The organism is Skermanella sp. TT6 (genome assembly GCF_016653635.2).
GTDB lineage: Bacteria > Pseudomonadota > Alphaproteobacteria > Azospirillales > Azospirillaceae > Skermanella > Skermanella cutis.
In genome coordinates, this window is sequence record NZ_CP067421.1 from 1 (window position 1) to 55,199 (window position 55,199).

Here is a 55,199-nt window from a genome sequence, read left to right on the forward strand (position 1 = left end):
ATGATCGACTTCAGCCATCTCATCGCCGGCACGCCGGCATTCACGGAACGCCTCGACCGGGTCGAGGGGCCCGACGGGCGGGACGTGGTGTCCTTCTGGCGCGCAGCGGGTCCGGATCTCTGGTTCGCCAAGGAGGAGGGCTTCGACCGGCTCTTCCGGGAGCGGTTCCTGAACCTCCACGAGGCCGCCGCCCGGGGTGACCTGGACCGCTGGGCGGAGACTCCCGAGGGAGCGCTGGCGTTGATCCTGCTGCTCGACCAGTTCCCTCGGAATGCCTTCCGCAACTCCCCGCGCATGTATCGCACCGATCCGCTGGCGCGCGCGGTCGCCCGATCCGCCGTGGAGCGCGGTCACGACATCCGGGTGGAGCGTGCGCTCCGCCCTTTCGTGTACCTGCCGTTCGGGCATTCGGAGTCCCTGGCGGACCAGAACCTTTCGGTAACGATGGCCGAACGCATGGGGGGCATCGAGGTCGGACACGCCCGGCGGCACCGCGACATCATCCGCCGGTTCGGTCGCTTCCCCCATCGCAACCCCATCGTCGGACGGGAGACGACTCCGGAAGAGCGCCGCTACCTGGACGAGGGCGGTTTCGCCGGGTGACCGGACATGCATCGATCGTCGTCGGCGTGAGCTCCGGTCCCGTCGGCGTCAGAAGATCAGGAAGTCGCCGGGGGCGAGGGCGACGTTGCCGACGATCCTGACCTGGAACTCGGGGGCGGCATCGTCATCCGCGTTTCCCAGGACCAGCGTCTCCCCGCCCTCCCACCGGTAGGAAAGCTCACCGCGCCCGGGATCGGCGTCCTCTCCGATGAAGACGAATTTCTGCCGGCCCGCCAGGGTCGCGTCGGCATCGGCGGAGCCGTCGAAGACGAGGTCGTCCTGCCCCGCCTCGAAGTCCTCGATCAGGTCTATGCCACGGCCGCCGTCGGCGGTGGAACTGTCGCTCAGCCGGCCGAACTGGAAATCGTCCCGCCCGGTCCCGCCTGCCAGCGTATCGGCTCCGCGGCCGCCGATCAGCCGGTCGTTGCCGGCGCCGCCCTCCAGCCGGTCGTCGGCCCTGAAGCCCTGGTCGGACGCTTCGGATCCGTAGCTGCCCGACAGGACGTCGTCGCCCCCGTGCCCCTTGATGTGCCAGTTGGCCCAGTCGTTGACGCCGATCCTGTTGTTCCGGTCGTTCCCGTCGAACTCGATCCACGGCCCGATGTCGATGATCGGCGTCGCCAGGACGGTGAAATTCTCCACATGCCCGAGCTCGGTGCCGTCCTCGGTGAAGAAATCTCCCTGGTACTCCACCGTGTCGTCGCCCTCGCCGGGATCCTCCCTCACGAAGCTGCCGACATCCTCGAACACGCTTCCGTACACATGGTAGAAATCATCGCCGGCGCCGCCCGCCAGGATGTTGCCGTACCACCAGCCGCCATCCAGCTCGTCGTCGCCCTCGCCGCCGAACAGGCGGTCGGCGTCCAGGCCCCCGCGGAGGCGGTCGTTTCCGGGACCGCCGTAGAGCAGGTCCTCCCCGTCGTTCCCTTCCAGCGTATCGTCGCCGGCGCCGCCCCGGACGGTGTCGGAGCCGTTGCCGCCGCTCAGGAAGTCGTTCCCGCTGTCCCCGTACAGCCGGTCCCCGCCGTCCGCGAACCCCTTGAACGGGTCGAAGAAGGCGCCGTGGACGTGGTCGTCCCCCGGCCCGCCCCTGAGGACATCGGCGCCGTCCTCGCCGTAGAGGGAATCATCGCCGCCCAGCCCCGACAGGTCGTCGTCACCCCCGCGTCCGAAGAGCCTGTCCGCTTCCGCCGTCCCGCGCCGCACGTCGTCCGCGGCAGTTCCGCTCCAGCTGACCATTCCCTTCCCTCCCCAATCTTGGCTTGTCATCGTCAACTTGGAGTTTTGACACCGCCCCTGCCGGGGGTAAAGTCTCCGCGACGGGTCCACTTCTTCCGGTTGATGGAGCGGGCCGCAGCCGCGAAGGACTTGGGGAGCGTGACATGTCGACCTCGGCCGCCGGAATACAGGAGTGGGCACTTGCCGCCGGCCTGGAGGGCCTGTCCCAGGCGGAGCTGGTGACCGGCTACTGCGAGCGGCTGGTCGCCGCCGGGCTTCCGGTCTGGCGCGCGTCGGTGGGCGCCGATACGCTGCACCCGCTGATCGACGCCCAGGGGCACCGCTGGATCGCCGGCGAGGGCCTGCGCGTCGAATTCTTCCCGCGCCTCACGCTGCGCGACGAGAACGACGAGTGGCGGTTCAGCACCTGGAAATGGATGCTGGACAGGGGCGCCGTCGAGAACCGGTGGAACCTGTCGCGCGGGGAAGGCGCCGACCTGTTCCCGCTGCTGGCCGACCTCGCGGCATCGGGTGGAACCGATTACTGGACCCGGATCGTCCGCTACGGCGAGGGGGCCTTCCTGGGCGAGACGCGCGGCCTCGCGACATCCTGGGCGACCCGCGAGCCGGGCGGGTTCGGGGCGGTCGAGCTGGCCCTGATCCGGGCAACGCTTCCGGCGTTCACCCTCGCCTTCAAGGCCACCATGTCCATCGACACGGCCCGCACCGTGGTCTCCACGTATCTGGGCGAGAACGTCGCCGACCGGATCCTCCGCGGCGACATAGAGCGCGGCAAGGTCATCGCGGTCCGCAAGGTCCTGTGGTTCAGCGACCTTGTCGGCTTCACCCGGCTGGCCGACACGCTGCCCCACGAGCAGCTGATCGACCTGCTGAACGCCTATGCCGACTGCCTGGTCGGCGTGGTGCATGACCATGGCGGCCAGGTCCTGAAGTTCCTGGGCGATGGCATCCTGGCCGTGATTCCCGGGGAAGGCCGCGTCGCCTGCGGCCGCGCGCTGGACGCCGCCGCCGCCGCCCGGGTGGCCGTCGCGGACCTCAACCGCTCGCGGTCGGCGGCCGGGCTGCCGATCACGGGGTTCACACTGGCGCTCCACGAGGGCGAGGTGCTGTACGGCAATGTCGGCAGCCGGGACCGGCTCGATTTCACGGTGGTCGGCCCGTCGGTCAACGAGGCGAGCCGGATCCAGGCGCTGTGCCGGTCGCTGGACCAGCCGATCCTGGTCTCGGAGGGTTTCGCCAGGGCCTGCGGCCCCGACACCCGGCGCCTCGTGTCGGTAGGCCGCTACGCCCTGCGGGGCGTCGAACGTCCCCAGGAACTCTTCACGCTGGATCATGGCGACCGGTGAGTTCCGGGGCGAACCGCCCTTATCCACAGATTCGGGGGATATCTCTGTGGGTTGCCGTCTTTCGGCCTCCGAATCGTTGACGTTTCGTTCTTCTCAGGGCCGGCACTCCCCTCCCCTGCCCCGGACCGCCCGGTCAGATCCCGGCGAGGAACCGGCGGATCGCCTCGATCAGGGCCTCCCGGTTCTCGCGGTGCGGCACGTGGCCGGTGTTCGGCAGGATGCGGGCGGTCCCGCGCCCCGCGGCGATGCGCCTGGGGTGTTCGGCGGACCCGTACTCATCCCCGTCGCCGTGAACGGCGAGGACGGGGCAGCGGACCGCCGGCAGCACCCGGTCCAGGCTCCAGTCCGCGAACGCGGGCGACAGCCAGGTGCCGATCCAAGCGTTCACGACCCATTCGGCCTTGCCGCCATGGTATCTCGCCAGCCTCGCGAGGGTGGCGGGATCCTGGAACTCCCGCCGGGCGGCGCGGATCCCGTCGAGCGTCCTGTCCTCGACGAAGGCCTGGGCCGCGATCGTCACGAGCGCGCGGCACCGCGTCCCGAACCGGGCCGCAGTCTCGACGGCCATGCCGCCGCCGACGCTGTGCCCGCAGGCGACGAAGTCCACCACCCCGACCTGCTCGCATAGCGACGGGATCACCTGCCGTGCCTCCCGGGCGATGAAATCGGGGTCCAGCGGTCCCGGATGGGGATCCGAGCGGCCGAAGCCAAGACGGTCGTAGGCGACGACGCGCCGGCCCGTCGCCGCGGCGAGCAGGCCGGGAAAATCGCGCCACAGCTCGACGCACCCGAGGGAGTCGTGGAACAGGAGGACCGGCGCCGGCCGGCCGGACTCCGCGCCCTCCGGCGTCCAGATCCTGGCGAAGAGGCTCCCCTCCCCGATCGGAATCCGGCGATCGGTCTCCGTGACGGTCGGGGGCGGGCTGTTGGGCATCTGGGAAATGTTCCTGTCCGGAGTTGGGATCGGGCGGGAAGGCTCCGCGGGATTCCCGCCAACGCGCCGGCCGGAACATATGTCGCCGCAGGGCCGGATGCCCATAGCCGATTCCGGATCTCTATTTCAGGGATATCGGGTGTATTAGCTCGATCCCTCCTACGCAAGACGCCTCCGGGTATGAGACTGTCGCGATCCAAGTACATCTGGCAGGGACTAAATGGCGACCATCAAGGGCACCAATAACGCCGAGACCAAATACGGCACCGCAGCTATAGATACTATCTACGGCTACGGTGGTAATGACAGTCTCTACGGCCGGGCAGGTAACGACACCATCTGGGGCGGCCTCGGCAGCGACAAGATCTGGGGCGAAGCGGGCAACGACATCCTGCGCGGCGAGGATGGCGACGATTTCATCTACGGCGGCGACGGCAACGATGTCGTCTACGGCGGGGTCGGCAACGACACCCTCTACGGCGACGCCGGCACCGACACCGTGAAAGGCGATGCCGGAAACGACACGATCAAGGGCGGCACCGGAATCGGCTATCTCTACGGCGGCGACGGCAACGACCAGATCCATTACGATCCCACGATGGCCAACGTCTCCTCGATCGGGAGTTACCTGTCAGGAAGCATCCTGGACGGCGACGCGGGCTACGACACGCTCAACGTCTACAACAAGGCGGTCTACACCTCGGGAGGCTCGACCAAGGCGGCTACGACCCAGATCAGCATGTCGGGCAATGGCGGCGACATCTATTTCGGAAGCCCGACGGGCTCCCCGCAGATCGACGCGGGCCACTTCCAGGAGGTCGAGAAGATCACGGTGACCGGCTCGGGCAAGCTGGAGTTCTACAATTATTACGATAGCCAGGGCATCGACATCACCGGCACGGCCGGCAACGACTTGTTCTACAGCTACGGCGCTAACGACACCCTGCGCGGCGGAGCCGGCAACGATGATTTTCACAGTTACGGCGGCTACGACACCATCGTCAGCACCTCCACCGACAATGACCGCTTCTACTTCGATACGACATCCACCGGGTCTGCGACGGTCACCGGCTTCAACGGGGCCGGGGCCTACGGCGGCGACCGGATCTATTTCGACGACTATTACGATTACATGGACACGGTCGCCAGCGTATCCGAATACGGCAACAGGACGACGTTCCATGTGACGACCACCTACTACGGATATACCTACGGCGACATGACCGTGACGGTCGACAAGGTCGGCCTGGAAGAGGGTGTGGACTACTTCTTCGTCTGATCCCGCGGGATGCGCGGCCGCGGCGGACCGGCGATTTCCGAAACGGTGAATCCGGTCCGCCGTGATACCCTGGTATTCAGCGTCGGCGCCACCGCGCCGGCACCTCCCCGACCTTCCTCGCGAACCAGGACCTATCCCATCATCGAAAGGAGCAGAGACATGGGCGTGATCACCACCCGGGACGGCGTCGACATCTTCTACAAGGACTGGGGCTCCGGCCGGCCGATCGTCTTCCATCATGGCTGGCCGCTCAGTTCGGACGACTGGGACGCGCAGATGCTCTACTTCCTCGACAAGGGCTATCGCGTCGTTGCCCATGACCGGCGCGGGCACGGCCGGTCGAGCCAGGTCTGGAACGGCCACGACATGGACCACTATGCGGCCGACGTCGCCGCCGTGGTCGAGCATCTCGACCTGCGCGACGCGATCCATGTCGGCCACTCCACGGGCGGCGGCGAGGCGGCCCGCTACGTCGCCCGGCACGGCCAGGGGCGCGCCGCCAAACTCGTGCTGATCGGCGCGGTGCCTCCGATCATGGTGAAGACGGAGGCCAACCCGGGCGGCCTGCCCATCGAGGTGTTCGACGGCTTCCGGCAGCAGCTCGCCGCCAACCGGGCGCAGTTCTACCTGGATGTCGCGGGCGGCCCCTTCTACGGCTATAACCGACCGGGAGCGGCGCCGTCGCAGGGCATCGTCGAGAACTGGTGGCGGCAGGGCATGATGGGCGGCGCCAAGGCCCATTACGACGGCATCAAGGCCTTCTCGGAGACCGACTTCACCGAGGACCTCAAGGCGATCGAGGTGCCGACGCTGGTGATGCACGGCGACGACGATCAGATCGTGCCGATCGCGGACTCGGCCCTGCTGTCCGCGAAGCTGCTGAAGAACGGGACGCTCAAGGTCTACGAGAAACTGCCGCACGGCATGTGCACCACCCATGCCGACATCATCAACCCGGACCTTCTCGCCTTCATCCAGGGCTGAGGTCGACCGCTCCTGACGGGTGCGCCGCCGGTCCCCCGGGGAACCGGCGATGCACCCATCGATAATGCCGCGATCGCGGGACACCGCCGGACAGCGTGACGACGCCATGACCCAACCCCCCTTCCGGATCGGGCCGGCCAGGACGGTCGCCGACTTCGAGACCGCGGCCCGCCTGTTCGAGCGATACGCCGCCTCGCTCGGGATCGACCTCGCCTACCAGGGATTCGCCGAGGAGTTGGCGACACTGCCGGGCAGCTACGCGCCGCCGGCCGGCGCACTGCTCCTGGCGCACTGCATCGACGGCGAGCCGCTGGGCTGCGTGGCACTCCGGCCCATGGCTCCGGCCGACTGCCCTGTAGGCGGCTGCTGCGAGATGAAGCGGCTCTACGTCCTGCCGCGGGGACGCGGCATCGGACTCGGCCGGGCCCTGGTCGATGCCATCCTCGCCGAGGCGGTGCGGGTCGGATACCGCGAGATGCGGCTGGACACGCTGCCCACCCTGACCGAGGCGATCGCGCTGTACCGGAAGGCGGGATTCACGCCGATCGCCGCCTACTACGACACGCCCGTGCCGGGAACGATCTTCCTAGGACGGTCACTCGCCGGCTGACCCGGAGCCTGCCGACCCCCCCGGGGCGTGTCGACAAACGACAGCGGATGTCATCATGTGTCCGCATCGGCGTCGCCGATGGGAAGGTTACGGTGCGAAAAATCGGCGGACGGACAACAAAGGTAATCCCGGGTCATTCGCAAGGTAACTCCCTTGTGGAGAATTCCCCGCTGGAGGTCATTCCGGGTCATCCAAGTCATCCCCGGCAATCCCGACCGGCCCTGGACGCCGGCCCGCCTGCTGCCTTGGGCGAACCGGTCCGCACCGGGAAACCCTATTCGGTTGCCAAAGACCCCGCGCGAGCGCCGGCGGCACCGTAGCAGAACCACGATAGGATTTCCATCCCAGAAACATGCCCGCCCAGCGGGATCATGGAACCGGGAGTCCCGCCGCCCTGTTGTCCGTGGCAGCATGACAGGGAGAGGCTCGATGATCCGCTGGCAGACGGTCCTACAGGCGACGGCCCTCGCGCTGTCCGTTCCCGCGGCCGGTTCGGGCGGAGCGGCCGCCCAGCAGCCGGATCGGGCATCATGCGCCGGGGTCATGACGGAGCAATCGAGGAGCTTCACCGAGGACTGCCTGTCCGACCTCGCGACCTTCGTCGCGTCCCAGCCCGAGATGGCGGCGAAGGTCTACAGCGAGAAAGACAGCTCCTATGTGACCCTGACCCGAACCGATGACGGGATCAGGGCCGAGGCGGTCAGCAAGTTCAACCATCCGCTCATGAAAGCGGACACTCCCGACATCCTCGAACGCCTCGGGTGGTCGGCCCCCGAGAACGAATCCGACAACTGGAAGAAGGACATCGGTAGCGCCAGCCTGGGCAACGGCGGTGCGGCACGGGAACTGGGCAAGGCCCTGGAAGCCTACGGCGTGAAGCAGGGAGAGGCGATCTCCCTGACGGTCGGCCCGAAGCTCTCCGACCAGCCGACAAGCCGATGATCCAGGGATTCCCGGCCGGCCCCGGCACGGCCGCCGTCAGATCAGCGGTTCCAGGATATCGAGGCCGCGGTTCCGGTCGATCACGTGGACCAGACCCCGGTCATCGACGAAGACGTCGTTGCTCTGGGCGCAGGGCTGGCCCTTCGGGGGTTCGGGGATGAACCAGCCGATCTCCCGGGGGGCCGTGGGATCCGCGATGTCGAGCATGCGCAGGCCGCCGGAGAACCAGGTGCAGTAGAGCCGGTCGCCGGTCACCCGCTCCTGGAACTGGTGCGCCCCGAAGCGCGCCCCGGCGCGGGCGAAGGGCGAGTCCAGCTCGCTCAGGTGGAACATGCCGATCGGCCTGATGTCGGCCCGGTCCTCCACGTCGAGGAACCAGAGCCCGCCATGGAGTTGGCCGTGGACATGGTCGTGCTCCTCGTCCACCGCGACCGCGACCTGGCGTCCCTGCCACCGCACCGGGACCGGGGCCACGGTGTGGGTCGGCTCCGGGAAGGGCGGATGGTAATCGTACGATCCTACCGTGCGCAGGTCGGTGATGTCGGACGCGTCGATCACCCGCAGCCCGGCATACCAGACCGACGCCCACAGCTCGTCGCCGAAGCGCAGCGCGTGGTGCAGCCGGTTGCGCAGCCCCGCCCAGTGCGGCGTTTCCCCGCCGGCCGCATGCTGGCCCGGCATCCACCAGCGCGAGACCTCAGCCGGCCGGGCCGGATCGGCGATGTCGTAGACCACCAGGATATTGCCGACATAGCCCTCCATTTCCGTCGAGATGTAGGCGTAGCGGTCGTCCATGTCGAAGCGGTGGACGCCGACCCCGTGGGTGCGGACATAGGCGATCTCCCGCGGGCGGGTCCGGTCGGAGATGTCGTACACCTTGAAGCCGCCGTCGCGGTAGCCATGCTGCAGCACGTGGCGCAGCCGGGGCAGCAGGTCTTCGGGGATCTTCAGGGCGGCGGCCAGCTCCGCGTCGGAGGGCGGACGGCCGAGCCGGGCGGCAAGCTCGGCCGCGGCCTCCGCCAGCCTCGCTCCGCGCCGCAGGGCGTGGCGGTCGTTCTGCTCGACATTGGTGATCATCAGGTCGCCCACGACCCGGACCTTGTGGGTGTGGGAAGCTTCGTCCGGCAGTTCGACCGAGGCGGCGACCCGCGGATTGGCCGGATCGCGCACGTCCACGATGGTGGTGCCGAAGGGCGGCTTCATGTGGCCGACGAAGGCGTGGCCGCCGGACACCGTCACCTGGCCCCCGCCGGGCAGGTCGAGGTGGCCGACCAGGCGGAGGTTCTTCGCAAGCGGCATGACGGTCATCGGGGCTGGTCTCCGGTCAGGGCAGAGGGGGTTTCGCGCTCGATCCGCCGCTGGCGCTCCTGCTGCCGGCTGCGCAGCCAGGGCAGCAGGACCGAGAGGACCACGAAGGCCCACAGCACGTTCCCGATGGTGGAGGAGAACAGGATCGTCAGGTCGCCCTGCCCGATCCGCAGCGAGCGCAGCAGGTACTGCTCGAACAGCGGCCCCAGGATGATGCCGATCAGGATCGCGGTGACGTGGTAGTTGGTCTTGCGCGCGATGTAACCGATTACGCCGAAGACCAGGGCCAGGCCCATGTCGAACACGTATTCCCGGTTGGCGAAGGCGCCGACGATGGTCAGGGACAGGATCAGCGGCACCAGGATCCGGGTCGGGATCAGCACCACCTGGCTCATGTAGCGGGCCAGCGGCAGGATCGTGAAGAGCATCACGACGTAGGACAGCGTCATCGAGAAGAAGATGCCGTAGGCGATGTCCGGCGATTCGATGAAAAGCCGGGGCCCGAGGACGATGCCGTGGTACTGCAGGACCACCATCATCACGGCGGCGGTGCTGCCGCCCGGCACGCCGATCGCCATGAGCGGCACCAGCGTGCCTGACGTGACGCCGTTGTTGGCGGACTCGGGCGCCACCACGCCGGGGGCGAAGCCCTTGCCGAACTCGTCCGGCGTCTTGGAGAACATGCGGGCCTGCTGGTAGGCCACGAACGACGCGATGCTGGCCCCGGCGCCCGGCACGACGCCGATCAACAGGCCCACGAAGCTGGTCCAGATCGTCAGCCACCAATATTTCAGGCTGAGCCGCAGCCCTTCCAGCGTGTCCGCCCAGTGCGCGCGGGAGTCCACGACCGCGGAGCGCGGCACGATGGTCGACCGCTCCATCATGCTGAACGCCTCGGAGATCGCGAACAGGCCGATCAGGGCGGGCACCAGCGGCACGCCGTCGTACAGTTCCAGGAAGCCGAAGGCCGCGCGCGGCGTGCCGTAGATATGGTCGGTGCCGATCGCCCCGATCATCAGGCCGAAGAAACCGGCGATGATCCCCTTCAACGGATCGTCGGCCGCGATCGCGGCGATCAGCACCAGGCCGAACACCATCACGGCGACCATCTCGACGCTCCGCAGATACATCCCGACCTGGGCCAGGAACGGCAGCAGGGCGACGGTCGCGATGCTGGTGACCAGCCCGCCGACGGTGGATGCCACGAAGCAGAGCACGAGCGCCTGCTGCGCCCTGCCCTTCAGCGTCATCTGGTAGCCGTCCAGCGTGGTCGCCGCCGCCCCGCCGGTTCCGGGCATGTTGACCAGGATCGCCGGAATGCCGCCGCCCAGATGGGTCGCGCAGTAAAGCGACACCATGAAGGCCAGGGCGGTGTTGATGTCCATGGCCAGCGTCAGCGGCAGCAGGATGATCAGCGTGTTCTGGGCGCTGAAGCCCGGGATCGCGCCGACCAGGATGCCGAGCAGCACCGCCGGGACCACGACCCAGGTGAGCATGACCGCGTCGACCGCGAGCGAGAGGAGGAGTGCGCTGTCCCAACCCATGGCTCAGATCCCCCCGCCGAGCAGCGGGACCAGGACCCGCTCGACCGGCCCCGGGGGGAAGCGCGCCCCCAGCATGACGACGAAGACGAGGAACACGGCCGCGGCCACGCCGCCGGCGACCGCGAACAGGGTGACCGATTCCCGCAATCCGAGGATCCACATGGCGGCGAGCATCACCAGGAACAGGCCGAGCGTCGTCCCGAGCCAGGGGATGGCGGCGATGAACAGGATCAGGACGCCGATCAGCGCCAGCCGCTGGCCCTGCGCGGGCGTCCACCGGGCCAGGTCGCCGAACCCGAGCGAGCCGGTGCCGCCGCGCAGGCGCAGGGCGACGCGGGCGACCTGGATCGCGATCAGGGCCAGCAGCACGACCCCCACCACCGTCCCGTTCGCCCGCGCTTCCCAGACCAGGTTGGACGAGGAGATCAGGTAGTAGAGCGTGAAGCCGGCGGCGAGGACCGGTATGATCAGGTCGGCGCCGAGCTGCGCGTTCCGGCGCTGCCGCAGCGATTGCGCCACTTTCTGGCTCATGACGTTGCTCCTTGGCCGCCGGTGCTACCGTTGCGCGCTGAGCACCGGTTCATAGCGCTTCGCCAGGTCGAGCATGGCCATGGCGTACTCGGTGCAGACCTGGCGGTTGCCGTATTTCAGGGATTCGACCGGGGATCCCGTCTTGACGAAGGCGTCCCGGAACGCCTCGGAGGCATGGGCCTCCTGCGAGGTGCGCTCCAGCAGGGCGAAATCCTCCGGGTTGGCGTCGGCCCAGGAGGCGTGCACGGCCCAGGCCCTGGACGAGTAGAGGTCCGGGATCGAGGTGCCGAAGGCGGCATTGACCGTCGGCGCGTTGCCGGTGATCTCGGCGAAGATGTTCTCGCGGTTGAAGACGCCCAGCACCCTGAACTGGCTGGACAGCGACAGCACGCCGGTGATCGGCAGCGCGCCGATGTCCGCCTCGCCGTTCATCACCGCGACATAGGTCGGATTGCCGCCGCCGTAGGGGATCAGGTTGTAGGTCGAGCCGGTGGCTTCGCCCAGCGCCAGCATGCCGATCGACGCGGGGTGCGGGATCCGGCTGACCGCCACGTTGACCGGGTTCTTCTTCGCCGCCTCGACCACCGACTTCAGGTCCTTGTAGGGGGAGTCGGTGCGCACGAAGATGCAGCTGTCGTCGATATCGGTGCCGCTGAAATAGACGAAGTCCTCCGGGAACCTGTAGTCGGGTTTCTGGACCGCGTACATGATCATCTCCGGTCCCATGTTGCCGAACAGGAGGTTGTAGCCGTCGGCCTCGCGCTGCTTGACGAAAAGCTCGTAGCCGATCTGTCCGGCGGCGCCGGGATGGAAGGTATATTCGAACTGCCGGTTGAGCAGCTTCGACCAGGCATCGTCGAAGGCCCGGGCCAGCCTTTCGGCGCCGCCGCCCTGCCCCGTCGGGATGATCACGCGGAAGTTCCGCTGGGGATAGGACTGCGCGACGGCGCGGGACAGGGGCAGTCCGGGCGTGAACCCGGCCAGCAGTCCGGCGGCAGCCATGCCGCCGCACAGCGCCCGGCGGGTGATGCGCGTTGTATGGTCCATGGATTTCCCTCCCAGGTTGTTTTTTTCTTCAGGTGGCTCATGTCGAGCCGACCCGGCGGGCCGAGGGCGGCGGAACGCCGCCGGTCACCCGCGGTAGACGGGGGCCGGCTGCTCGAAGAAGGAGCCGAGGATGTGATAGACGATCGCGTGGTTCTTCTGCTGGAAGCTGGCGTGGGCGATGCCCGGCATCACCGCGAACTGCTTGTCGGGATTGGGCAGCAGCGCGAAGAACTTAAGCAGGTCGTCGACGCTGGCGATCCCGTCGTATTCGCCGCGCATCACCAGGGTCGGCATCGTTATGCGGGCCGGGTCGACCAGCGGCAGGTTCTCGCACATATCGATGTAGGTCCCGACCGGCATGGAGTCGTCGAGCGCCAGGATCGCGTCGGCGAAGGCGTCCACCACCGCCTCGTCGGCAGTGCCGGGATGATCGCGGGTGAAGATCGAATGCACGAAGGCGCGGTCGATCGCCCGCCGTTTCCCCGACTTGAACTGGGGCAGCTTCTTGCGGCGCTCGGCCAGGGTCGGGCTGCCCTCCCCGGTCCAGACCATCGCGTCGAGCGCCAGGCGCGCGACCCGGTCGGGATGGCGTTCGGCGAACAGGGCGGCGCGCAGGGCGCCCGACGAGATCCCGTAGACCAGCAGGGGGCCGCAGCCGCGCTGATCCTGGATATAGGCCGACGCGGCGGCCAGGTCGTCGGCGCCGTCCGAGATGTTCGACGTGACGGCCCGGTTCTTGTCCGACCGGCCATAGCCTTCCATGTCGACGCACCAGGTGTCGAACCCGCGCCGGGCGAAATAATCCATCACGGAAGCGTCGTCGCGACCGGGAACCTGGAGGTCGAAGGTCGGGGTCGATGCCATGGACGAGCCGTGGACGAACAGGATCGTGCCCCGCTTCCCGGAGCGGGCGACGGCGGGCTTTTCCCAAAGAAACAGCCGCACGTCGCCCTTGGTCGTCCAGTGTTCCAGGCCGCCGGGTGAAACGCCGCCGGGCGATGCTTCGTGGGAGGCTTGAGGTTGCGTCATCGGATCCTTTCCCGTTTGGCGGTGCAAGTCACGATCACGGATTGGCGGTGCGGCGGTCCTGTCCTTGAGCCATTCAAAGGCCAATCCGCAATGGGTTGGTATTGGGCGATATTGGCGCAGCATTGTCAAGCCGGTGATTTTCCCGCCCGAACTATTGCTGCAGAGCGATAACCAATCTTCGATTGGTCCAGGGCGGAGTTCAGATGCCGAGCCGGCGCAGCTGCGCTTCCGGGTAACGCGGGCCGGAGGCGGCGCCGGGCGGAAAGGCCTCCTCCAGCGCGGCGAGGTCGACGTCGTCCAGACGAACCGCCGATGCCGCCACGTTCTGCTCCAGCCAGGGGCGACGCTTGGTCCCCGGGATCGGTACGATGTCCGGACCGCGCGACAGCACCCACGCCAGGGCCACCTGCGCGGGCGCCAGCCGCCGCTCCCGGGCGATGCGGTCCAGGGCGCCGAGCAGGGCGAGGTTGGCTTCGAAATTGCCTTCCTGGAAGCGGGGATGGGCGTGTCGCCGGTCGGTCGGGATCAGGTCGTCGCGCCGGCGGAAGACCCCGGTCAGGAATCCGCGGCCGAGGGGGCTGTAGGGCACCAGGCCGATCCCGAGTTCCCGCAGCAGCGGCAGGATGCGGTCCTCGACGTCCCGGCTCCACAGGGAATATTCCATCTGCAGCGCGGAGATGGCGTGTGTCGCGTGGGCCTTGCGGATCGTTCCCGGCCCTGCCTCGCACAGGCCGAGGAAACGGACCTTGCCCTGCTCGACCAGCCGGGCCATGGCGCCGACGGTCTCCTCGATCGGCACGTCGGGATCGACGCGGTGCTGGTAGAACAGGTCGATGACGTCGACGCCCAAGCGGCGGAGGCTCGCCTCGCAGGCTTTGGCGACATGCTCGGGACGGCCGTTCACCCCTCCCCGTTCGCCGTTGGGTCCCCGGATATTGCCGAACTTGGTCGCCAGGACCAGCCCGTCGCGCCGTCCGGCGATAGCGCCGGCGATCAGTTGCTCGTTGCGACCGTCGCCGTAGGCGTCGGACGTATCGAAAAAGGTGACCCCGAGATCGATCGCGCGGTGGATCGTGGCTGTGGACTCGACATCGTCGGGCACCCCGTAGTCGCCGGTCATGCCCGAACACCCCAGTCCCACGGCGGAAACGCCAAGGCCGGCGTTTCCCAGGCTGCGACGCTCCATCGTCCTTACCTCCCCGTTTGTTTTCGACTGTTCAGCCCCCGGCGTAGGCGGCGATGCCCTGCACGAGGTACACGAGGCCGACGCCGAGCACGATGCGCTGGGTCCAGCTGCGGAACTGGATGTCGGTCAGCCGTTCCAGCGCCGCCCGGCTCAGGCTGGTTCCCGCCATGGCCAGCGCCACCGAGACCGCCAGCACGGGCCAGCCGAGCGAATCCCCGGCGCCGCCGATGATCTGGCCGAAATAGAGGAGCTTGATCAGGTGGGTCGCGACCTGGCAGGCGGCCTTGGTCGCCACGACCGCCCGGCGGTCGAGCGGACAGCGCACGAAGAAAACGTCGAGCAGCGGGCCGGAAACGCCGGACAGGAGCTGGAAGGCGGTCCCGATGAAGCCGCACAGTTCGGCCCCGCCGGCGCGGTCGGCGCGCGGAGCCAGCCGGTCCGGCACGGTCCAGGCCAGGAACGGCGTCAGCCCGAGCGTCACCAGAACCAGCGCCGGATCGGGCACGAAGCGCACCAGCGAGAAGGCGGCGAAGGCCAGCGCCGAGCCGATCAGGTAGCGCAGCAGGATCGGCCAGGCGACGTAGCCGCGCCACAGGAAGGCGCGCCAGCCGTTGGACGCCGTCTGGGTCACGCCATGGAGCACCATGGCGGCCGGGACGGGCAGCAGGAGCAGCAGCGCGCCCATGTAGATCATGCCGCCGGCCATCCCGAAGATCCCGGACAGGAAGGAGGTCGCGAGCACGACCGCGGCGATGACGAGGATCGTGCCGGCGCTCACGGGCGCTTCCCGGATGCGTTCCCGGACGTGCGCGGGCCGGAAGTCTCAGGGGGCAGGAGTCGGCGGGCCATGGCCGGCAGCTTAACGCCGGGCGCGCGCGCCGCCAAGCGAAATCGGCGCAATTCGAGCGCCAAAAATGAACCATTGCGCCCGGGGAAGGACCGGGCCGGGCGGCTTTCAGGACCCCGTCGGACCCAGCAGGTTGGACCGCACCATCAGCAGGTGGCCGAGCAGTTCCGACCGGGCGGCCTGGGCGTCCCGGTCGGTCAGCGCCGCCACGATGCGCCGGTGCTGGTCCTGGTAGATTCCGCGCCGCTCGGGCGTCAGCGAGCGGCGTTTCAGCCGGAGCCACTCCGGCTGGTTGCGGGTCTCGTTCATCGTCCGGTAGAGGTCGATCAGCAGGCTGTTCTTGGACGCGGTGACGATCGAGACATGGAGCTGCCCGTCCCAGTGCTCGAAATCCCCGATGTCCGGAGCCGCCTCCGACCGGGCCAGGCACTCCCGGATGCGATGGAAATCCTCGGCATTGGCGCGGACCGCCGCCAGCTCGACCGCGGCGGGCTCGATCACGAGGCGCACCTCCATGATCTCCGCGGGGCTGGCGCCATGGATGCGGCGGACCAGGCTGTCGGACGCGGCGGGCTCCCCGGGGCTGGTACCGGCGCCGGACGGCGGCGGCGCGACGAACGATCCCCGGCCGACGTGGCGGATGATGCTGCCCTTGTCCTGGAGCAGCTTCAGGCTCTTGCGCAGCGTGTTGCGCGACACGCCGAACTGCTTCTCCAGGTCGCGTTCGGCCGGAAGCTTGAAGCCGGCACTCCAGACGCCTTCCGCGATGTTGCTCTCGATGAGCTGGACCAGGGCGCTGGCTCCCGTCGCGGCCTTGGTTCGAACATTCTGGGGGCGAATGTTCTGGGTGCGAATGTCTTGCGTGCTCATCGGCCGTTCCCGCAGTCCGCGATGGTGAACCAAACAGTGCCCATTTCTAGCCGCCAATCGGGCCGGCGGCAATATCCCGCAATGCCGTAACCATCGGAAGAACATGATGCGGTGAAGGGCGGCACGGGTACGCTCCGGCGAAGCTCCGCTGATCCATTGTTGCGCAAACCGCGGCGGGCGGCGATAATGGCTCGATAAATGGCATTGAAATGGATCAGGAGGGCCCGATGAAATTCGCCACTTTCCAGATGGATGGCCGCACCGCCGTCGGCCTGGTCGAACCGGAGAACGGCAGAATCTGGCCCCTGGAATCGATGCTGGGCGAGCCCGTGGACGGCATGATCGACCTGATCCGGCGGTACGACGGCCTGAAGGAACGCATCCGCCCGACCGGCAGGGCCATCGACCTCGCGTCGGTGAGGATCGGAGCGCCGATCCCGCGTCCGGCCCGGAACGTCATGTGCGTCGGCAAGAACTACCACGACCACGCGCACGAGTTCGCCCGCAGCGGGTTCGACAGCAGCGCCAAGGGCAAGGCGGACGCGGTGCCCGAGGTCCCGATCATCTTCACCAAGGTCCCCGAATCCGTGATCGCCGACGGGGAGGCGATCCGCCATCCCGGGGCCATCAGCGACAGCATCGACTACGAGGCCGAAGTGACGGTGATCATCGGCAAGGGCGGCCGCGGCATCTCCCGGGAGCAGGCCTACGGGCATGTCTGGGGCTACACCATCATCAACGACGTGACGGCGCGCGACGTCCAGGGGCGCCACAAGCAGTGGTTCCTGGGCAAGTCGTTCGACACCTTCTGCCCCATGGGGCCGTGGATCGTCACGGCGGACGAGATCGATCCCGCCTCCCTCGCCGTGCGCTGCTGGGTGAACGACGAGCTGCGGCAGGACGCCAATACCCGGGACCTGATCTTCGACATCCCGACGCTGATCGAGACCATCTCCGCCGGCATCACCCTGGTGCCCGGCGACGTCATCGCGACCGGGACGCCGGCCGGCGTCGGCATCGGGTTCGATCCGCCGAAATACCTGAAGCGGGGTGACCGCGTCACGATCGAGGTGGAAGGCATCGGCCGCCTCGCCAACACCCTGGAATAGGCCGGCCCTGGGCGACGACAAGGACGAAGACACATGAAGAGCAACGGAATCGGCTGGCGCAGCCTGCTGTTCGTACCGGGAACGCGGCCCGACAGGTTCGCCAAGGCCGCGGCCAGCGGCGCCGACGCGGTCTGCGTCGACCTGGAGGACGCGGTGCCGCCGGGTCGGAAGGACGAGGCCCGCGGCGAGGCGCTGCGTTTCCTCGCCGAGGTTGGCGGCGGGGCATGCGACCGCGTGGTCCGCATCAACGGCGTGCGTACCGAACCCGGCCTTCGCGACCTGCTGGCCGTCATCGAGGCGCGCCCGGAGAGGGGGACGATCGCCGTTCCCAAGATCGAATCGGCCGAAGAGGTGCAGTGGATCGACCAGCTGCTGACCGCCGCCGGCTGTGGTCTCCGGGTCGTGGCCCAGATCGAGACCCTGCGCGGGGTGGAGAACGCGACCGTGATCGCCGGCGCCTCTCCGCGGCTTTCCGGGATCATGTTCGGCGGCCTGGACCTGGCGGCGGAACTGGGCGCGCCGGCATCATGGGAGGCCCTGCTCCACGGCCGGTCGCGGGTGATCCACGCGGCGGCGCTGGCCGGGATTCCGGCGATCGACATGCCGTTCGTCGATGTTGGCGATCCGGAGGGCTGCGGCCAGGAGGCGCGGCGCGCCCTCGCGCTCGGCTTCTCGGCCAAGATGGTGATCCACCCGACCCAGGTGGAGGTCGTCAACGCGGCCTTTTCGCCGACGCTGGAGGAGATCGACCAAGCCCGCCGCGTCATCGCGGCCCTGGAGGAAGCCAGCGGAACCGCTGCGGGAGGCGTCGTCCTGCTCGACGGCCGGATGGTCGAACGGCCGGTCGTGCTCGCCATGCAGCGCATCCTGGCGCGTGCGGGCGGCCGGGCGTTGTGACGCGGAACGACGAGCCCTGGATCGCCTGCGGCAGCATGGGCGGCGACCAGCAGGATCAGTGGCAGCTCTGGTTCCTGCTGAACCGCCTGCTGTTCGGCGTGGCGCTCCAGCAGGCACTTTAGAGCGGTACCCAATCAGGTCGATCCGCCCGAGACAGCTGATCCGACGCGTTGCGCCATGGGCGCAACCTACAATAGATGGCGTGCATCAACTCCGCCCTGCATTGAGCCGTAGGTTGCGCCCATGGCGCAACACAGTGCGCGGAGTGGACCGGAGCGGTTCAACCTGATTGGGGATCGCTCCAGACCCCGAAATTCTCCAGCGAGCATTTATGCTCGAAACGGGCACGTCGCCATGGCGGCGTGCTCAAGCAATCCGAGCCGCCCGGAAAATTCTACCGATGAGCCGGTTCGCCCGCCCTCTGACAGGCTCATGACAGCTTTTCCTGATAAGACTCCGGCCATGCAAGGTGTCCGGCGAATCAGCGAAGAGCTGCCATCGTTCGACCCTTCCATACAATGATAAAGGGAGGATGAAGATGCTGCCACCGAGGCATGCTTTCTAAACGAACAGCTCGCATGATCTTGACGGAATCCGCGGCAACACGGGATTCCCAAGTCGTCGAGCCAGATCGCATCCGCGGCCAGACTTGCTCCGGTCCGACCTGCGTCCGCGCGACGCGCCGGCCACGGCCGGGCGATCGTGCCGCCGTGAAGCGCCCCTGTACCCTTCACGGGTCGAACGGTCGGCGGTATCATAGCGCCGTTGACTGATCGGGCCGATCCGCCGGGAGCAACCTTTTGCCCCCTGTGTCACGAACACCTGGGGGGACGCGTGCCCCGGCGGCAGGCCGCGGCTGAGGCCCAGTGGGGAGTCAGCGCCAAGCGAGCGCCAGTACAGGGGTGGATCCAGGCTGCGGCGGCCCATTTGGATGGGAGCCCTTGGATGAGTGAGAGGATGTTGAGCTGAAGACGGACCAAATTTGAGTGGCGAGAAGACGTGAGGCTTGGAACTGACGGATTGTTGATCTGGTAAGGGGTGGCGCGGGATCCAGGAGGATGCGTGATGACGGACAAACCTTACCCGACGGATCTGACGGATCAGCAATGGGAATTGATCAGACCGTTGCTCGAGCACAACCGTGGACGGCGTGGCCAGCGGCATTACAGTCTGCGGCGGATCGTCGATGGCTGCTTCTATGTTCTGCGGGGCGGTATCCCCTGGCGCATGATGCCTCACGATCTGCCGCCGTGGGAGGATGTCTACTATCATCTGCGCACCTGGCGCCGGAAGGGGACCTGGGAGCGGGTCAACCAGATCCTGCGCGAGCGTCATCGGGTCGCCAAGGGGCGCAAGCCCCAGCCCACCGCGGCGGTGATCGACAGCCAGTCGGTCAAGACCACCGAGGCCGGCGGTCCGCGCGGCTATGACGGCGGCAAGAAGGTGACCGGCCGGAAGCGCCAAGTGCTGGTCGATACCGAGGGCACCTTGCTGAAAGCCAAGATCCACCCGGCCGACATCCACGACAAGCCAGGCGGCATGCTCCTGCTCACCTGCCTGCACATCCTGTTCCCCAGCATCGTGCTGGTCTGGGCCGACAGCAGCTATCAAGGCCTGAAAAGCTGGATCCAGGAAAACCTTGGATGGACCCTGACGATCGCCAAGCATTGGTGGACCGGCGTCCGGGGGTTCTGGTGTGCCCCCGGTCAGGAGCCTCCGACCATTCCTACCGGCTTCCATGTCTTACCGCGCCAGTGGGTGGTTGAAAGGTCGCTGGCCTGGTTCTGCCGCAACCGCCGTCTGGCCAAAGACTATGAACGACTACCGGAAACCGGCGAGAAATTCCTGACACTCTCATACGCGGTGGTGGACGGCATGCGAGAACTTGACTCGCCCCTGACGACGGCGAAGTTAAGGCCCTAGCTGACGATCCCGCGGATTTCCCTCAGCGCCACGTCAATTTCCTCCGAGGTGTTGCGGATGCTGGGTGTCAGCCGGACATGTGCCGTAAGGTAGGGCGCCACCGACGCAACAATGCCGCGGTCGCGCAACATACGCACCACAGCCGGCGCCTCCAGACCATCGATATCGAACGAGACGATGCCGGCGGACAGGCTCCCGGACCGCGGCGTCCGTAGAACGACACGAGATATTTCCGCCAAGCCCTCCTTCAACATGCCCGCAAGCTCGCGGGTCCGTTCGGCTACGGCTGGCCGCCCGATGTGTTCATGGAATCCAAAGGCCTCGGGCAGAGCCCATTGATGCTCGAACGCCTTGAACCCGCCGGGGGTCATACGATCGGCTGTAGTCGGGCTTTCCAAGTCTTTGCCGTACATCCATGCATCCCAGGACCCGCCGTCGATAAAACTGGGAATGCTGGGCGTGACCGATGCCCAGCCACGCAAAGTTCCCGCGATCATCCCCGTCCCCCTCGGCCCGAAGAGCCACTTGTGGCACCCCGCCATGAGGAAATCACACCCGAGATCATCGAAACCGACGTCTTCACAGCCGAACGCGTGGACGCCGTCCACGCAGAAGAGTACGCGGGATGCCTCGTCCCTGTCCCGGTTCACCTCTTCCAAGGCTTCCGCGATAAGCCTAATCGGAAGTTTCAGTCCGGTGCTGGAATGGACCCAGGTAACCGCGAGCACGCGGGTTGACGGCGAGATCGCCTCCGCCACGCGCTGGACGAGTTCGTCCTCGGTGACGTTGCCGATCTCCTCGTAGAGCTGGATTTTTTTGACGGTGGCACCGGTGCGTCTCGATGCCTGCCGTAATGCCTCGTGGGTGACGTAGTAATCCTGCTCCGTTGTCAGGATTTCGTGATCCGGGTTTAAACGCAGCCCGTTGTAGACCAAGCCCACGCCCATGGTCGTGCTGTCCGTCAGCGCGATGTTGGACCCGGATATTCCCAGGTAACGACCTGCCGCATCGCGAGCATCCCGGATCAGGCGGCTGTTGTTCTGCTCCAGATACTCCACCGGGTTCGCATCCAGTCCGTCGCGGTGGGTTTCAATCGCTTCACGGACAGCCTTCGGGTGCGAGGACAGCAGCATCGTGCTCATATGGATGCGATCCGGTGACAGCCGGAACTGCGCGCGCACCGCCTCCCAGTCCGGAAGGGTATCGGCAGCGGCTGGCTGTGATGCCGAAATGTCAGCGTATGCTCTGCCGCAATCGAATGCTCCCAATGCACCGACTGCGGCAAGCGCGCCAGCCCGGGTCAGGAACTCCCGTCTTTCCAAGGCCATCGATTTCTCCCGCGCAGCGTAACCGCTCGATCAGGGGTGGCTTTGGCAGATGCAACTGGAACACCGGACGCTTAGTTCCGATGTCCGGTCGTCCTGAGCCCAGGCTTTAGCTTGACAGGCTAATTGCTCATGACCACGACCAAGTCGGCTCACCCTCCTCAATGCCTGTCGGGCGCCGATTGGGTGTTTCGCGCAGCGTTCTATCAGCGTAGGTTCCCCGTACCGCGGGCTTGCCTCCGGCCGCGTGCAGATCCAGCACCAGGGCACTGTGTATGAGCCCGAGATGGCTGAAAGCTTGGGGAAAGTTCCCCAGGAAAGCGCCGTCCTCGCCGATCTCCTCAGGATAGAGGCCGACATCGTTGGCAAGATCTAGAAGCCCGGTGAAGCGGGCTTTGGCTTCATCGAAGCGGCCGAGCCAGACCAGGGCGTCGATCAGCCAGAAGGCGCACAGGACGAAGGTCCCCTCGTGACCGGGAAGCCCGTCGTCGCCCCGGTAGCGGTAGACGAGGGGGCCGTGGCCGAGTCGCTCGATTACCACATCGACGGTCCGCTCGATAATCTCCTCGTCGATCGGGAAATCCACCATGGGGGCGATCAGCACGGCTGCATCGACATCGGTACCGCCGAACACCTGGGGCAGGTAGCCACCGGCGTGGGCGGCCTCCTGCCTGATCGCCGCAACGATCGCATCGCACTCAACAGCCCACTCTGGCCGTGGGCCGAAGAGGCGGATGGCACGGTCGAGCGCCACCCAATTCATGATCGCCGCATGCACGTAGCGCTTCGGCGCCAGCCGGGGCTCCCACAGGCCGCTATCCGGTTCACGCCAGTGCGCGGCGACGTAGTTCGCCATTGTCACGCCGATCCTTCGCAGCCGTTCATCGAGCACTCCGCCCAGACTCTTGTATAGATGCACAAGGTCGAGGATTTGGCCATAGACATCGACCTGGTGCTGCTCCTCGGCCTCGTTGCCGACCCGGACGGGTCGGCTGCCGCAGTAGCCCTCGTAATGTTCTATCGTCCTTTCCGACAGTCCGACGGACCCGTCGATCCCGTAGAGAGGCTTCAACTTGCCGGTTTCCTGAGCTTCGAAGGTGTCGATGAGGAAGGAGAAAAACTGCTCGGCCTCCAGGGTAGAGCCGAACTTCTTCAGGGCGTAGAAGCACAGGCAGGCATCGCGCAGCCAGCAGAAGCGATAGTCCCAGTTACGAACACCGCCGGCTTCTTCCGGCAGCGATGTCGTCGGCGCCGCCACTATGGCGCCTGTCGGCCGATAGGTCAGGGCCTTCAGCACAAGGGCGCTGCGGACGACCTGCCGGGAGAACGGTCCCTCGTACCTTCTCGCCTCGCTCCATTCCTTCCAGCAGGCCCGAGATGCCGTGAGAAGGTCGTCCGGCACAAGGGGCGTCATATCATGGGAGGGATCCACCAGGTGGAAGCCGACCGTCTCTCCGGCCCTGATCGTCACCGTGGCCTGTGCCACCGGCCCGGCGAACTGGTAATCCGCAGCCGACACTAGTGTCGGGCAGCCTTCCGCGAGAACTCTGTCGCCGGCGATCTCGAGCGGAGGAAACCCCGGCCTGAACCCAGCGACCGGACGGTAGGACACCTCGACCGCGACCCGCCCGGCGACGCCCTTGACCAGTCGGACCAGATAGGAGGGTGAAGCCTGCCGGGACTTGTCCGGCACCGTCATGAAGTCGGTGACCCTGATTTCCCCGTCAGGGCAGTAGAAAACCGTCTCAAGGACGTTCGTGTCAGGATGATAGGCCCGAACGGCATCGTACGGTGTAACCGGAGCGATCAGGAAGAAGCCACCATGTCTTCGATCGAGCAGGCGCGAAAAAACAGGTTCCGCATCGAAGCGGTCGAGGCAGCACCAGTCGATCGAGCCATCCCGTGCCACGAGTGCTGCGCCATGTCCGTTGCCGATCAGCGCGTAGTCAGAAATCGGTTGATAGGGCCTAGCGGCGAGGTCGGTCGTGGATTCCGATCGAAGCAGCATCGGGTCACCCCAGATCTGTTATGGGACATCCATACCTGTCGCGATCATCGGGCGAAGCGAGCAGGCATTTCATCTGCGAATCACGGGAAGTTCATAAACTTCAACTTTTACAAAACTCTCCTTATTTTTGCTCTATAGACCTGTAACCGCGTGCAGCTCCTAGCGATGGACCGGCTGACTTCTTCAAATTAGCCAACACCAACTTCATGAGTTCGGCCAACTGGCATCAGGTTGATGTGTATATTGTACAGGATCTTCAGCAACCATCCCCGCATGTTCCCGGTGGGCTGTAAGAGATGCTGTTTGCGCAGCGCCCATTCCAGGCATTCCTGAACGAGGTCGTCGGCACAATCACGGTCCCTGACCAGGGCCTGTGCGTAACGCCGCAAACCTGGAACCTCACGGGCGATCAGCCACTCCGTATCGTCCATGACCTTGCCCTCGCGTCCTTACCCATAATTATCCCGTGTGTTGTTGGGATAGACGCCCTTTATAGCCCGGCGGTTCCAAACAAAATAATCGCGCCGATAACATCATCGGCTCCAGCACCGTCAAATCCTCTTTTCCATCGTTATCCTCGCACAACAGCTTCTCACGAATAACTCGGTTCAACCGATCAATGGCCGATCGCATTTTTCCTGGAACTGCTTGACGATGGCGGGTGTCCTTGATTAGGAAGCCTCCGCACAACGGCAATCCGGGATGCGGAAGAGCCCAGTGAAGCAAGGGAGAGAACCATAGCTGACGACCGGACCGAAGGCTCGATGAAGAAGATGAAGGGCGACGTCAAGGAAGGTACCGGCAAGCTGACCGGAGACAGCAAGCTTCAATCCGAAGGCAAGGCCGACAAGGCCGACAAGGCCGAAGGCAAGATCCAGAACGCCGTCGGCGGTATCAAGGATGCCGTGACCGGCAAGGACAAGACCGACAGCTGAGTTGGTTCCAGCGACACTCCGGGACCTGATCCCATAGGGTCGGGTCCCATCCGGAAAATCTCGGGAGCCTTGACCTTGCCTTCGTTTCAATCCTCGCCCGGTGCTTGAAGCGCTTGGTGATCGAGGAGGTCAGTGCCTGATCTCTACGAACATCTTCTAAATGTCCAATCAGAAAAGATTTTTTGCCGCAAAGACTTCATCACGGAACGGAACTCATGGAAAACGTCGGGGTTGCTCCGGAATGCCGACATCGGTAGCGTGCTCCTGACATCTGGGTGTTCGCTGATCTGGTGCCGGCCAACACCGTCCTTCACCGAATCAGTGCCGGCAGCAGTTCCTGCCGACCGTCGGACGCCACCCGCCGCTCTCGATGAGTCCGTGATGATCTATGGTGTATCCGCAAAGCGGTTCGTGCGCGATCTCTACCAATCGATCAGCGACGACAATGTCTTCAACGGCGCCGCCGCGCTTGGCTTCTACCTGACGCTGACAATTTTCCCGGCGCTCCTGGTAATCATGAGCGTCATACCCTACCTGCCGATCGACCAAGTGGACCAAGCGATCATGGACCTGTTGGGGCAAGCGCTGCCGGACGAGGCCTCTGGCCTGGTATCGCAGGTGGTGCAGCAGGTCACCGGTGAGCGGCGCGGCGGCCTGCTGTCCATCAGTCTGCTGGCCGCGCTGTGGGCGGTGTCAACCGGCATGTACGCCGTCATGCAGCAACTCAATATTACCTATGACGTCAAGGAGGCCCGGAGCTTCGTGCGGGCGCGGGCGACGGCGATTGGATTAAGCCTGCTCTTCGGCGTGCTGGTGATCGGCGCGTTTTCCTTGATCGTGCTTGGCGGGATCATTCAGGACTGGATCGGCAACCGGTTCGGCTTTTCCCACACGCTACTCACGTTTTTCGCCGCGTTCCGGTGGGTTATCATCGTGCTGGCGCTGCTACTGGGCTTCGCGATGATCTACAGCTATGCGCCGAACGTCCAGCAGAGGTTCATGTTCATCACTCCGGGAAGCTTGATCGGAGTGAGCCTGCTGATTGTCGCATCGCTGGCATTCTCTCTCTACACCCGCAACTTCGCAAACTACGACGCGACGTACGGCAGCATTGGCGCCGTAGTCATTTTGATGCTGTGGCTCTACGCCGCCGGATTCGTGATCCTCTTTGGCTCGGAAATCAACGTGCTGCTCAAGCGGTACAGCATGGAAGGTTCTGTCAGCTTTCGGGCCAAGTAGAGCTGGTGCCAGGTTGATGCGGTCGTGTCGCTTGGTTGGCAAAAATTTGCTGAGGGCGCATTCTCCTGAGATTCAGGGTCGTCGGATCAGGCGGCTAGGTCAAGCGGCTTGTCATTGAAAGCGACGTGCAGGGTGTCCCAGCCGTCAACGCGGCGCAGTGTGATCTGGCCGCTGGCGAGCAGGGCCCAGAACAGCATGCAGGCGGTCTCGGAACACGGCAGCAGGCACTGGGTGTGTCTTGAACCGCGCCGGGAATCCCGGAGGCCGATTTGGTTGAGTTACGCCGCTCTGGCGATGTCCTCGGTTTGAGCGTAAGCGATGCGAGAGCACCCTTCTTCCCGGAACCGGGTCTGTGAGCGAGATTACGCGCGGGTTCACGGGGCACGGAGGGGGCGATGGAGGATGGCGTCAGGCTTCATCCCAGGCTTGAAGCCATGGATGAAGACAGGCCGTATCGGCGGGTCGAGGTGATCACGGGACGGCGTCAACGGCGTGTCTGGACGGCGCAGGAGAAGGCGCGCATCAAGGCGGAGAGCGCGGTACCGGGCGCCAACATCTCGGAGGTCGCGCGGCGGAACGGGGTGAACCGCGGCCTGCTCATGGTCTGGCGCCGGGAGGCAGGTGCCGTCCCGGAAGCGACCCCGGCGCAGACGCCGCTGTTCGTTCCGGTCACGGTGGTCGAGGAGCCTGCGCCCGCTCCTCCGCGGGACCGGCGTCAAGCATCCCGGGAGACGGCGTCGGGCCGCATCGAGATGGATCTGCGCAGCGGGCGGCTGGTGTTCCACGGCGCCGTCGATCCCGACCTCGCCGCAGCGGTCGTCGTGGCCGCCCGAGGGCGGGGATGATCACGCCGCGTCCCGACCTCAAGGTCGTGCTCGCCACGCAGCCGATCGATTTCCGCAAAGGGGTCCACGGGCTGGTCGCCCTGGTGGCCGAGGCGCTGAAGGCGGATCCCTACTGCGGCGACGTCTTCGTCTTCCGCTCCAAGCGCAAGGACCGGCTTAAACTTTTGATCTGGGACGGCAGCGGATTGATCCTCGCAACAAAGTGGCTGGAGGACGGCGGATTCCCCTGGCCGCCGGTCCGGGACGGCGCGGTCCGGCTGAGCGCGGTCCAGTTCGCGCTGCCGCTCGACGGACTGGAATGGCGAGCGGCCGCGCCGTCACCCGTGAAGACGCCCCGGTGGATGGGCTGAAGGCGTTGATCCGTCTGGGGTGTTATCGGCTTTTGCGGTATGCTCCGGGGCATGGCCGAGCCTCCCGACCCGCTCCCCGCAGACCCCGCCGAACTGGTCCGGATCATCCGTGATCTGGAGGCCAGGAACGCGGACCTGCAGGCGCAGGTGGAGACCCTGAAGGCGCTGATCTTCGGGGCGAAGTCGGAGAGGACCGCGGTGATCGACCCGGACCAGGGCGTCCTCAATCTCGGCGACCTTGCCGTCGAGGCGGCTCCGGCCGCCAACGACAACGCGGACCGCACGCCCGGTAAGCCGGGGCGACACCCGCACCGTCCGGCGAAGCGGAATGTCGGAGCTCTGCCCCGGCATCTGCCGCGGGTCGAGACGACCATCGAGCCGGAGAGCACCGCGTGCCCGTGCTGCGCCGGGCCGATGCACCGGATCGGCGAGGACGTCGCCGAGGCGCTGGACGTGATCCCGGCCCTTGTGCGCGTCCTGCGCACCATCCGGCCGAAGTATGCCTGCCGATGCTGCCACGGCACCCTGGTCCAGGCCGCCGTCAGGCCGCGCGTGGTGGACGGCGGCATGGCCACCACCGCGCTGGTCGCCCACGTGGTGGTGGCGAAGTTCGCCTGGCACCGGCCGCTGTACCGGCAGGCCCGGATGTTCGCCGGCCAGGGCATCGCGCTGGACCGGACGACGCTGGTGTTCTGGGTCCGCCGGGCGGCGTGGTGGCTGAAGCCGCTGTACGAGCGGCTGCTGCTCTTCATCCGATCCCAGGAGCGGGTGTTCGGCGACGAGACGCCGTTGCCCCGGCTGGATCCCGGGCGCGGTCGCACCAGGATCTGCCAGCTGTGGGCCCAGGCGGTGGATGACCGCCCGTGGCAGGGACCGGCCCGGCCGGCGGTGGGCTACGTGTTCGCCGAGGGGCGGAACACGGCGGCGATCCAGGACCAGCTGGCGGGCTTCGACGGGCTTCTCCAGGTGGACGGCTACGCGGCCTACAAGGCGCTCGTCCGCCGCCGGAAGCGGGCGACGATCCGGCTCGTCTTCTGCCTGAGCCATGCCCGCCGCAAGTTCGTGGCGGTGTTCAGGACGACCCGGTCGGAGGTGGCGCGGGAGGTGATCGGGCGCATCGGCGAGGTCTACGCCATCGAGGCACGCATCCGCGGCACGACGGCGGAGACCCGCCTGCGGGTCCGGCAGGACCGGTCCCGGCCGATCCTGGAGGCGCTGAAGATCCGGCTGATGGCGGTGCGGGCGGAGATCTCCGGCCAGTCGAGCCTGGCCAAGGCGATCGCCTACACCCTGGGTCACTGGGACGGGCTGGTCGCCTTCCTCGAGGACGGCCGCATCGAGGTGGACACCAACACCGTGGAGAGACTGATGCGCCCGATCGGGCTGGGCCGCAAGAACGCCCTGTTCGCCGGCTCCGCGGCGGGCGGCCGGGACTGGGCGATCCTCGCCTCGCTGATCAACAGCGCCCTATGCCGGATGCGGCATAGGGCGCTCTATGCCGAACACCGAACTATGCCGAGTAGCGCCGTACGGGACGGGCGAGGCGGAGTGGCCGTGCCTCTGGCAAGAGGTTCCACACTCCTGTCACTCGGCATAGTCTGAGGCGGTCAGAGAGCGTCAAGGAAGGCAAGAAGCTTGTCATCCGGTCGGAAACGATTGCCTGTCTCGCCGTTGTAAGGCGCTCTTATGTAGCAGACACCACCAAGTGGGGATCGACTGCAGGATAACTTGCGACGGGTTCAGCGTGATGGATATGGGAGGCGACAAAAAAGAACATAACACGAACAAACAGCATCGCTGACGGCTCCATTTCAGTAGGCTCGGGCGGTTATCGGACCGGAGTTCGCCCATGTCGCAGCACTTTCTCCTCACCGCCGCCGCCCGGACGATCAGCCTGAAGCAGGTGCTTCGGATGGACGAGGATGAGGCCTGGACAATGTTCTGTACGATCCGATGGCCCGAGAGCGACGGGGCGCCGGTGTGCCCGCACTGCGGCTGTCCGACCTGCTGGGCCTGTCCACGGCCCAGCGGAGCGCCGCGGTTCCGCTGCAAGGCATGCCGCCGGGATTTCAGCCCGACCTCGGGAACCCTGTTCGCGTTCCACAAGCTGGAAATCCGCGACTACCTCGCTGCGGTTGTGATCTTCTGCGACGAGGTTAAGGGTAAGGCCGCGCTGGCGCTCTCCCGTGATCTCGGCGTCCAGTACAAGACCGCCTTCGTGCTGGCCCACAAAATCCGGGAAGCGATGGCGGCGGAGTTCCGGAACCGGCAACTCGGCGGCGCCGGGCGGCATGTCGAGATCGACGGCTGTTACGTCGGTGGCCACGTCCGGCCCGAGAACCGGAAGGAGGACCGCAAGGATCGACGCCTGGCGGAGAACCGGAGCGGCAGGCGCCAGGTCGTCGTGGTGATCCGGGAACGCGCGCTGTCCGGCACCAGCCTGGGCGGCACGATCCCGGCGGTGTTCGACAGCGAGGATGCGGCCCTCGGCTTCATCAAGGCCCGGGTCGATCGTGCCACGACGGTGCATGCCGATGAGTCCCCGGCCTGGAACGCGCTGCATGCCCGGTTCGACACCCGGCGGATCAACCACTCGGTCGAGTATGCCAACGCCGAGGCCTGCACCAACCAGGCGGAAGCCTGCTTTGCCCGGCTCCGCCGGGGCGAAATGGGCCATCATCACCACATCTCCGGGGCCTATCTGATCCGCTATGCCCAGGAAGCCTCCTGGAAGGAGGATCACCGGCGGGACAGCAACGGCCTGCAGGTCCGCCTGGTGATCGTCCTGGTCACCCGCACCCGCCCGTCGGTGGACTTCTGCGGCTATTGGCAGCGCAGCCGCGCAGCCGCTTGATCAGGCGCGCACCTGTCAGCTGACCAGGGAGCCGTCCTGGAGCCGCTCGACCAGGTCGGTCGCCTGACGGTTCAGGGCGTTGTTGACCAGCTTGCGCAGCAGCTCCGCCGTCCGCCGATCGTCCGGATCCAGCCCACGGCGCTCCATAACCTGGACCGTGATCTCCCGGATGACCAGCGGCGCCGGCGCCATGCGCAGGATGTCCAGGACCATCCGGGCCAGTTCGCCCGGCCTGAACCAGCCATTGTGCCATCGTACCGCCTTCGCTGCGATCGCTGCCGGCTCGAACTCGGGCGCGAACAGCCGCAGGACAGCGTCAACATGCAGCAGATCAGCCCGGTGCTGGCCGATCCGCTTCTCCAGATCGGCGATGACGCCGGACAACTCGGCCCGTTTGTCCTTCAGGGCGGCGACAATATGCGCCTCGGCCATGTCCTCTATCTCCTTGGTCAGAAAGGGATATGGTCCTCGGGCGAAGCCTTCCGGGCAAGTCGGTACTGGTGGCGTCTGCTACATAAGACCGCGTATTTGGGTGATGCTTGCTTCGTCATGATGACCCCAGTCTCTCAAGAAACGGGGCCTCCGGTAAACCCGGTGCGGTTCAATCTAATCATGGGCGGACAGGAAGCGCTGGGCATGCCGGGCTGACTTGAACCGTTTCATCTGCCGTTCTTGCTTATTTTCATTGATTCCGGCCAGTTGGGTTCATGGAAACCGGACACCGATGTTCTGAGCTTGGCTTTGCAGGTTTAGGGAGGATTGCAGGCGACGCGGATCAGGCGATTGATGAGCCTGTCGGTATTTTTTGCACTCTCCCGGTGATGCGGTCACGTTGCGAAAGTTGGTGAGGTCCAGAGCTCGCGGCGCACGAGGGCAAGGGCGTCGCTGAAGGTCGGCTCAGCTTTGGGGTACCAGCGGGCGCGGTCGGGCAGCACACCATGTTCCCCCTTGATCCGGTCGGCCCAGAGGGTGACCAGGGAGAACAGGCCGGGCAGGGCCGGGGTGGTGCGCAGGATCGCAAGATCGGACCACTGCCGCTGGGTCTCGACGCCGAGGTGATGGCGAACCTCGGCCAGAGTGACCTCGACCCGCCAGCGCGGCACGAACCAGCCCAGGATCTCTGTGGGTTCGGCATCGAGGTTGGTGCACAGGAAGGCTTGCGGCTCCCTGTCACCCTCGGCGTCGCACACCAGCACCCAGCGGATCAGCACGCGTTTGCCGGGGTGATGCCACAGCGCGGTGCCGGTGGCGACATCGAGCCGATGCTGTGTTTTGCCATACCAGCCGTGGATCACGACCCGCTGCCACCGCGTGGTCGGATCAGCCACCCGCTCGGTCAGGATCGACAGGCGTGCCCCTTTGACGCGGGGGCGACCCTTGTCCCCAGGGTGGCGTGCCGGGGGCGGTTCATACAGGCCGGCGTCGAGCCGCAGCCGGGTGACCACATCCAGACGCGGGCTGACGGAGCGCAGCAACTCGATGACCGAGAAGCTGCTGTCGGCGACCGCAACGATCCGCCGGTCCGGCAGCCAGCGGGCGGTTTGGAGCAACGCCTGACGGCCCCAATCGGTCAGCTTCTTGTGCCGCCGGCCCTGCTTTTGTGCGGAGCGTTCGGACGGCGCCAGAATGGTCAGGAACGGCAGCGCCCAAACGCAGCCGGCCCAGGGAATGGGCGTGAGCAGCATGACACACAGCCAGCGCAGACCACTCGCTTTGACAAAGTGGCCATGACTGGAGCGGACTAGATCCCGGTAGATACCGCGCGCCTTGATCTTCGTTCACCAGCGGCGCTCGATCGTGTCGTCGAGACCAATGACGACTGGCCCGTCCCGGACAAAGGCGGCGATCAGCAACCGCAGCAGGCGATGGGCCACGCGGCGGGCCGACCAGCGGGCGGTGCTCAGCACGCGATGATAGACGGCAAAGCTCGCGCTCTGGTCCAGGTCCATGACGCGCAGTGCCGCCGTGACGGTGCGCCGGCCCGGGCTCAGCAAAGCGCCGGTGACCAGCACCAGGACGTGGTCCCAGGTCGCTCCGGGAAAGCACCGGATGAACGGCCACATCCAATCGGCCAGGCTGCGCGGTACGCTACCGACCATGATCCGAGCTCATGTCCCGCCTGTTGAACCCGGCACAAGCAACCCGGTCCGGCACAGGAGATCACGATGGCGGCGATCAGAACCGACGAGATGCGCGACCGAATAGCGGCCTACAGCTTCCCACGCGGCGGTGTCGAGGTCGTGCGCGCTCACCGCGGCTATACGCTCTACAGCCGGCGCACCGACGGTCCTGTTGCCCGCCTGCGCCCAACCGGCGACGGAGACAAGGTTGAGGTGATGTGGTGGCGAGGAACCACTTGGGCTGCTCCCGGCGACTTCGGTCCCGTGACCATGCCGAGAGTGTCAGGAATTTCGGTTCTCCCGCACTTTTCGTGGAAGCGGTGAAGATCCTGACTATCGGCGCACCGGTCCGGATGCGATTCCGCCGGAAGTCCGCCGCGTCGGCACGTCGGCTTCAACGAAATATCCGCTGTTCGAGCGATGAACCACGGAAAGTGCGGGAGAACCGAAATTCCTGACACTCTCGACCATTGCCCCTCGATCAGGCTCTCCAGTTAATTGCCACCGAAGGCTTCTTCTGGATCAATGCCTGAGCTCTGCCAATCTCACGAAACGTGCAAAGTCCAGCTGATCCCCGGCCTGGTCGAACTGCAAACCGACCGTATCGAGGGACACTTCCTGCCGCGCCCGAAGGTGCGCTGGAACATGACCGCCGCCGTGCAGGCCCATGACAACCAGATCGCGGCGTCCGGCATAACCACCGTCTTCGACGCCCTCCGCGTCGGCGAAGACGAGAATGCCGATTTCGGCCCGGCCGACGTCGGCGGTCTGGCCCGGACGATTTCCGACTGCGTCTCGGAAGGACGCCTGCGCGCCGATCATTTCCTCCATATCCGCTGCGAGGTGTCCTCTCCGGACGTGGTCGCCGGTTTCGAGCGGATCGGCGACAATCCGCTGATCCGGCTCGCGTCGCTGATGGACCATGCGCCGGGCCAGCGGCAATTCGTCGATCCCGCGGCCTACAAGACCTATTATCAGCGCAAGATGAAGCTCAGCGACGCCGAATTCGCCGAGTTCTCGCGCCGGCGGCTGGTGGAGTCCGAGGAGAATGCGGATCGGAACCGGATCGTCCTGGCGGCGCGCTGCCACGCGGCCGGCATCAGCGTCGCGTCCCACGACGACGCGACCGCCGACCATGTCGCCGAGGCCGTCCGGCTCGGCATCTCCCTCGCCGAGTTTCCGACCACGGTCGAGGCCGCCCGGCTCAGCCATTCCGCCGGGCTCCAGGTCCTGATGGGAGCGCCCAACATCGTCCGGGGAGGATCGCATTCCGGCAATATCGGCGCCGCCGGGCTTCTCGCCGCCGGCGTTCTCGACATCCTGTCGTCGGATTACGTGCCCTTCGGCCTGATGCAGGCGGCATTCCAGCTCGCCGACGAGGGACTGGCCGATTTGCCCCAAGCGATCCGTCTGGTCTCGACCAACCCCGCCGAGGCCACAAGGCTGGCGGACCGGGGCGAGATCGCCACGGGACGCCGGGGCGACCTCGTGAGAGTCGCGGCCGTTCCGGCCAAGCCGCCGATCGTCCGGTGCGTCTGGCGGGCGGGAAACCGCGTCGCCTGACGGGCGGTCGGATCGCCCTACCGGTATCCGCGTGAAATGTCAGCGGTCGTGGAATCTGGCGAAGGCGGCGACCGGTTCACGCTCCGCGGCCAACCGGTTGGTCGGCTCGTCAGGATCGGCGACACCGAGCGCCATGCCGCACAGCACGAGTTCGGTGTCGGGGATGCCGAGCTGGCGGCGGACCGCGGCGGGATAGTTGGCGAGGGCCGCCTGTGGGCACGTGTCGAGTCCATGCCCGCGCGCTGCAATCATGATGTTCTGCAGGAACGTTCCGAAGTCGAGCCAACTCCCCTGGCCGAGGTCCCGGTCGATGGTGAAGATCATCCCGACCGGCGCGCCGAAGAAGGCGTAGTTTCTGCCGCGCTGGCGCGCCGACCCCTCGCGGTCGCCCTTGGCCACCCCGGCGAGGGCGAACAGGTTCCAGCCGAGCGCACGGCGCCTGTCCAGATAGGGTGCGCGCCAGTCGCGCGGGTAGTAGTCGTATTCCCGAGCCTCCGGGGCTCCGCTCTCATGGAGGCCGAGCAGTTCCGCCTTCAGGCGCTCCAGTGCCGGTCCCGACAGCACATGCACTTTCCAGGGCTGCATGTTGCTGCCGCTCGGCGCGCGGCTGGCCACTTCCAGGAGCCGTTCGACCGTCTCGCGGCCGACCGGCGTGGGCAGGAAGCCGCGCACGCTGCGCCGGGTGACGATCGCCGTCTCGACCGCCGCCCGCATGATCTCCGGATCGATATCCCGCATAGTCCGTACCGTCGTTGCGAAAAGTTTCCCGAGGGATGCCACCAGCGGTGAAATAACACTGAATCATCAGAAAATCCTGCCAACCGACCGCCTGACGCTGTGGGTCAGCGATTAGGGCAGCGCCGCGGAGCTCCCGACCGCACGACGATCAGCCGGCGGGCGACATGCCTGACGCCGGCGCGGTGAAGTGCCCTGCCGGATAGCGCGGTCACCCCGCCGCGTGCAATCCGCCCCGGATCAGGGCCGCGAAAGTCTCGACGGCTTCCGCCTCCCCGCAACGACCCCGCACCACCGCGGCCGACATCGCTTCGCCCGCGCCGACCAGACCGACGCAGAGACGTTCCAGGTCGGCTGCCGGCAAGCTGCTGTGCGGCCGCAACACCGCCACGAACATCCGGACGCAGTTTTCGACCAGCTCCTGGAACACCGCCGCCTTGTCCTCGCTTCCCGCCAGCGCCGCCCCCACCGCGTGAAACTCCCCCTTCGTGTCGGCGGCGCATTTTATGTAGGCATCCGCGAGGACCCCGCTGGTTTCCCGCAGGTCGCGCCGGTTATCGGCCATCGCCTCCCGGAAAGCGTCGACCCGCTCGGTGTCGATCCACCTGTAGAGCTCGATCAACAGGCCCGACCGCGTTCCGAAGTGATCGTAGGCGACGGGCTTGGAAACGCCGGCACGCGCGGCCAGGTGCCCGAGCGTCAAGCGGTCGGCCCCCTCTTCGCGGATGATCAGGAGTGCCGTGTCGAGCAGCTGGCGCCGCCGCTCCTCCTTGCAGAGCCGCTGCGAAACCGGCCGGGGGGACTGACCATGCGCAGTATTCTTCACGTCATCGACCTCTTGCATAACCTACCATCGGTAACTAATCTCCTTCCTACGATTGGTAGGTTATACCCTGAGGCAAGGAGGCACAGCAATGTCATCGCATCCCATCCTGCTCGTCGGCGGTTCCGGAATCGCCGGCCGCTGGACCGCACGCTTCCTGCGCGCCGCCCATGCCGACGTGCCGTTGCTGATCGGCGGCCGGGATGTTGCCAAGGCTCGGGAGGCCGCCGCCCGGCTCGGCAACGCGGAAGGGGTGGCGCTCGATGCCACCGCCGACAATCTCGGCCTGGGCGACCGTCCGGTCGGTGCCGTCGCCGTCCTGTTCACGGACGAGAGGGTCGCCGGGCTGCGCTTCGCCCAGGCGCGCGGCGTGCCGTACATCAGCATCTCTCCCGGCATCGCCGAGCTCGCGCCCGAGGTCGCGGCCTACATCCATAAGCCCGATGCCGCGCCGGTCGTGCTCGGAACCGAATGGCTGGTCGGCGCCACGACCGTTCCGACGCTGGCGCTCGCCAAGGCGTTCGGCCGCGTCCATGACATCGCCATCGGCGCGCTGCTCGACGAGGAGGACGCCTTCGGCCCGGCAGCGGAAGCCGACCTGGAGCGTCAGACCAGGACCATGCCCGCAGCGCTTGCCCGTCGCGACGGCGCCTATGTCTGGCGCGTCGGCGACGACGCCAAGGGGAGCTTCCGCGCCGTGGACGGTACCGTGATGCAAGCGTCCGCCCTTTCCCCCAACGACGTCCTCGGCCTCGCGAACGCGACCGGTGCGCCGAACGTGCGCTTCGATCTCGCGGTCGGGGTGAGCTCCTCCCGCCGGCGCGGCGGACCGATGTCGACGGAGATCGTGATCGCGCTGGCCGGCGAGGACCATGCCGGCCGGCCGCTGCACACCCGTCACGCCGTCGTCCACCCGCAGGGGCAGATGCCGCTGACGGGGCTGGGCGTCGCGATGGTCCTCGAACGGCTCGCCGGGATCGATGGCAGGCCGCCGCCCCCGCCGGGGCTCTATTTCCCGCACCAGCTGCTCGAACCCGCCGCCTATCTCGCCCGCCTCGACGGGATCGGCGCGCGCATTCTCGAACTGGAGGCGCCGTGAACGGCACCCGGCCGGCCGCGGCCACCCGAAGCGACCGGGAAGCCGGCATGTCCGGGACATGCCTGTCCGTCACGGGCATCTTCGGGCCTTGAAAGCCAGCGCCCCTCCCAGCAAGGCCGCCACGGCCAAGGCGATGAAGCCCGCGGCATACCCGCCGAATGCGTCATGGGCGAAGGAAAGCGTCGGATGCCCGACGACGACGCCGAGGCACGTGAAGATGACCGCAACCACGGGAAGCGGCCACGCCGGGCCGACGGTGACCACCATGGCGCACGCCCCCGCCATGATCGCGGCCAGCAGGATCAGGACCGGGCTGGCATCCCCCGTCCGGTCGGCGACCTGCGAGGCCGCGAGGATGGATCCGGCCGCGAGCAGCCCGACTCCGACCTCCTCGACCAGGAGCACGACCATGAAGCTCATGACGCTGAGCTGGATCGCGGAGAAGCACAGGGATGCGCCGGCGAGCAAAGAGACAGGCGCCGACCCCCGGCGACGGCCCTGAGGCTTTCCAAGGGCATCCGCAGCACGGGCCTGCTTCGGGATGATCGGCGCAGCCCGGGTCTACGCCATGCCGCGGGACATGGCGTCGTCCATGGTGAGGACCAGGGGCGTGATGCCGGTTTCCGCGATCGGTGGAGAGCGATGAAGGAGGCCGGGATGTTCGGCCGTCGCGCCGCTGCCCCCGCGCATCATCGCGACCCAACCACGATCGAGCTGCCGTATGGCGCTTGTCGGCAGGACCTCTTCGGGCGCCAAGTGGGCAAGCGCCCGCGGCTCGACCCATTGCAGGCCGGGGCCGCGATAGGCGGTGACCAGGCGGAAGCGCACGTCGCCCGCGTGAAACCGCCGGCAGCCCTCGTCCGCGCCCGCCTGGAGCCGAACCAGCATGCGGCCCGACCCCAGCAGATCCTCGAACATCCGTGCCAGGAAATGGACGTCCTCGGCGAGCCAGTCGGACAGCCAAGGCGGGCCGAAGCCGTGCAGGTCCAGCGCTTGGCACAACTCGGTCCGGAGTTCCCGCACCGTGCCGGCGAAATGGATCCGGGGCAAGGAAGCGGCCGGAGCGGCATCGAGGGCTTCGGCGATGAAGGCCTCGAGGCTGCGCGGCATGATGCTGATGGGTCCGGCGGCAAGCGTCCGCCGCGACAGGCGTTCGGCCGTCGGGCAGGCTGTGCCTGGCCGGCGGGCGTTCCCGCCCCCATATGGCTCGGGCCGCATCCTAACGCTCCCAGGCCGGAAAAGGATCGGCGAGATACCGGCCGGCAGCCGGATCGAACCGTTCCGGATGCTCCGTGCCGATCAGGCAGGCGTCGAGATCGGCGCGGATGGCGGCTTCATCCAGGCCGGTCCCGATGAAGACCAGTTCCTGGCGGCGGTCGCCCCAGACCTCGTCCCAGTTGCGGTCCAGCGAACGCCGCCATTCCGGATCGTCCGGCCAGCGTGCCCTGGGAACCGCCGCCCACCAGAGCCCGAGCGGCCCGGAGCGGACGATCGCGCCGGCCAACGAGAACTCCGCCACCCAGTTCGGCCGCGTGGCGAGCCAGAAGTGCCCCTTGGCGCGGATCAGCCCCGGCCAGGTCCGCTTGGTGAAGGCGCTGAACCTTTCGGGATGGAAGGGCCGGCGGGCACGGTAGACGAAGCTCCGGATGCCGTACTCCTCCGTCTCCGGCACATGATCCTCGTGGCCGTACAGTTCCTTGAACCACAGCGGATGGCGCTCGGCCTTCTCCTCGCTGAAGAGTCCGGTGTCGAGGACCGCGTCGAGCGGCACGCGGCCGAAGTCGGTCTCCATGATCCGCGCATCCCCGTTGAGCGACATGACGACCTTGCGCACCAGCGAAAGCTGCTCGGCCGGGACCTCCGAAGCCTTGTTGATGAGGATCACGTCGGCGAACTCGATCTGCTCGACCAGAAGATCGACGAGCGTCCGGTCGTCCCCATCCCCTGCCGTCTCGCCGCGGTCGCGCAGCAGCTCGTGGGAGCCGTAATCCCTGAGCAGGCTCGCCGCATCCACCACCGTCACCATGGTGTCGAGGCGGGCAACGTCCGACAGGCTCATGCCGTTCCCGTCGCGAAAGGAAAACGTGCTGGCTACGGGAAGCGGCTCGGCGATGCCCGTCCCTTCGATCAGCAGGTAGTCGAAGCGCCCCTCTTCGCTCAGCCGCCGGGTCTCCAGGAGAAGGTCGTCGCGCAGCCTGCAGCAGATGCAGCCGTTGGTCATTTCCACCAGCTTCTCGTCGGTACGCGAGAGATCGGCCCCTCCGTCCCGCACGAGGTCGGCGTCGATGTTCACCTCGCTCATGTCGTTGACGATGACCGCGACGCGGCGCCCCTCGCGGTTGTTGAGGACATGGTTCAGGAGCGTGGTCTTGCCGGCCCCGAGGAAGCCCGAGAGGACGGTGACAGGAAGTCGCTTTCGAAGTTGCATATGAACCGCCGGCCCAAAGGGCTTTATGTCATGATGTCGGATTCGGGTGGCGCCGGGACTTCGATGTCAGGTATCGGCGATGCCGATGATCCGGCCCGGCAGGTCCCGGGTCATCGTTTCCTGGGCACGGTAATGGATCACCGACCGGATCGCCTCCCCCCGGTGCAGCAGGTCGAAGGCGGTATTGATGGCGTCGTGGGTCATGTTGTGGGTGATGTAAGGATCGATGTCGAGGTCTCCCCGCAACCACTCGTCGACCATGCCGGGAAGTTGGGTGCGGCCCCGGACACCGCCGAAGGCCGACCCGCGCCAAACCCGGCCGGTGACAAGCTGGAACGGGCGGGTGGATATCTCCTCCCCGGCACCCGCGACGCCGATCACGACGCACTCACCCCAGCCTTTGTGGCAGGACTCGAGCGCCGCGCGCATCAGCTGGACATTGCCGACGCACTCGAACGCATAATCCACGCCGCCGCCGGTCAGTTCCACCAGGACATCCTGGATCGGCCGGTCGAAGTCCCTGGGATTTATGCATCTGGTCGCTCCCAGGGCCGTTGCCAGCGGGAATTTCCCGGCGTTCACGTCGATGCCGATGATCTGTCCGGCCCGATTGAGAACAGAACCCTGGATCACCGCCATCCCGACGGCTCCCAGGCCGAAGACGGCGACGGTGGCTCCCGGCTCCACCTTGGCGGTGTTGCGGACGGAGCCGACGCCGGTCGGTATGGCGCACCCCATGATGCATGCCTTGGCGAGCGGAGCCGCGGGATTGATCTTCGCGACCGAGATCTCCGGAAGCACGGTGTATTCGCTGAAGCTGCTGGTCCCCATGTAATGGAAGATCGTCTTCCCCTTGTGGGAGAAACGGCTGGTGCCGTCCGGCATCAGGCCTTCGCCTTGGGTCTTGCGGATCGTCTGGCACAGATTGGTCTTGCCCGACCTGATGTAGGCGCATTCGGGATCTTCCGGGATATAGAGCGGAATCACGTGATCGCCGGGAACGACGGAGGTGACGCCACGGCCCACCTCCTCCACCACGCCGCACCCCTCATGGCCGAGGATGCAGGGGAACTTCCCCTCGGGATCGCGGCCCGAGAGGGTGAAGGTGTCGGTGTGGCACAGGCTGGTGGTGACGATCCTGACGAGCACCTCGCCGTCCCTGGGGCCTTGCAGGTCGATTTCCTCGATCTCCAGGGGCTGGTTCGGCCCCCAGGCAACGGCTGCACGGGTCTTCATGGGGATCCCTCCGTTTATGTAACATTATAACATTACATATCCGCGAAGGAGTGATCAACCCCGGAAACGCCGCCGGGCGGGTCCGTGACATCAGCGGTCTTGCCCTGTTTGCACCTTCGGGGGCCGAGACCCGCAGCCGCTATCCGGCCAGACCCGCATTTCCGCCTTCAACGAGGAGGACCGTCATGGGTGATGACAAGCAACCGGGCAAGCCGGAAGACAAGACCGGCGCCGCGAAGCAGCCGGACAGGGGACCGCGGGACGAAGCACCTCCGGGTACCCCGGGCACCGGAGAGAACATCGATCCCAAGACCGGCGAGAAGTACATCGAGGGCATCGGCGGCGGGTGACCGCTTCCCGCCGTGTTCCCGGAGGTGGGCGAGGAACGGGTCGATCCTTCGCCCACCCGCCGTCAAGGCCGGCCGCGCCGCCGCTCCTTCAGGAACTCGGTGAAGTCCCGCATTTCCTCTTGCCGGCTCGCTAGGATGGCGCCGAGCCGCCGCAGGTCCTCGCCGGCGAGGGCCCCGGCCTCGACCCGCCGCCTGACCCTTTCCAGCCCGTCATGATCGCCCCCCGCCTGGAGCCGCCCGTCTTCCCACCGGAGGCGGATATCGCCCGAGCTTTCCCGCGAACGGTAGAAATCGTCCAGAAGCCGCCGGATCCGCGGATCCGGCATCCCGTCTCCCCGGGGAGACAGGTCGATGTCCACCCAGGGGGACGGCAGACCGAAACCCCGCTCGTTCACATGGCCCTCGCAGGACTGGCGGGTCGTGGAACCCAGGAGGTTGAGGACGGCGACGGTTTCCCGTATGCCCGGATCGACGGCCTTGCCGAGCGCGTCGCGCACGCGGTCGACCGCGCGCAGCATCTCCTGCCATTCCGGATCGGATGCCGGGCTCCCTTGCGGGATCGTCGGGGCGCTTTCCCGCAGATGTGCGCTCACGCTGCTCACGTCTCTTCCCTTTCCGCTGCCGCTGTGTATGTTACGTTATATCATAACGGCAGGGAGCGGTCAGGGTGCGACGGGAAGCGATCGACGACGGGGAGAGTGGCGGAACCCCAGGGCCGCAGGCCGTCAACAGCCGGTTGCCGGGGGCCTGGTCGTGGCGCGAGGCGCGGCCGGTCGTGCTGCATCCCCTGTTCTACCGGGGATACCGGGACTTCCAGACCGGCCTGCCATTCGATTACCGGACGCTCGACGGCTGGGAATCGCTGGACCAGATCCGCTACGAGAACGGCCGCGAGATCGCCGCGGAATGCCGCGCCCTGGGCCTGTCGCTCCGCTGGCCCGACCGTCGGCGCGTCCCTCGGGAACTGAAGGCGGTGGTCGTCGACCGCGCCGGCGCGCGCCGGGCCGGGACCTGCCCGCGCCCTCCCTTCCAGCAGGAACCCGGGCGGCATCGCCCGGCATGATGCGCCGGGGGCGGAGCAGCCGCCCCGTTCCTCCGCCCGGAGGAGCGCGCCCGCGGAGACCGCATGGAAACGCACGGAAAAGCAATGATCGAGAAGGTTATGGAGGTGAACATGAAGGGCTTGTCATCCTTGACGAGGCTGCTGTGCGTCGGCGCGGCGGCGGGAGGACTCGCCGTCGGCCTGGGCCTTGACCGGCTGCACGCCCACGAGGAACCAGACGCCGGGAGTGAAGCCCACTACAGGCTGTTCATCGGCGACCATGCCGACGGCGTCGTCCGGGCGGTCGAGGTGGAGGACGGGTCGAGTGCCGGAACCTTCAGGATCGACCAGTCGCCGGCCCTGACGCCCAGCCTGAGCGGGCGCACGGTCTTCGCCGTGCAGGGAGACGCCGGAAAGGTCGCCGTGATCGGCACCGGAATCTCGCTCGAGGATCACGGCGACCATAGCGACCTGAAGGTCGAGGCCGCGAGGCTCCTGCCGACGGTGATCTCCGGCGCCAAGCCCGCGCACGTCGTCGAGGGCTCCGGCACGATCGCCGTCTTCGACGACGGGACCGGCGACCTCGCGCTGTTCCCGGAGAAACAGCTCCTCGAGGGGGGATTCGAGCCCCGCCTGATGAAGCCCGGCGCGGCGCATCACGGGCTTGCCGCGCCCATGGGGAGCCACGTCGTCGTCTCCGTTCCGCACGCAGATCCCCAAGAGCCGCGCGTCGGGCTCAAGGTGATCGACAAGGACGGCAACCAGGTCGGCGAGGTGGCGAACTGCCCGGGCGTCCACGGCCAGGCCCAGTCGGCCCGGACATTCGCGTTCGGCTGCCGGGACGGCATCGTCATCGCCACTCCCGGCAGGGGATCCGAACCGCCGGTGCTGGAGCATGTTTCCACCTCGGGTCTCGGCGAGGGTTACGTCTCGACCCTCAAGGGCGGGACGGCGATGCAGTTCTTCCTCGGCAACTACGGCCCGAACGCCGTGGTCATCATCGAGCCCGGCGCCGGGGAGAGCTTCCGCAAGATCGACCTGCCGACGCGCCGCGTGGACTTCGCGCTCGATCCGGCCAAGGCGCGCAACGCCTACATCCTCACCGAGGACGGCCGGATGCACCTCCTGGACATCCTTTCCGGCCGGATCGAGAAGAGCGTCCGGGTCACGGAGCCCTATTCCATGGACGGACACTGGCGCGACCCGCGTCCACGCCTGGCCGTCGCCGGCGGGCACGTCGCCGTGACGGACCCCCTGAAGGGCCTCGTGCGGCTCGTTTCCACCGAAACCCTGGAGGAGGAGCGGACGATCCCGGTGGAGGGCAAGCCCTACACCATCGTCGCCGTCGGCGGCTCCGGCGCCGTTCATTAAGGAGACCCTCCCGCAGGCGGGGGGCGATCTTCCGCCTTGCGGGTCATGCCATGCCGTGCCGCCCGGCGTCGCCGAGACCCAGGGGCGTGTCAGCAAACGACAGCGAACGTAATCATCCGTCCGGGCATCATCGGCCCAAGTCGGTGTCGCGGGCGGGCGGGTCGCCGCGCGATAAACCGGCGGAGGTCAGCCAAGGTCATCACGACCGGCCCTGGACGCCGGCCCGCCTGATGGCTTGGGCGAACCGATCCGCACCGGCAAGCGCGTGATTTGGTTGTCAAAGATCCCGCGCAAGCGCGGGCAGCACAGTAGCAGAAGAGCGTTAGGATTGCCATCCCAACGAGATGCCCGTCGAGCGGGACCTCCCTGGGAAAGCCGGCGGGGCTTACTGGTCCCGCGGCTGCGCCCGCCCGCTGATGCTATGGGAAGCCTCTTTGGCGACCTTGGCCGTCGCCTCGGCAATCCTGATGCTGCTGTTCAGCATCACGCGCATTTCCTGATTCAGCAGGGCGTTTTGCGCTGCCACGAGGTCCTGCGGGGTTCGTGCGCGCAGGATGCTGTTCATGCCGTCGATGTTGCATTGCATGGCCTGGCGCGTGTAGTCGGCCCATTCGCGCATGACCGTCTGGAAACCGTCGGCCAGCATGACGCCGGTCTGCATCATGACCCCCAGGTTCTGCTGGGTGCGGCCGGCCGCCTGCTTGAAAGCCTTGTCCTGCATCGCCGGCATCCGGCCGAGTTGGCCGGCCATCGTCGATTCGACCGCCCGGCCGCCTGCCTGGTGGACCGCATCGGCGGCATCGCGGGCATCGCGGGCCGGTTCATCCGAGCGCTCCATCGTGCCACGCAGTTCCTGGGCGGCGTTCTGGAGGTTCTGTCCCGCGGCCTCGGCATTCTTCCGGATCTCGGCGCGGCTGGTGGCTTCGACGACTTTCCGGACCGGCTGGGCAGCCGGCTGGGTATCCGGGTTGGACGCGTCGCGAGCGCTTTTCGCCATCTCGGCGCCGGCATCGCGAACGGTCTTGCCGGCATCGGCAGTCTTCACTACGGCTGACATGGATTGTTCCTCGGTTTGAAATTATTGCATCGCAAGCACTTGAAGCGGAATACGGGAGACAGGCATCACCGGCCGCCGGACATCGGATCGACGACCCGATGTCCGGCAGAACGACCTGCATCGCCCGGGTTCGGCATTCCGGATTAGGAGGCCTTGGAACCGGCCGGCTTACGGTCGATTTCCTCGACGGTCACATCCTGACGGCGAACAGTGCCGCTGACGGTGACGTCACGCTCGCCCGAGTGCTTGCTCAGCGCCACTTCCTCGACCACGTGGGCCTGCTTGGTGACGACCGGCTTTTCCGAAACCACGGTCATTTCGATCGTGCCCTGCTGGAACGCCTTGGCGGCCTCTTCCGGCTTCAGGACCCGATCGACCTTGGTATGCTCGACCTCGACGTTTTCCTCGTGGAGGGTCACGGTCTCCTGGACTTCGCGCTCGCTGACCTCGGTCTTCAGGCGCTTTCCGCCGGTCGTGCGGGATACGCCGACTTCCAGTTCTTCCTCGATCACCTGGGCGCTTTCGGTCGCCTCGTCGGTTCGATTGCCAAGCTTCTCCAACAGCGCTTCCGGCGTCAGGGCCTTGAAGCTGCGCATCGTGCTCAGGGCATCGTCGGCCTTGTCGTCGTCGGCTTCCGCCACGACCAGGGCGCCGCCCTTCTGCATCGCCTTGCCGTAGCTGTCGGCCTTGTCCTTTTCATAACCGGCTTCGACCAGCCGGCTGGAGATCTGGGAAACGGCGACGTCCTGCAGGATCTCGACCGCACTCTTCTTGAAGCCGGCCTTGGTCAGTTCGCCAAGAACCTTGCTCGCAATGCTACCGTTCTCGAAAAGGCCAATGATGGAAGTGGTCATGCTAAATTCCTTGATGATCTGTGCTTGGGAAACTGGGTTATCAGCGCCCATCTCGCAACTGCGATATAGTACTTTGCGGTGCAATAACCTAGTGAAATATCTGTCCAGCCCAAATTTTATTTATTGCTTACAATAAAGTATGGCGTTGAATTTCTACGGGTTTCCTGCACATCAGAATTAATAGAAGAGAATTCACGACATTCACTATATCGATCATGCGGCTCGGAAGGCGCTATTATTTCTCCTTCCGCATCGCTGAGTTGGACAGCATGACTCCGCGTGCCTCAAGACCTCTTCCGGATCGATCCGGCCAGGGCGGCCGCCGACTTCGAGACCACGGCCCGCCTGTTCGGGCGATACGCATCCTCCCTCGGGATCGACCTCGCCTGCCGGGGCTTCGCCGGGGAATTGGCGACCCTTCCGGGCAACTACGCGGCGCCGGGGGAGAGCCGCTGGGCTGCGTGGCGCTCCGGCCCATGGCACCCGCCGGCTGCCCTGAGGGCGGCTGCTGCGAGATGAAGCGGCTCTACGTCCTGCCGCAGGGGCGCAACCTCGGTCTTGGCCGGGCGCTGGTGGACGCCCTCGTCGCGGAGGCGGTGCGGATCGGCGACCATAAAGACTCAGATTGAAAAAATCCCTCTGGGCCTGTCATCAAGGCTTATATACGCTAACGGTTTCATATCATCCTCTGAGACATTTCCATGAACTCAACCTGCGATGATCGCGAACGCGCAATTCGCAAAAAAATAGATGAAGGCGCAACAAGGGCGCGTGCTGATACCAAATTCAGGAAGTTCTGACTGGTGCGGCCCAGGGGTAACCGCATGTAGACCGTATCCGTCCAGGCTGGCCGATGAGGGTATTCCAGGTTGCGCAGCAGACTTCGATGATGTGGTTGAGATCGGTGAAGAGTCGGTGTGAAAGCAGGGTGTCGCGCATGACTTGCCACAGACGCTCGATGGCATTGAGCTCCGGGCTGTAGGGCGGCAGCGGGACGAGAGTGATGTTGGCCGGCACCTCGAGATCGTTAGCGATGTGCCAGCCGGCGCCATCGATCAGCACGGCGGCATGTGCGGCCTTGCCGACGGCCTGGCTGATCTCGGCGAGCATGAGGTTCATCGCCTCGGTGCTGACCCGACTGACCACCAGGGCCACCCCGGTGTCGCGCTCCGGACAAACCGCGCCGAAGATGTAGGCGGATTTGAAGCGATGGTCGCGCACCGCTCGAGGCCGCGTGCCGGTCGGTGCCCACAGGTGGGTCAGCGAGCCTTTCTGGCCGACCCTGGCATGGGGCCCCTCCGCCCCATCCTGGAACCAGACCTCCACCCGCTCGACTTCGGGATGCTGATCACGGATGCATGCCAGCGTCTGGCCGAAGTTTTTTTAAATGTCTCCTGGGCCGCAAGGTCGGTCTTGGGGTGGATCGGCCGGGGCTTCAGCCAGGAAAAGCCCATCCGGCGCAGCACGGCGTGCATGCCGCCCTGGCTGTAGTCGGCGCCGAAGTGCCGCAGCGACAACGCGCGGATATGGGACAGCCGGAACTCGACCACACCGTCGCGCTCGACCTGCGGACCGTCCGCGATCAGGGCGGCCAGTTCCGGGAGCAGTTCCTCGGCCACCAGGCAGGGCCGCCCAGGCCGGGCACGGTCGCGCAGGCCCGAAACACCCGCTTCGTTGAAGCGGTGAACCCAGTCGCGCAGGGTCTGCCGATCCATTCCCCCGATGCGAGCGGCCTGTTCGCGGCTGACACCATCGAGCACCGCCGCCAGAGCCAGAAGCCGGCTGGATACCCGACCATCCCGCTCCAGACGGGCAAGGCGTCGCAACTCGCTGGCCTCGATGTCTCGTCGGATCGCAACAGCCACCATCATGTCCCTCCGCAGATCAATGCGGTGAAACCGAATCACAAACTGCCCGATCCCACAAGCCCCGGTAGAAGCCTCTCGCCAGAACGGTGCGGCCTCCTCAAGAGTCATCATTTACTGAATTCGGTATGAGACCGCTGCCTTTGGCCGGACGGCGGTCGTGGAGCGCCTGCTCCAGGGCATCCAGCACGAAACCGGCTTGGGGGGTGCTTGAGACCCGCCAGCCGAAGATCCGCCGGGCCAAAGGCGTCGATGACGAAGGCCACGTAGACGAAGCCCTGCCACGTCGCGACATACGTGATATCCGCGACCTACAAGGCGTTCGGGCGGGACGCCTGGAACTGGCGGTTCACCCGGTCTGCGGGGCACGGTGCCGCCCGGTCGCTGACCGTCGTCCGTACCGTCTTGCCGCGTGTCACACCCTTCAGACCCATACGCCGCATCAGGCGGGCCACCGTGCAACGCGCCACGCCAAAGCCTTCCCGCCGCAACTGCAGCCAGACCTTCAGGACCCCGTAAACCTGGAAATTCTCATCCCAGATCCGCCGGATAGCCAAGCTGAGTTCCGCATCGCTTCGCCAGCGGGCCGGCACCTTTGACGGGTCAGTCCGCCGGGCGGCATGGGCGCGGTAGGTCGACGGGGCGATCGGCAGCACTTTGCAGATCGGCTCGACCCCTTGGACGGCGTGCTGCTCGTCGATGAAGGCGATTATTTCCGGAATGGGCGGTCGAGTTCCGCCTGGGCAAAATACGCCGATGCCTTGCGAAGGATCTCGTTCGCTCAGGTGCTGCTCGCGGTTCTCGCGCTCCAGCGCCTTGATCCGCTCCTGCTCGTCCGTTGTCGGACCATGGCGCCTTCCCTGATCACGCTCGGCCTGCCGGACCCAGCCCCGCAGCGTCTCCGCCGTGCAGCCGATCTTCGCCGAAATCGAGCTGATCGCCGCCCACTGCGAGGCGTGCTCCCCTTCGTGATCGAACGCCATCCGAACCGCGCGTTCGCGGACTTCAGGGGCGTACTTGGGTGATGCCTGTTTCGTCATGATGACCCCAGTCTCTCAAGAGATGGGGCCTCCGGTAACCCCGGCGCGGTTCATTTCTTACGATCACGATGCTCTTGGGTCCACATACCCTTTAGGTAGGTGGATTTATCCCAGTTCTACAACCCGCCCATCTCCCAAACGGGCGCAAGGAGTGTCCTCATCACGTACGGTCGCATGTTAGGCCACCTGGCTGCTTCCATTGCGCGGCTCGCCGCGCCGTTCAGACCGACCATACGGGTTCTCAAACGACCGTTCCGCGGCTGCGGGCTAGGCACACATCCCCGTGCCGTAGCTACGAAAACCGCTTGCCCATCCCAGTTATCGTAGCTACGATAACTGGGATGAACACCTGGGATGAAGCCAAACACGTGGCGAACCTTGCCAAGCATGGGCTGGACTTCGCCGTCGCCGAAGGGTTCGACTGGGATACCGCGCTGACCGCCGTGGACGAGCGCCGGGATTACGGCGAGGGCCGCTTCATTTCCATCGGCTATATCGGTCCCCGCCTGCACGTGATGGTATGGACGCCGCGCGGTGACGACACGCGCATCATCGGATTGAGGAAGGCCAATGACCGGGAAGAACGCCGCTACCACGCCGCCCAAGCCTGATCAGGTCAGCCAGGAGGACTGGGACGCCGTCGATGTGCCGGAGCTGACGGACGAATGGTTCGCCAAGGCGCGGCGTGGCGGCCGCCCGAAGGCTGCGGCGCCCAAGGAGTTGACGACGCTTCGCCTCGACCCCGACGTGCTGGCACACTTCCGCGCGACGGGTCCGGGTTGGCAGACCAGGATCAACGAGGCGCTGCGCAAGGCAGCCGGCCTGCGCCCCTGACCGTTCCCCGGGCCGTGCAAGATGGGCTAGCCGCGATGACGGCGCGGAGCGGCCTGCCGATGCCGCTGGACCGGGGTTGGGCGCAACATGGATTGCATTGCCACATCGCCACGGAGCGCCGGCCGGTAAACTCTCCTGGTCCGCGGCTCCCGCCCGGCGGACCGGCGACTCCCGCGGTCCCGATGCCCGGACGAGGAGCCTTGCCCCCCTTCCCGCCGCCTTCTATTATCGCGCCGAATTGGGGACGGAACGTTCCGGGACCAGGGGTTCGACGACGACTTCCGCCGGCCTCGCGCGGTTCCGTCCGCAGCCCCCGACGATCAAAGGCCGCCCGCGACCCGGGCGGTTGCGCAGAGGACCCGATGCCCCAACTCCGCTCCAGGACTTCCACCCACGGCCGCAACATGGCGGGAGCACGCGGCCTGTGGCGCGCGACCGGCATGAAGGACGGCGATTTCGGCAAGCCGATCGTCGCGATCGCCAACTCCTTCACCCAGTTCGTGCCCGGCCATGTCCACCTGAAGGACCTGGGCCAGCTGGTCGCGCGGGAGATCGAGGCCGCGGGCGCCGTCGCGAAGGAGTTCAACACCATCGCGGTGGACGACGGCATCGCCATGGGCCATTCCGGCATGCTCTACAGCCTGCCCTCGCGCGAGATCATCGCCGACAGCGTCGAGTACATGGTCAACGCCCACTGCGCCGACGCCCTGGTCTGCATCTCCAACTGCGACAAGATCACGCCCGGCATGCTGATGGCGGCCCTGCGGCTGAACATCCCGACCGTCTTCGTCTCCGGCGGCCCGATGGAGGCCGGCAAGGTCAAGCTGCACGGCAAGACCCGGGCGGTTGACCTGGTGGACGCCATGGTGGCCGCGGCCGATCCCGGCCTGGACGACGCCGAGGTGCTGGAAATGGAGCGGTCCGCCTGCCCGACCTGCGGGTCGTGCTCGGGCATGTTCACCGCCAACTCCATGAACTGCCTGACCGAGGCGCTGGGCCTGGCGCTGCCGGGCAACGGTTCCGTGCTGGCGACCCATGCCGACCGCAAGGGCCTGTTCCTCCAGGCGGCGCGGACGGTGGTCGAGATCGCGCGCCGCTACTACGAGCAGGACGACGCCAGCGTGCTGCCCCGCTCGGTCGCGAGCTTCGAGGCGTTCGAGAACGCGATGATGCTCGACATCGCCATGGGCGGCTCGACCAACACCGTGCTGCACCTGCTGGCCGCCGCCCACGAGGCGGAGGTGGACTTCACCATGGCGGACATCGACCGGCTGTCCCGCCGCATCCCGCAGCTCTGCAAGGTCGCCCCCTCGGTCCCCGACGTCCACATGGAGGACGTCCACCGCGCCGGCGGCATCATGGCGATCCTGGGCGAGCTGGACCGGGCCGGCCACCTGCACCGCGACCTTCCGGTGGTCCACGCCCCGACCCTGGGTGCCGCGCTCGACCGCTGGGACGTCAAGCGGACCGACGATCCCGACGTCCTGCGCTTCTACTCGGCGGCGCCCGGCGGCATCCCGACGGTGGTGGCCTTCAGCCAGGAGCGGCGCTACCAGACCATCGACGTGGACCGGGCCGCCGGCGTGGTCCGCGACGCCGAGCACGCCTTCAGCAAGGACGGCGGCCTGGCGGTCCTCTACGGCAACCTGGCGGAGGACGGCTGCATCGTGAAGACGGCCGGCGTCGATGCCTCGATCCTGAAATTCTCCGGCCCGGCGCGCATCTTCGAGAGCCAGGACGCGGCGGTCGAGGCGATCCTGAACGGCGGCATCCGGGCCGGCGACGTGGTGCTGATCCGCTACGAGGGCCCGCGCGGCGGACCGGGCATGCAGGAGATGCTGTACCCGACCAGCTACCTGAAATCCAAGGGCCTGGGCAAGGCGTGCGCCCTGGTCACCGACGGGCGCTTCTCCGGCGGCACCTCCGGCCTGTCGATCGGCCATGTCTCGCCGGAAGCGGCCGAGGGCGGGGCGATCGGGCTGGTCGAGGAAGGCGACCTGATCGAGATCGACATCCCGAACCGCTCGATCCGGGTGGCCCTGACCGACCAGGAACTGGCCTCCCGCCGCGCCGCCATGGAGGCGCTGGGCGCCGGCGCCTGGAAGCCGCGCGACCGCCACCGGCCCGTCTCCGTTGCGCTGCAGGCCTATGCCGCGCTGACGACCAGCGCCGCCCGCGGCGCCGTCAGGGACGTCTCGGCGGCGACGCGGGCGCCGCGGCCGTAGGCTTCCGGTCCACGGACCGCCCGCCGGCCCGCCATGGCCGGCGGTTTCCATCTCGGCGGGTGCATGAAGTCGTAGAGGCACGGGCCTATCCGCGATGGCCGAGTGATCGGACCGTCACCCATGTGCCGGCATGGCCCAGGTAGGTTCCGGTGGCGGCACCGATGAGGTGGGCGCAGATCCGCAGTTGCCCGCCCTGCCGGCGGGCGCTGCCTTCCACGATGAACCTCGCCCGGGCGGCGCTGTCGAGACCTCGGATGTCGGCGGCGTCGCCGTGCATCACGAAGGGCGGCAAGGCAACCGGCGGACGGCGGTCCGGGGAGTTCTCGCCCGCCGGCGGCGGATCCGCGATCCAGCGCGACGCATGGCCGAGGTTTCCCATCACTCCCGCGGACAGGACCGCGAGGAGCGCCGCCGCAGACCCGGTCAGGAACAGGGGCCGACGAGCGGGCAGCCACGGGAAACGGGGCCGCTGCCCGGCCGGGGCCGCCGCGACGACTTCGTACACATCGATCCCCAGGGACATGTTCTTCGCCGTCTTGCGGCCCAGAGGCCGGAAGGCCCAGGCGGCCGACGGCTCCGCGCTGCGGCGAACGGCATCGCTGACATAGATCGACCCCGGTCTCGCCATGGATTCCAGCCGCGCCGCGACGTTGACGCTGTTGCCATAGGTGTCGTCATCCTCTTCGATGACGTCGCCGACATTGACGCCGATGCGCAGGTCGAAACGGCGGGACGCCAAGGCGGACTGGATCTTCCCGGCCGCCTCCAAGGCTTCGTGCGCGCTGGCGAAGGACGCCAGGAACCCGTCGCCGGTCTGCTTGAAGATGCGGCCCCGGTTCCGCGCGACGGCCGGGCCGACGATATCGTCGAACAGCGAGCGGAGATCCCGATAGGTCGCGGTCTCGTCCTTCGCCATCATCCGGCTGTAACCGACGACGTCCCCTGCCAGAATGGCCGCGAGCCTGCGTCTCATCTCCGGAACTCCGAGCCGCGACCGGGGGCCTCGGCGGGATCGCCGGCAAGGTTCGCCGACACGGCGGACGCGGCGGAGAGGATCCTGGGGCATGTCATGGCGTCTGGTTTCCGGTTCCGTGGTGGAAAGACGGAAGCGGGAGGATGTCTCGCGCCATCTCCGCCCCCGCTTCGAGGATCACCCTAACCGCCGCCTGTCGCACTCCTGTGCCGGGACTGTCCGCCCTTGTACCGAATTGTATCAGCGTCGCGGCCAAAGCCCCGGCGTACAAGGCTCCTGGAATATCTTGATACAATTCCGTCCAGCCATATCGCGGCGGGCGCAGTATAAGGTTGGCTGTGTTCAGCGTCCGGGACCGATCATGGACTCCGTGCCCCACATCGCCGTCGTCGACGACCATCGCGACATCCGCGACCTTGTCGGCAAGTATCTCCAGCAGCAGGGCTACCGCGTCAGCACCGTGGAGCATGGCGCGGCGCTGCGCCGCCTCATGGAGCGGAAGGCGCCGGATCTCATCGTCCTCGACATCATGATGCCGGGCGAAGACGGGCTCACCCTCTGCCGCGAGCTGCGGGCCGGCCCCGGCGGAGGGGTCCCGATCATCTTCCTGACCGCCCGGACGGACGAGACCGACCGCGTGATCGGCCTGGAGCTCGGGGCGGACGACTACCTGGTCAAGCCGTTCTCCTCGCGCGAGCTCCTGGCGCGCATCAAGGCGGTGCTGCGCCGCGCCAACAGCCTGCCGCACCAGCGGACCGCCCGCAGGGCCGGGATGGTGCGCTTCGACCGCTGGGTCCTCGACCTCGGCCGTCGGGAGCTCCAGGGCGAGGACGGGGTGGGCGTGCCGCTTTCGACCGCCGAGTTCCGGCTGCTCAAGGTGTTCGTCGAGCATCCCGGCATGGTCCTCAGCCGCGACCAGCTCCTCGACCTCACCGTCGGGCGCGAGGCCGATCCCTTCGACCGCTCCATCGACAACCAGGTCAGCCGCCTGCGCCGCAAGGTGGAGGCCGACCCGAAGTCCCCGACCATCATCCAGACCCATTGGGGCGGCGGCTACAGCTTCATGCCGGAGGTCTTCTCGTCGTGACGCGCCTTCTCACCTGGTGGCGCAAGCGCCTGTCGGTCCAGCTTCTCGCCTCCATGCTGGTCGCGCTTTTCGCCTCCCAGACGGTCGGGATGTGCATTTCGTGGGATCAGTTCATCTCGGACCTGCGCGCAGCCGCGCGCACGGAGCTCAGCAGCCGCGCGGCGGCCGTGGCCCGGCTGGTCGAAACCCTGCCGCCGGCGCTTCAATCCGATATCGCCCGCGTCAACAGCACGGACTACACCCGTTTCTGGATCTCCGAGGACCCGACGCCCGACCCCGAACCGTGGGTCGGCGAGGCGTTCGACCGCTTCAAGGTACCTCTGCGGACGCTCCTGAACGGATCGGGCCAAGCCATGCCGGCGGGCAGCCCGGCCGGGAGAACGCCGCTGCCAGAGGGGACGACCGCTGCGCACCTCCTCGAGGGAATGGCCTGGACGGCGGCGCCAGCCGATCGGGCGGACCTGCCGGCGCGGGCGCTCTATCTCGACTTTGCGGAACGCAACGGCGCCGGGGTTATCGTTCCGCTCAACGACGGCCGCGTTCTCAACGTCGCCTTCTACAAGCATTTCATGCCGTCGATCTGGGACACCCACCTCCCGGTGTCGCTCGCATTGACCGCGGTCCTCGTCTCCCTGGTGGGCGTCCTTACCGTACGGCGCATCGTGCAGCCCCTGCGCCAACTCACCAGGGCCGCGGAGATGCTCGGGCGCGGCGAGGCGGTGACGCCGTTGCGCGAATGCGGCCCCGACGACATCCGCCGCACGGCCGAGGGATTCAACCGCATGCAGGAGCGCCTGCACCGCTTCGTGGAGGACCGGACGCGCATGCTGGCGGCGATCGGCCACGACCTGAGGACGCCCCTGACCACGCTGCGCCTGCGCGCCGAGCTGGTGGAGGATCCCGACCTCCAGGAGCGGATGCTCGACACCATCGACGAGATGCAGGCGATGACAGAGGCGACGCTGTCGCTCGCGCGCCAGGAGACCAGCGCCGAGCCGACCCGAACGATAGACCTCTCGGCCCTGGTCGAGAGCGTCTGCGACGACCTGGCCGAGATCGGCCAGTCCGTCGTCTTCATCGGCGGCGAGCGGGTGAACTACCGCTGCCGGCCGGAGGGCTTGCGGCGCACGATCCGCAACCTCATCGAGAACGCCGTGCGCTATGCGGGCCGGGCCGAGGTGCGGCTGATCACCACGCGCTCGACGGTCGAGATCGTGGTCGAGGACGACGGACCGGGCATTCCGCTCGACAGGATGGAGGAGGTCTTCGCGCCCTTCTTCCGCCTGGAAGCGTCGCGCTCGCGCGAGACGGGGGGCGTCGGCCTCGGCCTGTCGATCGCCCGCGCCATCGCCCGCCAGCATGGCGGCGACGTCGTCCTGTCGCTGCGCCAGCCCGGCTTGAAGGCCGCCGTCGTCCTGCCGGCCTGAGCGCGGCGGGGAAAGCGGCGGCGCCGCCTAGAGCAGTACCCGATCAGGTCGATCCGCCCGAGACGGCTGATCCGGTGCGTTGCGCCATGGGCGCAACCTACGACCTTCGGCCCGCATCGAGCCGTAGGTTGCGCCCATGGCGCAACACAGTGCGGCGAGTGGAGCGGCGGGCTACGAGGACCGGAGCGATTCAACCCGGTCGGAAACCGCTCTAGCCTCCGAGCGCCGCCAGGACGCGGTCCGGCAGGAACGGGTAATGGCGAAGCCTCACGCCGCCGGTGAGCCGGGCTATCGCGTTGGCGATCGCCGGGCCGGTGGGCGGAAGGCCGGCCTGGCCGATGCCGCCGACCGGACTGCCCGGCGTCGGCACCACGGCGACCTCGATCTCGGGAGCCTCGGACATGCGGATCACCCGGTAGGTGTCGAAATTCGATTCCTGCACCGCGCCATCGACGACGTTGATCTGTTCGAACAGCGCATGGCCGGTCCCGTTCGTTATCCCGACGATCATCATGGCCTCGATATGGAGCGGCTGGATCGCCACGCCAGGGTCGATCGCGCACCAGACCCTGTGCACCCGGATCCGTCCGGTTTCCCGGTCAAGCGACACCTCGGCGACCTGGGCGCAATGCGAGTCGAAGGCGTCGGAATAGGCCAGCCCTATTCCCCGGCCCTCGCGCTTGCGATCCCACTCCGCCATCCGGGCGACGGTCTCGATGACCTTGCGCGCACGGGGCTGGTCGCTCAGGAGCTCCAGCCTGAACGCCACGGGATCGACCCCCCTGGCGGCCGCGATCTCGTCGACGACGCACTCGATCGCGAACCTCGTATAGCCGACCCCGACCGCGAACCAGAACCCCACGTCCAGCCCGTTCTCCTGGCGCAGATACTCGATCCGGTGGGCCGGCACCGCGTAGTTGAAATGAGCGCCTTCGGTCACGACGTCGTCGTGCCCTCCCTTGCTCTCGAACAGTTCCGGCAGAGTGCGGGCAAATACGGAGTCCGCCACGATGCGGTGGCGCCAGCCGACGATGCGCCCGTCGGCGTCCAGCCCGACCCGGATGTTCTGGGCTTCCAGCGGCCGGAACTTGTCGTGCCGGATGTCGTCCTCCCGGCTCCAGATGACCTTGACCGGCCGACCCTCCGCGGCCTTGGCCAGGGACACCGCATCGGTGATGAAATCCCTCTCGGCCTTGCGTCCGAAGCCGCCGCCGAGAAGGGTCGTGTTCACCTTGACCTTTTCGGGCGTGGTGCCGACCACATCCGCCGCGAACCCCTGCGTACCC

At 66.9% G+C, this 55,199-nt stretch carries 54 protein-coding genes, 4 pseudogenes and 1 other annotated feature (1 of these 59 running past the window's edge); of the genes and pseudogenes, 29 read left to right on the forward strand and 29 right to left on the reverse strand.

The genetic code is table 11. The features are described from left to right. Positions 1 to 603, forward strand: coding sequence for a DUF924 family protein (locus tag IGS68_RS27775; RefSeq protein ID WP_201082296.1), 603 nt, complete (start codon positions 1 to 3; stop codon positions 601 to 603). Positions 604 to 651: 48 nt separating this feature from the next. On the opposite strand, the gene IGS68_RS27780 is transcribed toward IGS68_RS27775, so the two are convergent. Further along, positions 652 to 1,842, reverse strand: a complete 1,191-nt coding sequence (locus IGS68_RS27780; RefSeq protein WP_201082297.1) for a calcium-binding protein — start codon at positions 1,840 to 1,842, stop codon at positions 652 to 654. A gap of 143 nt (positions 1,843 to 1,985) precedes the next feature. Between IGS68_RS27780 and IGS68_RS27785 the strand changes: the two genes are divergently transcribed. Continuing rightward, a complete protein-coding gene (locus IGS68_RS27785) occupies positions 1,986 to 3,188 on the forward strand; it encodes an adenylate/guanylate cyclase domain-containing protein (RefSeq protein WP_201082299.1) in 1,203 nt (400 codons plus the stop codon). Between the two features lie 133 nt (positions 3,189 to 3,321). On the opposite strand, the gene IGS68_RS27790 is transcribed toward IGS68_RS27785, so the two are convergent. Next, the gene (locus IGS68_RS27790; protein WP_201082301.1) at positions 3,322 to 4,122 is read right to left on the reverse strand and encodes an alpha/beta fold hydrolase; all 801 of its coding nucleotides are present in this window, start codon (positions 4,120 to 4,122) and stop codon (positions 3,322 to 3,324) included. Positions 4,123 to 4,342: 220 nt separating this feature from the next. Between IGS68_RS27790 and IGS68_RS27795 the strand changes: the two genes are divergently transcribed. The 4 genes from IGS68_RS27795 to IGS68_RS27810 all read left to right on the forward strand — a co-directional run bounded on the left by IGS68_RS27795 (position 4,343) and on the right by IGS68_RS27810 (position 7,937). Continuing rightward, positions 4,343 to 5,401, forward strand: a complete 1,059-nt coding sequence (locus tag IGS68_RS27795; RefSeq protein WP_201082303.1) for a calcium-binding protein — start codon at positions 4,343 to 4,345, stop codon at positions 5,399 to 5,401. A 159-nt stretch (positions 5,402 to 5,560) separates the two neighbouring features. Continuing rightward, complete coding sequence (locus IGS68_RS27800; protein WP_201082305.1) at positions 5,561 to 6,385, forward strand: alpha/beta fold hydrolase; 825 nt, start codon at positions 5,561 to 5,563, stop codon at positions 6,383 to 6,385. Between the two features lie 106 nt (positions 6,386 to 6,491). Then, positions 6,492 to 6,995, forward strand: coding sequence for a GNAT family N-acetyltransferase (locus IGS68_RS27805; RefSeq protein WP_201082307.1), 504 nt, complete (start codon positions 6,492 to 6,494; stop codon positions 6,993 to 6,995). Between the two features lie 429 nt (positions 6,996 to 7,424). Next, positions 7,425 to 7,937 carry a TY-Chap domain-containing protein gene (locus IGS68_RS27810; protein ID WP_201082309.1) on the forward strand — a complete coding sequence of 171 codons (513 nt, stop codon included), beginning with the start codon at positions 7,425 to 7,427 and terminating at the stop codon, positions 7,935 to 7,937. 36 nt (positions 7,938 to 7,973) lie between these two features. Here IGS68_RS27810 and IGS68_RS27815 read toward each other — a convergent pair whose 3' ends face one another. From IGS68_RS27815 to IGS68_RS27850, 8 genes are all read right to left on the reverse strand, one after another. Then, positions 7,974 to 9,245, reverse strand: a complete 1,272-nt coding sequence (locus IGS68_RS27815) for an LVIVD repeat-containing protein (protein ID WP_201082311.1) — start codon at positions 9,243 to 9,245, stop codon at positions 7,974 to 7,976. Beyond that, positions 9,242 to 10,789: a tripartite tricarboxylate transporter permease gene (locus IGS68_RS27820; protein WP_201082313.1), complete on the reverse strand. Its 1,548-nt coding sequence runs from the start codon at positions 10,787 to 10,789 to the stop codon at positions 9,242 to 9,244. Before IGS68_RS27820 ends, IGS68_RS27815 begins: the two co-directional genes overlap by 4 nt. A 3-nt stretch (positions 10,790 to 10,792) precedes the next feature. Further along, positions 10,793 to 11,320 (reverse strand): hypothetical protein, encoded by a 528-nt coding sequence (locus IGS68_RS27825; RefSeq protein WP_201082315.1) that lies wholly within the window; start codon positions 11,318 to 11,320, stop codon positions 10,793 to 10,795. Between the two features lie 24 nt (positions 11,321 to 11,344). Then, a complete protein-coding gene (locus IGS68_RS27830) occupies positions 11,345 to 12,367 on the reverse strand; it encodes a tripartite tricarboxylate transporter substrate-binding protein (protein WP_201082317.1) in 1,023 nt (340 codons plus the stop codon). Between the two features lie 84 nt (positions 12,368 to 12,451). Continuing rightward, positions 12,452 to 13,396, reverse strand: coding sequence for an alpha/beta hydrolase (locus IGS68_RS27835; protein WP_201082319.1), 945 nt, complete (start codon positions 13,394 to 13,396; stop codon positions 12,452 to 12,454). Positions 13,397 to 13,595: 199 nt separating this feature from the next. Beyond that, entirely contained in the window at positions 13,596 to 14,582 is a 987-nt protein-coding gene (locus IGS68_RS27840) for an aldo/keto reductase (RefSeq protein ID WP_201082321.1), read from the reverse strand. A gap of 31 nt (positions 14,583 to 14,613) precedes the next feature. Then, positions 14,614 to 15,360 (reverse strand): sulfite exporter TauE/SafE family protein, encoded by a 747-nt coding sequence (locus tag IGS68_RS27845; protein ID WP_247881454.1) that lies wholly within the window; start codon positions 15,358 to 15,360, stop codon positions 14,614 to 14,616. A 177-nt stretch (positions 15,361 to 15,537) separates the two neighbouring features. Further along, positions 15,538 to 16,299, reverse strand: coding sequence for a FadR/GntR family transcriptional regulator (locus IGS68_RS27850; protein WP_201082323.1), 762 nt, complete (start codon positions 16,297 to 16,299; stop codon positions 15,538 to 15,540). Between the two features lie 227 nt (positions 16,300 to 16,526). On the opposite strand from IGS68_RS27850, the gene IGS68_RS27855 reads away from it, so the two are divergent. The 4 genes from IGS68_RS27855 (at position 16,527) to IGS68_RS27870 (ending at position 20,228) form a co-directional block, all read left to right on the forward strand. Continuing rightward, positions 16,527 to 17,408 carry a fumarylacetoacetate hydrolase family protein gene (locus IGS68_RS27855; RefSeq protein WP_201082325.1) on the forward strand — a complete coding sequence of 294 codons (882 nt, stop codon included), beginning with the start codon at positions 16,527 to 16,529 and terminating at the stop codon, positions 17,406 to 17,408. A 33-nt stretch (positions 17,409 to 17,441) separates the two neighbouring features. Beyond that, on the forward strand, positions 17,442 to 18,305 hold the full coding sequence (locus IGS68_RS27860; RefSeq protein WP_201082327.1) for an HpcH/HpaI aldolase/citrate lyase family protein: 864 nt from the start codon (positions 17,442 to 17,444) through the stop codon (positions 18,303 to 18,305). Next, the gene (locus tag IGS68_RS27865; protein WP_201082329.1) at positions 18,302 to 18,427 is read left to right on the forward strand and encodes a gamma-glutamyltransferase; all 126 of its coding nucleotides are present in this window, start codon (positions 18,302 to 18,304) and stop codon (positions 18,425 to 18,427) included. Before IGS68_RS27860 ends, IGS68_RS27865 begins: the two co-directional genes overlap by 4 nt. A gap of 943 nt (positions 18,428 to 19,370) precedes the next feature. Continuing rightward, on the forward strand, positions 19,371 to 20,228 hold the full coding sequence (locus IGS68_RS27870; RefSeq protein ID WP_201082331.1) for an IS5 family transposase: 858 nt from the start codon (positions 19,371 to 19,373) through the stop codon (positions 20,226 to 20,228). Here the strand turns inward: IGS68_RS27870 and IGS68_RS27875 are convergent. The 3 genes from IGS68_RS27875 to IGS68_RS27885 all read right to left on the reverse strand — a co-directional run bounded on the left by IGS68_RS27875 (position 20,225) and on the right by IGS68_RS27885 (position 23,992). Beyond that, the gene (locus tag IGS68_RS27875) at positions 20,225 to 21,556 is read right to left on the reverse strand and encodes an aminotransferase class V-fold PLP-dependent enzyme (RefSeq protein WP_201082333.1); all 1,332 of its coding nucleotides are present in this window, start codon (positions 21,554 to 21,556) and stop codon (positions 20,225 to 20,227) included. The two genes, IGS68_RS27870 and IGS68_RS27875, sit on opposite strands and share 4 nt — an antisense overlap. A 127-nt stretch (positions 21,557 to 21,683) precedes the next feature. Next, positions 21,684 to 23,561, reverse strand: a complete 1,878-nt coding sequence (locus IGS68_RS27880) for a glycoside hydrolase family 15 protein (RefSeq protein WP_201082335.1) — start codon at positions 23,559 to 23,561, stop codon at positions 21,684 to 21,686. 188 nt (positions 23,562 to 23,749) lie between these two features. Continuing rightward, complete coding sequence (locus tag IGS68_RS27885) at positions 23,750 to 23,992, reverse strand: sigma factor (RefSeq protein ID WP_201082337.1); 243 nt, start codon at positions 23,990 to 23,992, stop codon at positions 23,750 to 23,752. 306 nt (positions 23,993 to 24,298) lie between these two features. Here IGS68_RS27885 and IGS68_RS27890 point away from each other — a divergent pair, with 306 nt between their 5' ends. Together IGS68_RS27890 and IGS68_RS27895 are read left to right on the forward strand one after the other, a co-directional pair. After that, positions 24,299 to 24,496, forward strand: coding sequence for a CsbD family protein (locus tag IGS68_RS27890; RefSeq protein WP_201082788.1), 198 nt, complete (start codon positions 24,299 to 24,301; stop codon positions 24,494 to 24,496). Positions 24,497 to 24,628: 132 nt separating this feature from the next. Beyond that, entirely contained in the window at positions 24,629 to 25,735 is a 1,107-nt protein-coding gene (locus IGS68_RS27895; protein WP_201082339.1) for a YihY/virulence factor BrkB family protein, read from the forward strand. An 86-nt stretch (positions 25,736 to 25,821) separates the two neighbouring features. Here the strand turns inward: IGS68_RS27895 and IGS68_RS27900 are convergent. Further along, positions 25,822 to 25,968 (reverse strand): annotated as a pseudogene (locus IGS68_RS27900) (IS256 family transposase); the annotation flags it as partial. Positions 25,969 to 26,169: 201 nt separating this feature from the next. Between IGS68_RS27900 and tnpA the strand changes: the two are divergent. The 4 genes from tnpA to IGS68_RS27920 all read left to right on the forward strand — a co-directional run bounded on the left by tnpA (position 26,170) and on the right by IGS68_RS27920 (position 29,784). Continuing rightward, a complete protein-coding gene (gene tnpA, locus IGS68_RS27905; protein WP_247881455.1) occupies positions 26,170 to 26,580 on the forward strand; it encodes an IS66-like element accessory protein TnpA in 411 nt (136 codons plus the stop codon). Further along, the gene (tnpB, locus tag IGS68_RS27910; RefSeq protein ID WP_201082343.1) at positions 26,577 to 26,930 is read left to right on the forward strand and encodes an IS66 family insertion sequence element accessory protein TnpB; all 354 of its coding nucleotides are present in this window, start codon (positions 26,577 to 26,579) and stop codon (positions 26,928 to 26,930) included. The genes tnpA and tnpB overlap by 4 nt, the downstream gene beginning before the upstream one ends. A gap of 51 nt (positions 26,931 to 26,981) precedes the next feature. Then, positions 26,982 to 28,532: an IS66 family transposase gene (gene tnpC, locus IGS68_RS27915; protein WP_201082344.1), complete on the forward strand. Its 1,551-nt coding sequence runs from the start codon at positions 26,982 to 26,984 to the stop codon at positions 28,530 to 28,532. Positions 28,533 to 28,779: 247 nt separating this feature from the next. Continuing rightward, entirely contained in the window at positions 28,780 to 29,784 is a 1,005-nt protein-coding gene (locus IGS68_RS27920) for an IS1595 family transposase (RefSeq protein ID WP_201082345.1), read from the forward strand. 15 nt (positions 29,785 to 29,799) lie between these two features. On the opposite strand, the gene IGS68_RS27925 is transcribed toward IGS68_RS27920, so the two are convergent. Continuing rightward, positions 29,800 to 30,216 carry a hypothetical protein gene (locus IGS68_RS27925; protein ID WP_201082346.1) on the reverse strand — a complete coding sequence of 139 codons (417 nt, stop codon included), beginning with the start codon at positions 30,214 to 30,216 and terminating at the stop codon, positions 29,800 to 29,802. A 395-nt stretch (positions 30,217 to 30,611) separates the two neighbouring features. Further along, positions 30,612 to 31,883, reverse strand: a pseudogene (locus IGS68_RS27930) (IS701 family transposase). A gap of 66 nt (positions 31,884 to 31,949) precedes the next feature. Between IGS68_RS27930 and IGS68_RS27940 the strand changes: the two are divergent. Together IGS68_RS27940 and IGS68_RS27945 are read left to right on the forward strand one after the other, a co-directional pair. After that, positions 31,950 to 32,228, forward strand: a complete 279-nt coding sequence (locus IGS68_RS27940) for a hypothetical protein (protein WP_201082349.1) — start codon at positions 31,950 to 31,952, stop codon at positions 32,226 to 32,228. Positions 32,229 to 32,471: 243 nt separating this feature from the next. Next, positions 32,472 to 33,467, forward strand: a pseudogene (locus IGS68_RS27945) (alpha-D-ribose 1-methylphosphonate 5-triphosphate diphosphatase); the annotation flags it as partial. Between the two features lie 39 nt (positions 33,468 to 33,506). Here IGS68_RS27945 and IGS68_RS27950 read toward each other — a convergent pair. Beyond that, positions 33,507 to 34,205, reverse strand: coding sequence for a nitroreductase (locus IGS68_RS27950; protein ID WP_201082351.1), 699 nt, complete (start codon positions 34,203 to 34,205; stop codon positions 33,507 to 33,509). 208 nt (positions 34,206 to 34,413) lie between these two features. Next, positions 34,414 to 35,028 (reverse strand): TetR/AcrR family transcriptional regulator, encoded by a 615-nt coding sequence (locus tag IGS68_RS27955; RefSeq protein ID WP_247881456.1) that lies wholly within the window; start codon positions 35,026 to 35,028, stop codon positions 34,414 to 34,416. A gap of 88 nt (positions 35,029 to 35,116) precedes the next feature. Between IGS68_RS27955 and IGS68_RS27960 the strand changes: the two genes are divergently transcribed. After that, on the forward strand, positions 35,117 to 36,124 hold the full coding sequence (locus IGS68_RS27960) for a hypothetical protein (RefSeq protein WP_201082354.1): 1,008 nt from the start codon (positions 35,117 to 35,119) through the stop codon (positions 36,122 to 36,124). A gap of 69 nt (positions 36,125 to 36,193) precedes the next feature. Here IGS68_RS27960 and IGS68_RS27965 read toward each other — a convergent pair whose 3' ends face one another. From IGS68_RS27965 to IGS68_RS27980, 4 genes are all read right to left on the reverse strand, one after another. Continuing rightward, positions 36,194 to 36,592 (reverse strand): hypothetical protein, encoded by a 399-nt coding sequence (locus IGS68_RS27965; protein ID WP_201082355.1) that lies wholly within the window; start codon positions 36,590 to 36,592, stop codon positions 36,194 to 36,196. A 93-nt stretch (positions 36,593 to 36,685) separates the two neighbouring features. Further along, positions 36,686 to 37,234 (reverse strand): DUF1826 domain-containing protein, encoded by a 549-nt coding sequence (locus tag IGS68_RS27970; RefSeq protein ID WP_201082356.1) that lies wholly within the window; start codon positions 37,232 to 37,234, stop codon positions 36,686 to 36,688. A 109-nt stretch (positions 37,235 to 37,343) separates the two neighbouring features. Further along, complete coding sequence (gene zigA, locus IGS68_RS27975) at positions 37,344 to 38,552, reverse strand: zinc metallochaperone GTPase ZigA (RefSeq protein WP_201082357.1); 1,209 nt, start codon at positions 38,550 to 38,552, stop codon at positions 37,344 to 37,346. A 66-nt stretch (positions 38,553 to 38,618) separates the two neighbouring features. Further along, positions 38,619 to 39,788, reverse strand: a complete 1,170-nt coding sequence (locus tag IGS68_RS27980) for an S-(hydroxymethyl)glutathione dehydrogenase/class III alcohol dehydrogenase (RefSeq protein ID WP_201082358.1) — start codon at positions 39,786 to 39,788, stop codon at positions 38,619 to 38,621. Between the two features lie 185 nt (positions 39,789 to 39,973). Between IGS68_RS27980 and IGS68_RS27985 the strand changes: the two genes are divergently transcribed. Continuing rightward, positions 39,974 to 40,138 (forward strand): hypothetical protein, encoded by a 165-nt coding sequence (locus IGS68_RS27985; protein ID WP_201082359.1) that lies wholly within the window; start codon positions 39,974 to 39,976, stop codon positions 40,136 to 40,138. A 62-nt stretch (positions 40,139 to 40,200) separates the two neighbouring features. On the opposite strand, the gene IGS68_RS27990 is transcribed toward IGS68_RS27985, so the two are convergent. Further along, positions 40,201 to 40,731, reverse strand: a complete 531-nt coding sequence (locus IGS68_RS27990) for a hypothetical protein (RefSeq protein ID WP_201082360.1) — start codon at positions 40,729 to 40,731, stop codon at positions 40,201 to 40,203. 74 nt (positions 40,732 to 40,805) lie between these two features. Between IGS68_RS27990 and IGS68_RS27995 the strand changes: the two genes are divergently transcribed. Together IGS68_RS27995 and IGS68_RS28000 are read left to right on the forward strand one after the other, a co-directional pair. After that, on the forward strand, positions 40,806 to 41,201 hold the full coding sequence (locus tag IGS68_RS27995; protein ID WP_247881457.1) for a hypothetical protein: 396 nt from the start codon (positions 40,806 to 40,808) through the stop codon (positions 41,199 to 41,201). 84 nt (positions 41,202 to 41,285) lie between these two features. Next, positions 41,286 to 42,551 carry a metallochaperone AztD gene (locus tag IGS68_RS28000; protein ID WP_201082361.1) on the forward strand — a complete coding sequence of 422 codons (1,266 nt, stop codon included), beginning with the start codon at positions 41,286 to 41,288 and terminating at the stop codon, positions 42,549 to 42,551. 385 nt (positions 42,552 to 42,936) lie between these two features. Here the strand turns inward: IGS68_RS28000 and IGS68_RS28005 are convergent, their stop codons facing one another. Continuing rightward, entirely contained in the window at positions 42,937 to 43,608 is a 672-nt protein-coding gene (locus IGS68_RS28005; RefSeq protein ID WP_201082363.1) for a phasin family protein, read from the reverse strand. 143 nt (positions 43,609 to 43,751) lie between these two features. Beyond that, positions 43,752 to 44,513, reverse strand: a complete 762-nt coding sequence (locus IGS68_RS28010; protein ID WP_201082364.1) for a YsnF/AvaK domain-containing protein — start codon at positions 44,511 to 44,513, stop codon at positions 43,752 to 43,754. A 228-nt stretch (positions 44,514 to 44,741) separates the two neighbouring features. Between IGS68_RS28010 and IGS68_RS35745 the strand changes: the two genes are divergently transcribed. Both IGS68_RS35745 and IGS68_RS35750 read left to right on the forward strand, forming a co-directional pair. After that, a complete protein-coding gene (locus IGS68_RS35745) occupies positions 44,742 to 44,981 on the forward strand; it encodes a hypothetical protein (RefSeq protein ID WP_247881493.1) in 240 nt (79 codons plus the stop codon). Further along, entirely contained in the window at positions 44,939 to 45,091 is a 153-nt protein-coding gene (locus IGS68_RS35750) for a GNAT family N-acetyltransferase (protein WP_247881458.1), read from the forward strand. The genes IGS68_RS35745 and IGS68_RS35750 overlap by 43 nt, the downstream gene beginning before the upstream one ends. A gap of 157 nt (positions 45,092 to 45,248) precedes the next feature. Here the strand turns inward: IGS68_RS35750 and IGS68_RS28020 are convergent. Both IGS68_RS28020 and IGS68_RS28025 read right to left on the reverse strand, forming a co-directional pair. Next, positions 45,249 to 46,330, reverse strand: a protein-coding gene (locus IGS68_RS28020; protein WP_201082791.1) for an IS630 family transposase whose coding sequence is annotated in 2 segments (ribosomal slippage) — positions 45,249 to 45,847 and positions 45,847 to 46,330 — 1,083 coding nt in all. Because the reading frame shifts where the segments join, the coding sequence is not laid out codon by codon here. 115 nt (positions 46,331 to 46,445) lie between these two features. Beyond that, positions 46,446 to 47,367: pseudogene (locus IGS68_RS28025) on the reverse strand (IS3 family transposase); the annotation flags it as partial. Beyond that, positions 46,966 to 47,082 (reverse strand) — a sequence feature (AL1L pseudoknot). Its footprint overlaps the pseudogene before it by 117 nt. Positions 47,368 to 47,708: 341 nt before the next feature. Here IGS68_RS28025 and IGS68_RS28030 point away from each other — a divergent pair. The 3 genes from IGS68_RS28030 to ilvD all read left to right on the forward strand — a co-directional run bounded on the left by IGS68_RS28030 (position 47,709) and on the right by ilvD (position 50,426). After that, positions 47,709 to 47,978, forward strand: coding sequence for a BrnT family toxin (locus tag IGS68_RS28030; protein ID WP_201082365.1), 270 nt, complete (start codon positions 47,709 to 47,711; stop codon positions 47,976 to 47,978). Continuing rightward, positions 47,938 to 48,201 (forward strand): BrnA antitoxin family protein, encoded by a 264-nt coding sequence (locus tag IGS68_RS28035; RefSeq protein WP_201082366.1) that lies wholly within the window; start codon positions 47,938 to 47,940, stop codon positions 48,199 to 48,201. Before IGS68_RS28030 ends, IGS68_RS28035 begins: the two co-directional genes overlap by 41 nt. 362 nt (positions 48,202 to 48,563) lie before the next feature. Next, positions 48,564 to 50,426: a dihydroxy-acid dehydratase gene (ilvD, locus tag IGS68_RS28040; protein ID WP_201082367.1), complete on the forward strand. Its 1,863-nt coding sequence runs from the start codon at positions 48,564 to 48,566 to the stop codon at positions 50,424 to 50,426. An 85-nt stretch (positions 50,427 to 50,511) separates the two neighbouring features. Here the strand turns inward: ilvD and IGS68_RS28045 are convergent, their stop codons facing one another. After that, a complete protein-coding gene (locus tag IGS68_RS28045) occupies positions 50,512 to 51,399 on the reverse strand; it encodes an adenylate/guanylate cyclase domain-containing protein (RefSeq protein ID WP_201082368.1) in 888 nt (295 codons plus the stop codon). Between the two features lie 361 nt (positions 51,400 to 51,760). Here IGS68_RS28045 and IGS68_RS28050 point away from each other — a divergent pair, with 361 nt between their 5' ends. Both IGS68_RS28050 and IGS68_RS28055 read left to right on the forward strand, forming a co-directional pair. Beyond that, on the forward strand, positions 51,761 to 52,486 hold the full coding sequence (locus IGS68_RS28050) for a response regulator (protein WP_201082370.1): 726 nt from the start codon (positions 51,761 to 51,763) through the stop codon (positions 52,484 to 52,486). Then, complete coding sequence (locus IGS68_RS28055; RefSeq protein WP_247881459.1) at positions 52,483 to 53,913, forward strand: ATP-binding protein; 1,431 nt, start codon at positions 52,483 to 52,485, stop codon at positions 53,911 to 53,913. Before IGS68_RS28050 ends, IGS68_RS28055 begins: the two co-directional genes overlap by 4 nt. A 211-nt stretch (positions 53,914 to 54,124) precedes the next feature. Here IGS68_RS28055 and IGS68_RS28060 read toward each other — a convergent pair whose 3' ends face one another. After that, positions 54,125 to 55,199, reverse strand: partial view of a xanthine dehydrogenase family protein molybdopterin-binding subunit gene (locus IGS68_RS28060; RefSeq protein ID WP_201082371.1) — the 3' portion only. 1,145 nt of this gene lie beyond the right edge of the window; the window shows 1,075 of its 2,220 coding nt (coding positions 1,146-2,220); the start codon falls outside the window, past its right edge; the stop codon is at positions 54,125 to 54,127.

Excerpts from the sequence above, each read along its gene's own strand:
- IGS68_RS27790 (WP_201082301.1), bottom strand. The coding sequence starts at position 4,122 with ATGCCCAACAGCCCGCCCCCGACCGTCACGGAGACCGATCGCCGGATT.
- IGS68_RS27925 (WP_201082346.1), bottom strand. The coding sequence starts at position 30,216 with ATGGCCGAGGCGCATATTGTCGCCGCCCTGAAGGACAAACGGGCCGAG.
- IGS68_RS27840 (WP_201082321.1), bottom strand. The coding sequence starts at position 14,582 with ATGGAGCGTCGCAGCCTGGGAAACGCCGGCCTTGGCGTTTCCGCCGTG.
- IGS68_RS28000 (WP_201082361.1), top strand. The coding sequence starts at position 41,286 with ATGATCGAGAAGGTTATGGAGGTGAACATGAAGGGCTTGTCATCCTTG.
- IGS68_RS27970 (WP_201082356.1), bottom strand. The coding sequence starts at position 37,234 with ATGCCGCGCAGCCTCGAGGCCTTCATCGCCGAAGCCCTCGATGCCGCT.
- IGS68_RS27870 (WP_201082331.1), top strand. The coding sequence starts at position 19,371 with ATGACGGACAAACCTTACCCGACGGATCTGACGGATCAGCAATGGGAA.
- IGS68_RS35750 (WP_247881458.1), top strand. The coding sequence starts at position 44,939 with ATGGCACCCGCCGGCTGCCCTGAGGGCGGCTGCTGCGAGATGAAGCGG.
- IGS68_RS27805 (WP_201082307.1), top strand. The coding sequence starts at position 6,492 with ATGACCCAACCCCCCTTCCGGATCGGGCCGGCCAGGACGGTCGCCGAC.
- IGS68_RS27775 (WP_201082296.1), top strand. The coding sequence starts at position 1 with ATGATCGACTTCAGCCATCTCATCGCCGGCACGCCGGCATTCACGGAA.
- IGS68_RS27875 (WP_201082333.1), bottom strand. The coding sequence starts at position 21,556 with ATGGCCTTGGAAAGACGGGAGTTCCTGACCCGGGCTGGCGCGCTTGCC.
- IGS68_RS28050 (WP_201082370.1), top strand. The coding sequence starts at position 51,761 with ATGGACTCCGTGCCCCACATCGCCGTCGTCGACGACCATCGCGACATC.
- IGS68_RS27795 (WP_201082303.1), top strand. The coding sequence starts at position 4,343 with ATGGCGACCATCAAGGGCACCAATAACGCCGAGACCAAATACGGCACC.
- zigA (WP_201082357.1), bottom strand. The coding sequence starts at position 38,552 with ATGCAACTTCGAAAGCGACTTCCTGTCACCGTCCTCTCGGGCTTCCTC.
- IGS68_RS27850 (WP_201082323.1), bottom strand. The coding sequence starts at position 16,299 with ATGAGCACGCAAGACATTCGCACCCAGAACATTCGCCCCCAGAATGTT.
- ilvD (WP_201082367.1), top strand. The coding sequence starts at position 48,564 with ATGCCCCAACTCCGCTCCAGGACTTCCACCCACGGCCGCAACATGGCG.
- IGS68_RS27815 (WP_201082311.1), bottom strand. The coding sequence starts at position 9,245 with ATGACCGTCATGCCGCTTGCGAAGAACCTCCGCCTGGTCGGCCACCTC.
- tnpA (WP_247881455.1), top strand. The coding sequence starts at position 26,170 with ATGGATGAAGACAGGCCGTATCGGCGGGTCGAGGTGATCACGGGACGG.
- IGS68_RS27980 (WP_201082358.1), bottom strand. The coding sequence starts at position 39,788 with ATGAAGACCCGTGCAGCCGTTGCCTGGGGGCCGAACCAGCCCCTGGAG.
- IGS68_RS27880 (WP_201082335.1), bottom strand. The coding sequence starts at position 23,561 with ATGCTGCTTCGATCGGAATCCACGACCGACCTCGCCGCTAGGCCCTAT.
- IGS68_RS27885 (WP_201082337.1), bottom strand. The coding sequence starts at position 23,992 with ATGGACGATACGGAGTGGCTGATCGCCCGTGAGGTTCCAGGTTTGCGG.
- tnpC (WP_201082344.1), top strand. The coding sequence starts at position 26,982 with ATGGCCGAGCCTCCCGACCCGCTCCCCGCAGACCCCGCCGAACTGGTC.
- IGS68_RS27810 (WP_201082309.1), top strand. The coding sequence starts at position 7,425 with ATGATCCGCTGGCAGACGGTCCTACAGGCGACGGCCCTCGCGCTGTCC.
- IGS68_RS27985 (WP_201082359.1), top strand. The coding sequence starts at position 39,974 with ATGGGTGATGACAAGCAACCGGGCAAGCCGGAAGACAAGACCGGCGCC.
- IGS68_RS27950 (WP_201082351.1), bottom strand. The coding sequence starts at position 34,205 with ATGCGGGATATCGATCCGGAGATCATGCGGGCGGCGGTCGAGACGGCG.
- IGS68_RS27830 (WP_201082317.1), bottom strand. The coding sequence starts at position 12,367 with ATGGACCATACAACGCGCATCACCCGCCGGGCGCTGTGCGGCGGCATG.
- IGS68_RS27820 (WP_201082313.1), bottom strand. The coding sequence starts at position 10,789 with ATGGGTTGGGACAGCGCACTCCTCCTCTCGCTCGCGGTCGACGCGGTC.
- IGS68_RS28030 (WP_201082365.1), top strand. The coding sequence starts at position 47,709 with ATGAACACCTGGGATGAAGCCAAACACGTGGCGAACCTTGCCAAGCAT.
- IGS68_RS27800 (WP_201082305.1), top strand. The coding sequence starts at position 5,561 with ATGGGCGTGATCACCACCCGGGACGGCGTCGACATCTTCTACAAGGAC.
- IGS68_RS28035 (WP_201082366.1), top strand. The coding sequence starts at position 47,938 with ATGACCGGGAAGAACGCCGCTACCACGCCGCCCAAGCCTGATCAGGTC.
- IGS68_RS27835 (WP_201082319.1), bottom strand. The coding sequence starts at position 13,396 with ATGACGCAACCTCAAGCCTCCCACGAAGCATCGCCCGGCGGCGTTTCA.
- IGS68_RS27960 (WP_201082354.1), top strand. The coding sequence starts at position 35,117 with ATGTCATCGCATCCCATCCTGCTCGTCGGCGGTTCCGGAATCGCCGGC.
- IGS68_RS27855 (WP_201082325.1), top strand. The coding sequence starts at position 16,527 with ATGAAATTCGCCACTTTCCAGATGGATGGCCGCACCGCCGTCGGCCTG.
- tnpB (WP_201082343.1), top strand. The coding sequence starts at position 26,577 with ATGATCACGCCGCGTCCCGACCTCAAGGTCGTGCTCGCCACGCAGCCG.
- IGS68_RS27860 (WP_201082327.1), top strand. The coding sequence starts at position 17,442 with ATGAAGAGCAACGGAATCGGCTGGCGCAGCCTGCTGTTCGTACCGGGA.
- IGS68_RS27825 (WP_201082315.1), bottom strand. The coding sequence starts at position 11,320 with ATGAGCCAGAAAGTGGCGCAATCGCTGCGGCAGCGCCGGAACGCGCAG.
- IGS68_RS28045 (WP_201082368.1), bottom strand. The coding sequence starts at position 51,399 with ATGAGACGCAGGCTCGCGGCCATTCTGGCAGGGGACGTCGTCGGTTAC.
- IGS68_RS27920 (WP_201082345.1), top strand. The coding sequence starts at position 28,780 with ATGTCGCAGCACTTTCTCCTCACCGCCGCCGCCCGGACGATCAGCCTG.
- IGS68_RS28005 (WP_201082363.1), bottom strand. The coding sequence starts at position 43,608 with ATGTCAGCCGTAGTGAAGACTGCCGATGCCGGCAAGACCGTTCGCGAT.
- IGS68_RS27780 (WP_201082297.1), bottom strand. The coding sequence starts at position 1,842 with ATGGTCAGCTGGAGCGGAACTGCCGCGGACGACGTGCGGCGCGGGACG.
- IGS68_RS28010 (WP_201082364.1), bottom strand. The coding sequence starts at position 44,513 with ATGGGCGCTGATAACCCAGTTTCCCAAGCACAGATCATCAAGGAATTT.
- IGS68_RS27940 (WP_201082349.1), top strand. The coding sequence starts at position 31,950 with ATGGCGGCGATCAGAACCGACGAGATGCGCGACCGAATAGCGGCCTAC.
- IGS68_RS27785 (WP_201082299.1), top strand. The coding sequence starts at position 1,986 with ATGTCGACCTCGGCCGCCGGAATACAGGAGTGGGCACTTGCCGCCGGC.